The following is a 57,671-nucleotide window of genomic DNA, read 5'->3' as shown; positions in this document are numbered from 1 at the left end:
ATCATGAACAAGAACATCATTTACATTGTAGTAGCCGCCTTAGCGGTCGGTTTATTGGGGGGATATTTTATTTTCTCAAACGCTGAGGCCGATCAATCGGCCATAAAAGATCTTTCGGATATGTCCGATAGCCATGACCATTCCGGAGAATCCGAGAATCAGATGTGGACCTGCTCCATGCACCCACAGATTATGCAACCCGAACCGGGAGACTGCCCAATCTGCGGTATGGATCTCATTCCTGCTGAAACCGGAGCGACGGGGCTTAGTGCCAATGAAATAAAAATGACGGACAACGCCTTGGCCTTGGCCAATATACGCACCTCTACCGTTGGTACAGGTGGTTCGGATGGGAGTTCACTTAAACTCTCAGGAAAGATTCGCGAGAACGAAGAAGCCAATGCTACCCAAGCTACATATTTTGCGGGTCGCATTGAACGGCTAAATGTGAATTATACCGGAGAGAACGTTGCCAAGGGCAAACTTTTGGCAACCATCTATTCCCCAGAATTGGTAAGCGCACAACAAGAGCTGTTGACGGCCGCATCCATGAAGGAATCGCAACCGGCATTATACAATGCCGTTCGCAATAAATTAAAATTATGGAAGCTTTCTGACAATCAAATAGATAAGATAGAAGAAGTGGGCAAAGTGCAGGAAAACTTTCCAGTCTATGCCACAGTTTCAGGAACGATTACCGATATCATGGTTGAAGAAGGAGATTATGTAAAACAAGGGCAGCCTTTGTACAAAATTGCCAACTTAAATTCCGTTTGGGCGGTATTCGATGCCTATGAAAATCAGATAGCATCGTTGAAGGAGGGTCAGGAGGTCAAGATAACGACGAATGCCTATCCCAATGAAGAATTTACGGCAAAAATATCCTTTGTAGACCCGTTACTTAATTCTTCTACAAGAACGGTCATGGTAAGGGCAATACTTAACAATAAGGATAATCTCTTGAAGCCGGGTATGTTCGTGGAAGGTACGATCAAAGCTGCCGAAATGCAGATGGAGAATACCGTTATCATACCGGCCAGTGCCGTAATGTGGACGGGGGAACGATCGGTGGTTTATGTAAAGACCAATCCCAATGAGCCTGTCTTTGAAATGCGCGAAGTTGCCCTTGGAAGTACCAATGGCGATACCTATACAATAATTAGCGGGCTTGAAAAGGGGGATCAAATTGTGACCAACGGAACATTTACCGTTGATGCGGCCGCACAGTTACAGGGTAAAAAATCGATGATGAACGCAGAGGGAGGCAAAACCATGACCGGGCATGAGGGTCATTTGGGTATGCAGGAAGGAGATAAAATGGAACCCTCAACAAGTACGGGCACCGACCATTCTAAGATGAAAAAAAGGATTGAAGTATCAAGTGAGTTTCAAGGTCAGTTGAAGCAGGTTTTCGAAGCCTATATAGATGTTAAGGATGCTTTGGTAAATGATGATGGCGCGGCCGCACAAAAAGAAGCAAAACAAATGGAAGAAAGTTTGGCCAAAGTCGATATGAAGTTGCTAAAAGACAAAGAGGCCCATGATCATTGGATGACCATTCAAAAAGAGCTCAAAGCATCGTCAAATGCAGTGGCCAGCACTTCTGAGATCAAGGAGCAAAGGGACCACTTTAAACATTTATCGGCCCACATGATCAGCGGTGTTCAGCTTTTTGGAGTCAATCAAAAAGTGTACAACAGCTATTGCCCGATGGCAGATAGCAATAAGGGAGCCAATTGGCTAAGCCTGGAAAAGGAGATTCGAAACCCATACTACGGAGAAGCAATGATGACTTGTGGGGAAATTAGGGGAACGATACAATAATTAATTATAAGGCCGATAAAATTATAATAGAGAAAATTGAATGGTGTGAGTAAAAGAAAAATGAAAAGATTTTGGCATCATGAGTCAAAAACGTAGGGAGAGAAGAAGCCAACAAAGAAAGGAGAGCAAGAAAACAAAAATAGAATCTAACCGAAAAACAAGATTCTATGCTGCATTGGCGATTATCATCTTGTTTATAGTCACGGTAGTCTTGGTTTTGTTGAGAGCGATTTGGGAACATCGGTCCCATCTGTGATAATGGATAATGTGAGCGCAATGTATTTTAAAACTTTATCATGAGCCATATGCTGCACATAAAAAACATGGTCTGCCCAAGATGTGTTACGGCGGTATACAATGTTCTGAAAAAGATTGGTATTGATTATTCCAATGTGCAACTGGGCCAAGTCACATTGAAGGAAGAACTGACCGCAAAACAAGAAAATCAATTACAAACCGAATTGAATAAGCTGGGTTTTTCTTTGATCGGTAATCGCAAGTCTCAATTGATCGAGCGTATGAAAAATCTTGTAATAGAAAAAATTTTTCATTCAAGACAAGAATTAAACGTCAAATTGACCGATTATGTTGGTTCAGAAATAGGTCTGGATTACAAGTACTTAAGTTCCCTTTTCTCTTCCGTGGAGATTATCACTTTTGAACAGTATGTCATTAGCCAAAAAATTGAAAGGGTTAAGGAATTGCTCATCTATGACGAGCTAAGCTTAAAGGAAATAGCCCATCAGTTAGACTATAGCAGTGTCGCGTATTTAAGCAACCAGTTCAAAAAAATCAATGGTATGGCACCTACACAATTTAAGAAAAGTGCCCTTCAAAATAGAAAATCGCTGGATAACATATAATTTATAAGCTTAACCTTCTCTTCGTGGCTTGTGATAAGAAGTCGATTCCCATGCATTGAATTTCATTATCATCTTCTTTATGTTCAGGTTTCAATAAAGATGTTTAGAGATTTTTTGGTGCATAGTGATGGGCGAACTTAAACCTATTGCACTGAATTTTTAGTCATTAATGGCAAAAGCTCGATTACAATAAAACTTTTTAGGTAATCGCATACTTAAATTGATGTAAATAGCCCTAAATAATCGAATGGGTCAAGGTTTGTTTTTTTTCAAACAACGCCCAGATTTAGTAAATGTTATTTTTCGATAACGTATTTGAATCAACACTTCTGATTCAAAAGGTGAAATTGTTAGAATAAAAATTGATCATAATATGAAAAGAAGATACGAAATAGAAGGAATGACCTGTAACGGCTGTAGAAATCATGTTGAAAATGCACTTTTAAACGTCGCAGGAGTGGCCGATGTATCTGTCGATTTGAAGGATGCCGAAGCAACGGTAGAGTCGCAATTTGAAGTGCCTTTGGAAAATTTGCAAGAGGCCTTAAAAAATGCTGGTAATCAATATAAAATACAACCTGTAAATTGAGTGGAACATGGCTAAAATAATCCCTTTATAGTTGTCCAGTAATCTTGATGATGGCCAAAAAGAATGAAATCATATTAACCAATTAAAAGTATATACAATGGAAAATAAAGAAAAGAAAGTCAACAATTACTTAAAGTTCTTCGCAATGATCGGTACCTCAATGGTCGCGATGTTCTTTTTAATGTACACACACTCCTATCAGATTATCGATCACTTCTGGTATAGTGAAACCAGGTTCTTTATGACGTTGATCATGGGTGGGTCCATGGTTATTATCATGCTGCTGTATATGCTACAGATGTACAAAGACCGCAATAAGAATATTGCCATCTTGGCTTTGGGTGTTTTGCTGATCGCAGGCGGAATATGGCTGGTCAGGAGCCAGGTTACGGTTTCCGGTGTTGACTATATGGAAGGTATGATTCCCCATCATTCCATCGCTATCCTAACTAGTGAACGATCTCAAATAAAAGATATTAGGGTAAGAAAACTTGCCGATGAGATCATCAAAGCGCAGCGTCGGGAAATAATGGAAATGCAATGGTTAATCAACGATATCAAGAAAAATGGGATAGTAGAAACAGAAGAAGAAAAGGAAAAGCGTTCGCTTCCCAAATTTGAAGGATCGCTTACCGAAGAAACAACAAACCTTGACTGATACGGAAAAGTGAATGTCAGGAGGTAATAACAGTTTTTACTTTCGAAAGGAAAAAACGAAAATACAGGAGAATAAACGAAGGCATTTCGGACGTTAAATTATAAACGCATAAAATTTTTATGAAAATACAGCAATTTGAATATGAACCACTTTCCCACTATTCATACGCACTGCTGAGCGAAGGGGAGATGGCGATAATCGATCCCGATCGCGACCCGATGCAGTATTATAATCTTGCGCATAAAGAAAATGCTGTGATTAGAGCTGTGCTATTGACCCACTCCCATGCAGACTTTGTAAGCTCACATTGGCAAATTAGCAAAGAAACAGGTGTCACGATTTATAACAGCAGCAAATTGGAAGCTGAATACCCTTTCGAAAGTTTTGATGGGAACAGTGCCATATTCGTGGGCAATACCAAACTAGAAGCCATAAATACTCCTGGGCATTCATACGATAGTATTTCCATTCTTGCCACAGATGAAAATGAGGTTGCACTTTTTACGGGGGACACCTTATTGATCGGGGATGTCGGACGCCCGGACCTGCGCGGAAATGAAGATGACAAAGAGCAAAAAAAGCAAGCACTGGCCCGTGAAATGTTCAACACAATTCGAACTAAATTCAAAAAAATACCGAATGAGGCCATTATTTACCCCGCCCACGGGGCGGGATCCCTGTGCGGCAAAAGCATGTCGGCAGATAGCATTAGCACATTAGGTAGGGAGCGAAAGGATAACTGGGCATTTGGCCATCAGAATGAAGACGAGTTTGTCAAAGAACTCCTTGAAGACCAACCGTTCATACCGGCCTATTTCAAACATGATGTAGCTATGAACAAAAAGAAAGTTGAATCGATTGATATGGTTACCGCTAAAATCCCTATTCATCTTAATGCCGAAACACCAAAAGATAATATCTTAATTGTCGATAGTCGTGATGAAAACGAGTTTAAACAAGGTCATTGGCCACAGAGTATCAATATTATGCAGGGTGGCGAAGCATCCTCTTTTGAAACATGGTTAGGTACTATAATCCAACCAAATGAGGAATTTCATCTGGTTGTCGATTCTCCAAAAAGTGTAAAGACCATCGCCCGGCGGGTGGCGAAGATTGGATATGAAAATCAACTCAAGGCGATAATTACCCTTTCGAAGAAACGCTTTGTCGAAAACGAGCGATTGGATTTCAAGCATTTTGTGCAAAATCTGGATAATTACACCATTGTCGATGTCAGAAATACGGATGAAGTAAGAAAAAAGAAAATTTTTGACGGTGCCCTGAACCAACCCCTACACGAACTAAGGGAATCAATTCAGGACATTCCTAACGACAAACCCATTATTGTCCATTGTGGCAGTGGATATAGAAGCGCGATCGGAAGCAGCATACTTTCAAATGAATTGCAAGACGTAAAAGTATATGACCTAGGGGAAGTTATTGAGAAATTCAAATAACCAAGATGCTAAGTTTTAATTGGCAGAAGATGTAAGACAAAATTTTAAATGGTCATGGGAACACGTTTTTTTACAGGTTTAATCATTTCACTCTTAGTATTGGCAACTACAAATGCGCAGACCGTCGATTCGCTACCGCCGATATCGGCCTCCAAATCCTATTCCAACTATAGCAATGTCATTGGCTGGAAAAATGGAAGGACCCCCAAAGCCCCGCCCGGTTTTACCGTTACAAAATATGCTGACGGTTTCAAGAATCCAAGGTGGATGTACGTTACACCGAACGGCGATGTACTTGTGGCGCAAAGCAATTCGAATTATCCGCTCTGGAAAAAAATCGGGGCATGGTTCATCGGGGCATCAAAGTCGAAAAGCTTTAAGAACAGTGCGGACTTGATAACCTTGCTCCGCGATGTAGACAAGGACGGGTCTCCCGATGAACGTACCGTATTTCTCGAAAAGGAACTCGATCAACCATTCGGAATGCTTGTGCTAGATGATTGGTTCTATGTGGCCAATACCAACGGATTGCTACGTTTTCCTTACAAGCCCGGTCAATTGCAAATATCGGGAAAAGCGGAAAAAATTACCACCTTACCCGCAGGAAAGGCCAATCGGCACTGGACACGCAATATTATTGCCAACAAGGACGGCTCGAAAATATATATAGCGGTCGGTAGTGGCTCGAATGTTGGGGAGAAAGGGGCAGAGGCTGAATTCATGAAGGCGGCCATTCTTGAGATTGATCCCGATGGCGCAGGACTAAGAATTTTCGCATCAGGACTAAGAAACCCCGTGGGTATGGATTGGAATCCCGTTACCGGAGACTTATGGACGGCGGTCAACGAACGCGACGGATTGGGCAACAACCTCGTACCTGATTATTTGACCAGTGTCCGCGAAAACGGATTTTACGGTTGGCCCTACTTGTATTATGGGCAAAATGAAGATCCTAGGGTAAAATGGGTGCCTTCGGCCCAAGTGGGAAATACACTGATGCCCGATGTGAACGTTGGCCCCCATACCGCATCTTTGGGATTGACGTTCTACACGGGCGATTCCTTCCCCGAAAAGTATCGGAACGGGGCCTTTGTCGTACAGCATGGCTCTTGGAACAGACAGGTTTTATCAGGCTATAAAGTGGTTTTCGTGCCTTTCGAGAACGGAGAACAAACTGGAAAACCTGAAGATTTTTTAACGGGTTTTATTGTTGACGGCAAAAAAGATGAGGTCTATGGCCGACCCGTGGGTGCCGCCATACTACCCGATGGATCGATGTTGATATCCGATGATGTGACCAATAGGATCTGGAGAATTAGTTGGGACGGTAAACGCGGTATGTGAGGGATTCTCAGTGGGGGTTTGCCGTTTTATAAGTACTTTTATTTATGGAAGATGCACAACCTCCGATAAATGATTTGAGAAATCTTTTTGAAGAAGCCAAGGCTAAAAGCGAATTCGATTTTGTACTTAACCTGATTAATTATAGGGGAATCAGTTCATCTAATTTAAACTCTAACCTTCATGAATGGTTCGATGCAATCGAGTTTTATAAAAGGTTGTACAATGAATTAGAAGGAAAAGAGAAAACCCGTATGGGTTTACAGATTTACTCCACTTTTTTTGAGAACAGCGACTTCTACAACATAATAGGTAATTTGTGCCGTATTAAATTGGGGTACAAAGGTTCATCATATCTTTTTTGGAAAACGAAAAAATATGAGCGCCTTTTGGGAATTGGCGAAAAACAAGATTTCTTGATGGAGCTCTTGGCCGATTCGGAAAAGCAGCACCTAATCGATTTTTATGAACAGAACCATTTTAAAGAAATACGCAACAGTTTCTTTCATTCCGCCTATTCTATAGACGAAGGTCGGTATGTTATGCACGATTCAGACCCTATCAATTTAGATGGCGTTTTGATTCATTCCTTCGATTTAGATGAATTTTTCTATCCCAAGTTGAACAATGTTATTGACTTATTTGACATTTTCAAGAAATTGTATTTTCAATATTTTAATTCTTATAAAAAGGATGTGGTTGTAATGGGAATGTTTCCCAATCCTTGCGAGGTTACCATTTTGGGTTCTGAGGAAGGACTGAAAGGTTTCCGCATTAAAAATGCCGTCAACTTCTTTGGTAAATGGCACGATTCTGGCATTTGGTTCGATGAAGAGTATGGTTTTTGGGCAGGCCATAATATCAATATGAACTTAGCCAGAATTGAAGATATAGAGATTGACGAACAATTAAGACGATACGAAACAAAAGCTAACATTACCAAGAATGACTTAGAGTTTTTCAATTTGGTGGATAAAATCAAAGAACGAAATAACCCGCAGGAAATACGACGAGCAACACTATTACTGTTGAAATTTGGGGATGTCCGTAAAGACAAAATGGATGTAGAGGAAAATGAGTACAAGAAAAGGAGCTTTCCCAAAATCATTCTTCCCTATTATCGCAAAGCCATAGAGATAGGGGCACATATCTTCAAGGATTTAGAACAGTTTAAGAAAACAGTCGCTGAGCTAGAAAAACAACTTTGACTAGTTGTTTTCCCGAGAATATTACAACTCTTTCAGCAAATTTCGTAACAAGGTTGGCGGTAACGATTCTGAACTTTGCATAAAGCAATTCAGGTAAAGCTATGGAAACCACAACTGTTTTGGAGCAAAAGGATAAAACCAAGAAATCAGATATCAAAAAATCCTTTCCGGTAACAGGTATGACCTGTGCTGCCTGTGCCAGTAGTATGGAGTCGATTCTTTCCCATATCGATGGTGTAAACAAGGCCACCGTAAATTTTGCCAGCAATTCCGTGTGGGTAGATTATGATGCAAGTGTTTCCGAAGAAAAACTGCAAAACGTGCTGCGTGAAGTGGGCTATGATATCATTATTGATGTCGAAGACCCAGCCGAAGCGCAACAAGAACTTCAGCGGCAACATTACCGAGACATAAAAAACCGTACCATTTGGTCGGCAATTTTAACGTTGCCCATTTTCGTTCTTGGGATGTTCTTTATGGAATGGATACCTGGAAAATGGATTTCGTTGGTCTTGACCATACCGGTGCTTTTTTGGTTCGGGCGTAGCTTTTTTATCAATGCCTTTAAGCAAGCAAAGTACGCCAAGGCCAATATGGATACTTTGGTCGCGCTCAGTACGGGGATTGCCTTTGTGTTCAGTGTTTTCAATACGCTCTTTCCCGAATTTTGGTTGAGCCGTGGTATAGAACCTCACGTCTATTACGAAGCGGCCACGGTCATTATTACGTTCATTTCCCTTGGGAAATTGTTGGAGGAAAAAGCAAAGTCGAACACTTCTTCGGCCATTAAAAAACTGATGGGATTACAGCCCAAAACGTTAAAGATTGTTGAGGACGGTGAAGAAATGGAGATTCCGATTTCCGAAGTCCAAGTTGGGCAGACCATCTTGGTACGGCCTGGTGAGAAAATTCCTGTGGATGGTGAAGTTTCAAAAGGCAACTCGTATGTTGATGAAAGTATGATTACAGGTGAACCTGTTCCCGTAGAAAAATCAGATGGTGGAAAAGTATTTGCGGGTACGGTAAACCAAAAAGGAAGTTTTCAATTTACCGCTGAAAAAGTAGGCGGCGAAACCTTGCTGTCCCAAATCATTAAAATGGTTCAGGAAGCCCAGGGAAGCAAGGCACCCGTTCAAAAACTGGTCGATAAAATAGCGGGAATATTTGTTCCTATCGTTTTGGGGATATCTATCATTACGTTTATTGTTTGGATGTCGGTAGGAGACGATAATGCATTTTCGCAGGCCTTATTGACCTCTGTAGCAGTATTGGTTATCGCTTGTCCCTGTGCATTGGGATTGGCTACACCTACGGCTATAATGGTGGGGATTGGCAAAGGTGCCGAGAACAATATCCTAATAAAAGATGCCGAAAGTTTAGAACTAGGACACAAAGTGAACGCAGTCATTCTTGATAAAACGGGTACCATTACCAAAGGAAAACCATTAGTGACGGATATTCATTGGTCTGAGAATAATAAAGACACGAAAAAATACAAACAAATTCTTTTAGCAATTGAAGCACAATCAGAACACCCTTTGGCGGAAGCGGTGGTCAACCACTTAAAAGATGAAAATATTGAAAAAGCTGAAATTGCTTCTTTTGAAAGTATTACAGGAAAAGGCGTTCAAGCTGAAATAAAGGACGGTTCACAATACTATGTTGGAAACCATAAACTAATGCTTGAGAATAATATTCAAATCGACGCTTCCTTGATGCAAACAGCAGAGAGTCTTGAAGAGCAAGCAAAGACGGTCATATTTTTTGGTAATGAAAAACAAATGCTCGCGATACTCGCCATTGCGGATAAGATTAAGGAAACTTCAAAAAAGGCCATAGCAACACTTCAAGAAAGAGACATCGAGGTCTTTATGCTTACTGGAGATAATAATAAAACCGCATCGGCTGTCGCAAAACAAGTAGGAATAACAAATTATCAAGGAGAAGTAATGCCCTCGGACAAAGCAGCTTTTGTAGAAAAACTGCAAGCTGATGGAAAGATCGTAGCTATGGTTGGCGATGGCATCAACGATTCACACGCCTTGGCGCAAGCCAATGTGAGCATTGCCATGGGTAAAGGTTCTGACATCGCTATGGACATGGCAAAGATGACCTTGATTACCTCAGATTTGCAATCCATTCCCAAAGCGTTGGAACTTTCAAAAAGAACCGTTTTGGGAATCCGTCAGAACCTGTTTTGGGCATTCATATATAATATCATTGGAATACCGATTGCGGCGGGCGTTTTGTATCCCATAAATGGGTTCTTATTAGACCCAATGATTGCGGGAGCAGCAATGGCATTCAGTAGCGTATCTGTGGTTGCAAATAGCTTAAGACTTAAACGAGCAAAACTTTAATAATTAATTATAAATTCAAATACGATGAAAACTTTAAAATTTAAAACAAATATCAATTGTGGTGGTTGTGTCTCTAAAGTAACCCCATTTTTAAACAAACAAGAAGGCGTTGAAAGTTGGGAAGTGGATACCGCTAATCCTGATAAAATCTTGACTATAGAAAGTCATGGTGCTTCGGAAGAAGATGTAAAAGCTACTTTGCAGAAAATAGGGTTTAGCGCGGAAAGTGTTGATGTTCGTTAATCACCAAACGCCTATAATAAATTTATATCCAATCTAAAAGATATCGTTCTGTCAGTACTGACTTAAGTCAAATGAAAAGAAAATGAAGGTAGCGGAAAAAAGCAAATTCTATAAAACGAAGTTATTGTGGCACCGAATACGCCATGGATTATTTTTATTCACCCTTAGGAATGCTCTGACCCGGATAGGATTGGACATCGCACCCTACTATTGGTATAGGGAAATAAAAAATGGAGCCGAAAAACCTGAGATTCGAGATAGCTTCAAAGACTATGAATTATGTTATATAGGTTTGGACGAGATTGGGATAATGAATAACATCATGGGGCTTACAACCAAGGAATTAGAGCAGAATTTAAGTATGGGGCAGATATGTATCGGTCTCAAGCGAGGGAAAGAGATTGCCGCCCTATTATTCGTTGATTTGCAGGATTTTGTGTTTAAAGGCCGCTCCTTCAAAATAAAAGATAAGGAAGGTTACCTTTTGAATGTTTACACGTTTCAGGCGTATAGAGGTAAGAACTTGGCTACCTACTTACGTTATCATTGCTTTGAACTTCTTGAAAACTATAGCGTAGAAGAACTTTACAGTATTGTCTCCTACTTCAATACGTCATCAATAAAAGTCAATGAAAAATTGAATGCCCAAAAGTTGAAACTCTATTTGTACATAGGATTGTTAAAAAGATACCATTGGAATTTTCTGTTGAAGGACTATTCCAAATAATCAAACCGGATAATTTATTATATGGTGGTCATTCTTGGAAAAACTAAAATCAGATGATATTCCCTTATCCGCTACATCAACTATGATTTATACGATTATATTCGGATTGATGCTTGTCCTTGCCGTTTATTTTGTTTCAAAAATAGGAAGCAAAAAAGTAAAACCGTTCCCAAAATATTGGCATCCGTTACTGATGGAAAATGTGCTCTTCTACCGCAACCTTCCCAAAGCAAAACAGGTAGTTTTTCAACAACGAATGATGCAATTTTTAAGTGAAGTCTATATTGATGGGGTACAACTGGAATTGCAAGAGCTCGACAAGATTTTAATTGCGGCGAGTGCTGTAATTCCCGTTTTTGGTTTTGACGAATGGCACTATACCAATTTAAGCGGAATCCTATTGTATCCTGATAACTTCAATGAGGATATGCAATTTAGCAGCAAAGATAAATCGCGTAATATCGGCGGAATTGTGGGGAATGGACGTTTTGAAAAGCAAATGATTTTATCGAAAAAAGCATTGCATCACGGGTTCAAAAACACAACCGACAAAAGCAATACTGGCATACACGAGTTTGTGCATCTTATTGATAAATTGGACGATTTCACGGATGGAATTCCGGAAAGGTTGTTGGAGCATCAATATACCATCCCGTGGTTAAAGTTGATCCATGCGGAAATGGAAGTTATCAATGCCAATAAATCCGATATAAGAAACTATGGCGGTACCAACGAAGCGGAGTTTTTTGCCGTAGCTGCCGAGTACTTTTTTGAACGTCCCGATTTATTTAAGAGAAAACATCCAGAACTCTACAAAATGCTGGTAGAATGCTTTAGGCAGGAACCAGGAGTTTTAGAAAAGTAACGTTTCAAGAAACCGATTTTTTAGTTTTGGGTAGTAAAGCACCACAACGTAATTCCTTATTTAGGTGTTGGTATTACTAGAAGAACCTTACGAACCATTTTTAATGTTATACCTGATGGATGTTAAAAGATTGAAGCATACATTTTTTCGACATTTTCAATTTCCTCTTGGGATAATTCCTCGAATTCTTTTGCCTTTTTAGTTTTTGACAGCTTTCCCTTGTTTTGATTGAGAAGCTTGATTAATAGATCTACTTTGTTATCGGGCAAATTAACCAACGCATTGATTTGATGGGTCATTTGGTCATATTTTTCCAGAAAATCCAACTCTTCGGGTATTATCTTTTCAATGGTCTCTTCGACACATTCATAAAGAAACTCTGTCTGCAATGTGGCGTCAAAATAGCGATAGAGGTCAATGGTGTCGTTCAAGATTTCAACGTTGTGGTCAAGGGTCGGCTTCCATTCGATTAGATTAAGTCTGGGCGATGAGAAGTGCTCCAGAATATCTTGATACTCTCCTATCCGATTCAGTATAGCTGCCGAAATCGGAAAGATCATATCCCTCTGGGTATAGCCCATGCGAACCAAAATATGATGTATGATATATCGATGTATCCTGCCGTTTCCGTCTGAAAGAGGGTGGATGAACACAAAACCAAAAGCGATACTGGCTGCCGCCAAAACTGGGTTATAGCCACTGTTTTTCAAGAGGTTGTTAGTGTCAATCAATCCACGTAGCAATGATTCCAAATCTTTTGCCTTGGCCGAGATATGATCAGGCATTGGAAGTAAGCTTTCGCGGTCATGTTCACCAATAAATCCTTCGCCTTTGCGAATTCCCATGTGCTTCAATTTCTTGGTGCCTATTACAATATCCTGAAGTCGCTCAATCTCTTCAATCGTCAATGGTTTTTTACCTGCCTGGCCAATGGCCTTGCCCCAATTTCTGGCCCTCATGTTCGGAGGATATTCCCCCTCGATGGCAAAGGATGCTTTTGAATCTTTCAGCAAAAGGAATGCGGCCGTCCTACGTATCAAGTCCTTATTTCTTCCCATTAATCCTTTTTCCATGATTTCAGGAAATTTTGTTGCGGCGTAAGACTCTAATTTTTTGGTCTTGCGTATCATGGGACAGAATTCTCTGGTACCCGGTAGATTATTCTTTACGCGATGCCTGGTACTATTTTCAACCGGTCCTACATATTGATGCTTGGGGTTTACAACTTCAACATAATTACCGGTTTTTAAATCGGGGATATCCAGTTTTTTACCAAAGAGCCATTCATATAGGAACCAAATCCTTCTGGAATATTGACCAGTGGGCTCGTTCTGCACCATGCTCATTACCGGCGCATCACCCACTGCCAGAAAAAACTCTTTTAAAATGAGCAAATCAATACCTTCGTACTTCAGTGCAAAAGTGAGATGGCCACTTGCATTATCCTCGGGGATATACCGTTTTGCAAATACCTGCCATTGTGGGGTATTGTACCGCTGTTGTTTCTCTGTTACAATGGCAAGTAGCTCTGGTAAAGGTAATCGTCTATTTCTTGTATCCTCGATAAATTGTAGAAGCCAACCATACCCAACCAAAATTCCTTCCTCTGGCAAGACCCTATCGTGAAAAGTGCTTATTTTTCGTGCAAATTGATTACTCATAGTTACATTTCATGAAATATAAGTACAAATATAATATGAAAAATGGTTACTTTTCATGAAAAACAGTTATTTATGGGTAAGAGACATGAAAATAAGTTTCTCTTTGCTTAAAAGGAGTTTGACAGATACCTTATTTTAATATGTACTCAACCACTGTTGAATTTTAACAAATCATCTACATCAAGATTTCCAGAGCAGACGTAATTCGCCGCGACACAATCGAGATCTTTCCGTTCCAGATTTATCAACCTCCTCGGAGCCGCACCTGAACACGTGGAGGCGTAAAAGTGCGCTCCCTGCATTTATCTTGTCAAATTACGCAATTTAATCTTCCATTTCTTGTTTTAATCTCATTGATAGTTTCTTAATCGACTGGAAGGGTTAAAAAGGTTAGGGATAAAAATTTTATCTTTATAAAGGCGTCTAAACATTTCGAAATGAAAATCTACACTAAAGTCTTTTTAGTTTTATTGGTGCTATTAATTTACTCTTGTAATAATGACGACAATGGTGTTTCTGAAGCAGATAGGGCAGAAGCCTTGCTTGGTCAATGGGAGTATGAGGCCATTGGTTCCAACATCGCAGTCGATATTAATGGGGATGGCACAGTGAATGATGACTTTTATAATACAAACGAAATTCGGCAGTGCCTAAAGGACAATTTGACGTTTTTCAATGATAGGGGACCTGGGGAAAAGGATGTTTTCACCATCAATGAAAATGGACTTTCTTGCGGTGATGTTCCGGCATTTCAAAACGTGGAAAGTGATACCTATGAATTAATAAATAACGAGATTATCCGATTTGATACCCGTAGCGATTGGACGATCATAGAATTTACCCAAAACCGACTAGTTGTTGAAGAAGAGGACTTTTTAGATGACCGCAATGTGATTGTTACCTATGTATTTAGACGTAGTTAACAGCCTCAAAAAGGAATCTTTAAACGAAGAGATATTTGTCTTATACCCTTATTACTTTACCAAAAGCCACTTCACTCCACTGTCCATTGGTATCCCTGACCCTGACCTCAAAGTCTTGGTCTAAATAACGTAGTCTGCTTTCTCTGGCCTCCTCCTCTAACAAAAAGTATCGGTCCACACCATTCCCCACAGCCTCATTATAGTTGAATACCCGGGTATCCCATCGATTATCCCTTCTGTTGTAAATCCTGATCTCTACTCGGTCCAAGGTGGCACCCCCATAGGCCTCGGAACATCCGATATCATAACAAGTGTATATCCTTACCTGATAATCGCATCCATTCAAACCGCCACAACTGACATTGTACTTTTCTCCTTTTACAAAAGCTACAGGCCTTCTCAAGGTATCCACAAATGTGCTTCCGGTTTGCGTTTCCCCCGTTGAGTTCTCCACCTCAAAATCAATGGTGAACGTATCCTGACTGTCGGGATAGAATGTGAGATTGGTGCTCCCATAGTTCAATGGAACGGTTTCGCCCTCATCATATCTTGATCCTGAAAGAAGAAAATAACCCGCTCGATTACCCTCAAAGGAAAAGGTCATCGTATAGGAAACCGTATTATCATGGGTGCCTATGGCATTGGTGATGACAGTTATATTGAATGCCTCTCCCTCAAGGCGTTCACCAGGAGCCTGACTTATGGTTAAATCGAATGGCTCAACATATCGCTCATAATCAATATCCACACTTTCGTTTTTGGTGACATTGGAAGAAGATATGGTGTTGAATACTATGTTGTGCAAACCCTCCGAAAGGCCGGTGTAGTTACCCGAAAATGAACCAACGGGCACTGGGAATGCCTCTCCTGGGCCATAAGAGTTTCCGTCAAATTCAAAAGTACTATTAGCATTGCCGGTAGAATAGTACATGGTATACGTATCTCCCCCCAGGCCGATTTCAGTAATATTAAAGTTAATGGGTATGGCCTCTCCAATAAATGCGCCAGGCCCCGTAGCATTTACAGTGAGAACATAGTCTTTCGGGCTGACATTGACCGTAATGGGAACAGGTTTTTCCAGCCCTGTCTCATTTTTGGCATAAAAAGTTATAGTAACCGTTCCCTCGCTGATGCCCTCCAAACTCCAATTGAAATTCCCCTTGGGAACATCGTAACTATTGCCTGGGCTTACGGCGTTTCCATTGGTATCCTTCAACAATGCATTGCCGTTCATTGCAAACCGCATGGTATAGTCCGAAGACCCTACGCTTTCTGAAATATTGAAGTTTACCGAGGTCACCTCCCCAACAGAAATATCCGATTTTTGGATGCCGCCAGTGAAAGAAAAATCAACTTGTTGATATGCTATGGTTATAGGTTCCGTCGCATGGGTTACGCCTGATCCCGACTCGACACTAAAGACCAAATTATGCTCACCAGGCTCAAAACCGGTATAAAATATGTTGTTTATGTCTGCGGTCAAGTTAAATTTCTCCCCAGGTCCATAAGAATTTCCGTTAATACTTACCCCACCACTTTTTCCAGAGGTAAAAAATGCCTCATAGGTGTCATTGGTGCCTTCAGGTTCTTCATCGATATTCACAATAGCAGAAACGGGAATATTGGTAAATTCAGATGTTTTTGATGGGGTGAAAGTCGCCTCGAATTCATTTTGCTTGATTTCCAGATCGATGATAACCGGTTCAGAGGATTGTCCAAAATTATCCGTTACCACAAAGGAAACTCTATGGGTATCAGCCGTCTCTGGGATATAGAACAGTGAAAAATTACCGAAAGCGACTGGATAATCCGTTGAATTTATGAGTTCTGTACCGTTCACGTTGCGTACAATACCATTTCCCTCCAGAATTTCATAGGAGATGCTGTATTCTATATTGTTCGTGTTTCCATTGGATTTTATATTGAAGTTGAATTGGGTCCTTTCATTGATGAACACCGAATTACTTTCCGAGTTGCCGGAGAATGTGAACGGAATATTGGCGACCTCGATTTCGACGCTGTCCCGTTTTTGCTGACCATTACTGTCCCGTACGTCAAAATATATTTTACGCTTTCCCAGATTCGTACTCGTAAATGAAAAATTATAAGTGTCAGGGTCAATGGCCCTAAATTGCCCCGGTTCCATAACCCCGCCGTTCTGGTCCCTTACGGTTCCACCACCCTCACTTGAACTGGAAAAGGAATGGGTTATCTCATAGGTCACATTCGAATTTTCATCCTGTGTTGCAAGGTCTATGGCAATGGCCAGATTCGTATCGAGCTCCACCTGTGAAGAGGAAGCCGTTGTATTGAGTGTAAAACCAAGATTTAATACAGTCAATAATAGTTCTTGGGTCAAGGTAGCGCCATCAGGGGCTTTGGCAGTAACGATCAGTTTATGTTCACCCAAATTCTCGGGTAGGTAGGATAGTTCGGAAATGCCTTTTGGCAGGAAAAATGGATTCCCCGCATCAAAGACCTTATCGCCCAAATATAATTTGCCCGAGCCGTTCTCGATTTGATACGTTATTTCAAAATTCCCTATTGCACTTGGACTTTCAGTTTCCTTATCACGAATAAGTGTAAGATTGACCGGGTTTTTTGAATTGATGATAAATTCATTAAGTCCCTTGTTGAGCAAGAAACTGAAACTGGCATATTTGGCACGATGAAACAGCTCCAATCTCTTCTCTCGCATGTTGGAATCCCATGCTAAAAAATTGATCTTATGCATACCGGTATCAATAGCCACGTAATTATAGGCCCAATTTTTATCGGTTATGCGCAATGTGTCGTTCTCACGTATCGTATCCCCCTCCATGTTTAAAAAATAGCCTTTTGCATTGGCTGCCGAGTATTTTAGAAAATAATCTACTGTAGAGATTTCCTTTTCCGGAACCAGGGAAAATGAGGTTCTCGTACGTTCGAATACAAAGCTTTCCTCGGGATGTTCCACCGAGAAGCTGAAATCGAAATCTTCCAAAATGACATCCTCAAAATCCTTGCTACAGGCAATAACTAGGATAGAAATGAGGGTCAAAACCCCTATTGTCACTTTTGTAGTAGTTTTTAACTTTTTCATTTTCGACTGGTTTTAAAACAGAAAATAACGAAGGCCGATACCTGCATAGGGATAGAAATTGCCCACATCGCTATTTACATGATAATACTCGTTGGCCTTGACCAAGAGGGAAAAATCATTGCTCAGGGTAAGCTCGCCCTCAAGCCCTACATAGGCTCCGTAGATAAACTGGCTCTTGGCATCGATGACCGCACCCGTTTCCAAGAGGCTATTGCCATTGTTGATGACCTCGTAACCGATAATGGCACCACCCCCGATATTGAGCGCATAACGTTTAAAGTTTCTTTGTTCCAGAATTTTAAAGAAATAGCCAGGTTGTACCGTGAATATGTTGTAGGGAATCGTGAACGTACCTCGGTCTTCCGCTATGGCGGCGAATACGCTCAACTGGGCATACCGATTTCGATTCAAGTGGTAATTATAGGTTGCCATAATGCCAAAACCGTCTTCGGCATATCCGCTGCTGACCCCGATTGATGAAGCATAATTGCCTTCCTGGGAATGAATTGAACTGCAAGCTATTATTGCGGTTATGAATAATAAATTTTTCATGTTCAAAAGTGTATTGGGTTGTTGATTATTTCATGCCCGATTTTCAGGGACAGGTTTCGGTTGCCCGATTCTTCGTCCAATTCCACGACCACCTCTTTTTTTTCGTCCAATGCGAATTTTTTAAAGACCACCACGAAATGGTTCTCGCTCTTTCCGGCCACCGTTTTGGGCTGTTTGTAGGTAAAAAGGGGCTTTAGTTCCATTCGCTGGTTGCTGCTACTGTTCCTGTAATTTGTGGCGATTTGGTGCTTGATGAAATTGATGTCCAGATCAAGCCCTTCCTTATTCTCGATCCGAAACTGAAAATAGAGTTCGTCCTCGTTGTAATAGACCCCCTTGAGCCAAAGAAAAACATTATCCAACCGTGCAAAATAGCGACTGATTCTGGCCCTGTCAAACTGCATATAATAGCACCGAAGACGATAGTATTCCATTGGATCTTTTTCGTAAAGCTCTTTGGTTGCCCTGTCTATGGAATTGTCGGAAGTTTTTGCAGGTTTAGCCGTTGATATGGCTACCGCCTCATTCTCTTTGTTTTCTGATGTAGTACCCTCAGAAGCGTTATTGTTATTTTGCACATTTCTTGTTGTTCCATCAATATTGGTAATGGCCATTTCGGGCTTGATGTACCAAGTGAACTGTTTTGGTCGCTCGGTCAGTTCAAGAATGAAATCATAGACTTGGCCCGATTCTGTAATTACGGTATGGTTCGTAAAGTTTTTTTCCTCCGTGGCAAGTTCATCGTAATATAGCTTTAAGATCCTTCCATGAAATTTACTTCCCTCAGCTTTTGGCAGGTCTGCTATAAACCCAAAATCGTTCCCGATAATACTTTCAGAAATATTTTCAGGAAATATCAAAATGGTCTTGTAGTTTCTAGCCACTTCCAAAGTGTCGCTATAACGCTGTGCGGCACATGCCGAAGCGAAAATAAATGTTGATATGAGTAGTATTTTCTTAGCCATTCATTTAGGTTTTGGGCACCAAAAAAACACGGTCTCCATTGACCAATAAGATTTTATCCTGTTGTTTGTATTTTTTCTTCTGGAAAAAGTTGCCGAAGGAGCGGACAAGGTTTCGACCGAGTGGTGTTTCAGAAACTTCTCCTGCCGCTTCGGAAAGTTCATTGACTCCTTGTTGTCGGATCTCTGCGTTAAATTCATTCAGCAGTTCACCTGCCCTTTCGTTGTGTAATCCGACCATTCCATCTTCTTGGTCGATAGCCGTTAGCGGTATCTTTACGTTGTCGATATTGGTTACTTCCAACAGAACCCGAGATCCTTGCAAGTTCGATTTGGCATACACAAAGGTGTTCTTGGGGAATCGCTTGTTATTATAGTGCACATCTTCCCTTAAAATAAGCACTACACGATTACCGGGCAGTATGAACTGATCGCGATATATTGACGCATCAAATTTTATTGATTCCACGGTAACTGTAGATGGTGATTCCATATAAGGTGCGGAATAGTCCTGACTTCGCGAGAGACGTTCGTCACGAGCTTCCATCAGTAACTTCCTGTATTCCAGTTTTTCTTTGGCTACGCTCTTTTTTGTAACATATTCGGGGGTTGTAGTGTTTTGGTCGAGGGTGTTTTCATCATCGATATCTTGCGAAGCCGTTTCGTCCAATGAAAAATTGTTCAGTTCTTCCAAGAGGCGTTCCAGTGAATCGTTTTCTTTTTTTGAGTGGAGAATGCTTTTGAAAAGTCCATTATTCTTCTGGGCGTCCAAAGAATCTTGTTGAGCATTTTTATAGATATCGTTTGGTTCCTCGACCTTAAGTTCCTTCTTTTGGTCCGGCAGGAAATTGTTGTAACCATCCTTATCCAAATCGTTTTTCCCATGGTTCCGCACAGAACTTATACTGGTCGTGATAAAAAATACCGTAAGCAACACGATTATGGGTGCAGAAATAGCGAACAGCTTATGCTGCCGTATCCAATGGTTAAACTTTTCAATCATACTGTTCATAGGTTGGTGGTTACAGATCCGTATTGTTCAAAACATCGAACCTGAGGATCTTTAAACCGTTCAAATTGTTCGGTGTCGATTTGGTCTCCTCGATAAACCCCGTTGTGATCAAGGTTCGATATTCCGCATTCCCATCTTTTAAGATTCGTTGTTTTCCGACAAACCGAAATGGAAAGGGATAGCGTGAGTAATCCACTAAAATCGAATCCTTTTCCACTTCGATGGAATAGCCACTTTTGGCTATATCCTCATAATAACTTTGATCGATCAACCTATTGTACAATCGCTGTACCGAATGATCGCCCATATAAAGCGCCCTGCCTTCAATATTTCTTTTGATATGGCGCAAATCAGGTTCCAAGGCAAAGAAGAGTTCATGGAAATTTGCAATATGGCCTTCGCATAAAATATCTACCGCCCGCTTGTAGTCCTTGATTCTGACTACGGCCAATTTCTGGCCTTTATCGAGCAGATAGAAACTGTTCCTGGCACTCTCGTTCGTTCTGTAGGTATAGTAGATATTGAGGATGGTCGAGACGAACGTAAGAATTAAAGATACATATAGTACCTTGTTGCTATTGCTACGAATCCTACTTAAATCGTTGAAAATCCTGTATTTACCGTCCATCTGTTCTTCTGTGTTCGTTTAAATTCTTCTTTGATCGTTGAAAGGATTATTGTATCAAAGTTCTTACGCCTTTTGTAGCTCCGCCCGTCTTTGCATCGACCGCTGTCTGTGCGGCTTTTTTGGCATAATGTTTTGTCCTGTCTTTTAGTTGGCTTGCGCTTACGTTCATGCCCTGCACAATAAAGTTGGACAAGACCGGTGCCTTGAGGTATACGAATACGTTCATTAACATCAATAGGGCACTTGTCAGCACCAGGCCCAAATTGGCTTCTCCGTCGTATAGCAAAGTTTGTATAAGATTATCGAGAATCTTGAGCATAAAATTGTCGATCAGATATAGCATGGGTATCCATAGGCATACGCTCATAAACTTCTGTAGCCAAGCTTTCCACATCCCCGAAAAGACAGGAATGAATGACAGCCCGATATTCAACGGGCCAAATATGATCAGGACGAAAAGGTAGATTACCGACATGGCTTTGATGCCGACAAATACAACGGCCGATATGAACGAGGCAATCGACGTGGCCGTAGAGGTAACAAATCCCAAGGCGATGGATGCAAGTCCTTCCGAATCCAAAGCCAATAAGCTCCATGTGCCGTCCTCGGACTCAAGGGCCTCCATCTGTGCTATAAAAATCTTCGTTTGAAGTACGTCCCACGAAATATCGTTGGCTTTAAAAGTTGTTCCGACCGTTTGATAAAACTCGTATATGGTCAGGATAACCACTTCGTAGTTCAAAAGCAATATGGCCAAAGGCACCCATTTGAGGTAAGCAAGAATGTTCGCTCTTTTTTCTTCGTTCAGAAACACGCCCAGTGCGATAAGCCCGATACCGATATAGGCGAATTGTTGCCCGATACCTATAATGGGATCGACCACCTCAAAAGCGTCAATAATATATTGGTCAAAAAGCTCGTTGACCGTTTCCCGAATTCCTTTGTCCGTAATCTGCATGGTTTCTTTTTATTCTTTGTTCATATTTATCAGTGTGCTTCTGGACTTTCTGAAGGCATTGGTCCGTGAAAGTTTGTTGTTATAGACTATCAGGTTATCGAGAATACTTTCCAGTTCACTGTTGATTCCGTTCACTTTCTTTAGGCGTTCCTCGGGTAGGATTATCGCCTTGGTCTTCAGGATATCGTTGCATTGTTTAAAAAGGTTTTTGGTTTCAAGGATAGCGTTCGCGGCAAAGCCAAAAAACTCCTGCCTTTCTTTTCGATTCAAGTGTTCCAATTGTTGTACGGTCTGTTTGGAAGTGCGATACGCCTCCAAAATCTTGGTTTTTAAGTCGATGGTCCTGCTAACGTCCGTCGATTTGGTCACATAGGCCGGTGCCTGTTTCTTGGCCTCCAGCTCTTCTTTAAGGATCTTTCTCGATTTTAAGGTTTCATTGTTGTTTTTCTCCATCAGGTTAATAAGGCGGGAAAGATTTTTGTTGACGGCCTTTAGCTGTATGTTGATATTCATCAGTTGACTGTTTACCATTCCAACGCTGGCGTTGGTCGCGGCATCGGTAACCGGAATTTGGGAAATGATCGCCAATGGAAAAAGCAAACCCATTAATACAAATGTTCTTTTCATAGTCTTAGTTTTATGGAGCATTTTCAAAGGCGTAGGCCTTTGCGGTCAACTCCCAATTTTTATGATTCTTTTTATACAGTTCCAAAATTTTACCGCTCTCGGTCGGATTGGTTTCGTAAATGCATTTCTCTTCCAAAGAGGTTTCCAAGCCGTAGACCTTTACCTTGTCCATCCAACAGAACGCGGCCTCACGGAACTTTCTGTCCTTCGGTAAATCCTTATTGATGGAAAGAATAAGCTGTTTTTGTTTCTCGTTTAAACCCATAACGGTCTGTATCTTATCGAAGGATTGGGCAAAGTCCCGCATGTCCAGGAAGACCTTGATGTGCGAGTTGACCACAATGGCATTTTTGATGATTTCGGAGGAGATAAAGTCACTTACTTTTTGGGAAATAAAAATAGGCTGGCCTCCCAGTTTTCGCGCCATTCTTGATTGGCTGTTGAAATAGTGTACCAGTTCGGGCCTTACCAAGGCCTTCCATGCCTCGTCTACGGCCAATATTTTATTTATGGACAGTTTGGCGAGGTCATGCATCTTCTTGTTAAAGATCTCCATTATCATCAGCGCAGTGATGGGAAACAGCAGCTCGTTATCGATCAGTTTGCCCAATTTGAAGTACACCACTTTTTCATCGCTTAGTCTGGTAATCCTATCGTCCTGTTTGTTCAAGAGTTCGCCTCTCGGCCCGCCTGTGTAATACTTTTCCAGCAGGAAGAGGAACACATTGGCATCGAATTTTTCCTTCGGAATTTCTTTGGTTCCAATAAATGCTATTATATGATTCCTGCAATACTCATAGAAAGTGTCAAACCTGAAATTTGTATTACCGCTTTGCCACATTAACTCGTAATAACCCGTAACCAAAAGTTCGATAACGGTATTTGCGACTTCCAAACCTGTGACATCCTTACTGTTACCCGTAATCAATTTGAGAAGCGTTACAAGGTGCAGCAGTTTGCTTTCGGCCAAAGTCTTGCTCCGAGTGCGGTTCTCGACAACATCGTGATTGTCCAGAAGAAAAGGATTGAAGGTAAATGGCCGGTCATCATCATGCTGCAGGATTATGCCACCAAATACCTCGGTAAGTTTATCGTAGGAATTGCCGTCCTCGATGATAACGGCCTCCCCGCCTTGCCTCAGTTCGGAAGCGATGTAATGGTTGACATAATAGGATTTGCCGCCGCCCGACCCGGAGGCGACCAACATCCCCCGATTGAATATCCAACCTTTTTCTTCAGGTATTCGATACAAGCTGGCAGTAAGCGGCCGGCCGGAGATTCTATCCACCGTACGCAGCCCATCAACGGCTTTCGACGAATCTTTATAGCCGCCTTCAAAATAGAGTAGGGAGGAGGCCATATCGCTCGGCATGGGTAGGTATAGCTCGAACGGGATGCCAATAGCATTACCAGGGACACCGGCAAAAAACAGATTCTTCCTATCTATACTGTTCCTCTTTGCATTGATCTTCAATTTTTTAAAGGCGGAAGAAATGGAGTTTTCCATTTGCCCTTGCCTGCTCCGGTCGTCCTCGAACCCGAATACATTGAGATGGTAAAAGACCGTTTCCTTGTGGTTTTCAAGGATATCTTTGGTATAGTCGAATATTTGATCCGCGTATATCGCGTTACTGTCATCTTTCTTTCCGGTACTGAAGCGCTGGAAGCTTTTCGCTTTTTTCCGTAGGCTGGAAAGTGCTTTTTCCTGATCCGGTATGTGGATATATTGATTGATGATATGTTCATGGGGCACCTTGAAACCCAAAGAAAACAGATTGCCGATAGGGAAACGATTATGACGGGTAGTGAACTTTCCATATAGCTCATGGGTGCCTACATGCTCTTTGGTGAACTGATCCAAATTTTCCAGCGTGAAAAATTGCCCCTTCTTACTGCCAATATTTATGGAGTTGTTGGCGAAATCCACATCGGTTAGATTGGCGTTTTCTTCACAAATGCCAAAATATTTGGGGTATAGCCCATCCGGGGAAAACAAATCGTCATAATCCAATAGTTCGGACTTTATCAGACCGCTCGAATTAATCAAATTGTCGACATTCTCCACTTGATTTTCGAACTCCTTCAATATTCCGCTATCGATGAATTCTTCGGGAACGGTATGCGACAAATAGAATTCCCGCCTTTTGCCCAAGAACGAGTTCGCCCGTTTGGAACCATAGGTAATGTAATTTTTGGGAACAACGCTGATATATAGATAATGGCTGCCGACCAAATAAGGGCGGTCCTCAAAATGTTTTTCGTTGGCGCGTTCCAACATATCGCCTCGTAGCCTTTGGGAATTCGGAGTATAATTTTCCTGAAGAAAGAAATCCTGCCGGTGTAGGAGCCTATTCGGGCCCAAGACATTGATGATGTTGGAAAACAGCTCTTGAAGCATTCCATATTCCAGAGCATCCAATGTATATACTTCGGGTAATTCAAGTTTTAGGGGAACGGTCAAACAACCCTTCTCTTTGGATATCAATGCCCTTCTCTCATAACCGTAAATAGGGAACGCGTCCCAAAGTGCTACTTGTTTTTCCATAGCAATAGGTTTTCGTATGTATTGGATATTTTTATGGAATCGGGTTTGGCGGCATCTGCCATTTTTTTGACAAACCCATTGGCGCCGTAGGTTCGTGAGTAGAACAGAAGGACGAGGAATATGATGGCGATTGCGATGACGATCGCTAACATGGCCAATACCATCGGAATAAAAGTGGATAGGACCAGTCCCAGTATAATCGCTGCCAGGCCAAGATAAAGGCAGTACATAATGTACTTTGCCTTGAGGCCTCGATATAGGACATCCTTTTGCAGCCCTTTCCTGATCGGGATAAAATTATTCTCCATGACGTAAGGAAATTTAGATGTTGGCAATTTCCTCGCCAATGGCGATCATGGCAAAAAAGATGGCTATCCCAATAATGGCCTTTCCAAGTTTATCCGCAAGATCCGTCTGTTGGTTACGGATATAGATATAGGCCAAGGCCATAATACCAAGTGCCGTGCCCGCTATAATCTTGATAATATCTATGATTTCACGGGAAAGGCTTTTGGAGTCGTTCTTGAAATCTTGCGCCTCTTGCAGGAGTTGGTCAAACTGGCCGTAGAAACATATGGGAATGCAGACCAGAAGTAGGAATAGGATAATGGGATCAGGTTTCGGAATCCGGCCCATTGTTCTCGGCCGTATCCTCATTGCGGATAACTTTGAGTTTTTCATGCTTTTTGCGAGTTAAGGAATTTGCATCATCTTCCAATGAACCCTCTTTAAAAGCTTCCAGAAGTTCCGAGGTGTTTTCCACTTCGGTCATCTGGTCGAGTACAGCTTCCAAATCAGTTTGTTCATTATCTGACTTATATGCAAATATATTATTTAAATGCAAAAAAGCAATATTTTTTGAATCTTTTTTCTTTGACGTTTTTTTCTTCTTGAACAGCACCCACAGAACATACCCGTAATAGATTAGGGCCAAACCTATCAATATGTACCAGTAGCTGCTCAAAGTTTTCTATTTTTGTTCTATTATGTTTATCAGTTTTCTATACTTTTTATCTATAAAATCTTCCAAAACCTTTCTTATCAAGTCATTGCGATGGGTTTTTATGTCCAATTTATAGGATGCCCCCTGTGCCAATTTTTCATATTTTCCCATGCAGTCCTTACTTAAGGAAAGCACGAAGGATTCCTTTCTATCGCGAAAGTTTTCCGTGCGTAGGAACAATTTAAATTGTCGAACCGGGTACTCGTCGGTCATTGAAGAATTTTTGGATGTCATCCCTTTATGATTCTCAATGACTGCGGTTTCTTTCGTATTCCTAACGGTTTTAGGCTCAAAATGTTGTTTGGACCCACTCGGCGTTTCCTCAATCGAACGCTCACTTTTCAAGGTCTTCAGCACATTCACGGTTTCTTTGTTCTGTTCCGCCATTTTTTGGATCAGACCTAGTGTATTTACTTTTTTTCCTCTTTTCATAGTATTGCGCTATTTTGTTAGTTGGCTTACTTCCTCAAAGAAATGTTTGATATCTTTTTCGCCCCTTTCTTTATGCTCAGGTATGGGGTACAGTGTATTCCGATATCTTTCCTTGTAGATGGTCTTGTCCTTGACTACACTGGTCATCATGGGAATACCCGCCTCTTTAAATTGCTGGCGCAGCACCGCAAACTTGTTTCTTTTGACCAGCTTGTACTTGTTGAAAAAAAGATGGATGCTCTTTAATACACGCTCTTCATTATCAAGGAAATTATTTTTCAACGTGAAATAAAAGTGTGAAGTGCTGTCTATTTCCAGTTCGTCATGGTCAAAGGGCACAAAAACATGTTCCACATACATTAGCCCTTTGACCATCTCTACATTCAAACTGCCAGGAAGGTCGAGAATTATATAATCCACTTGGCCATAGTACTTCAGGATGGCATCCTGTAGATTCTGAACGGTTACTGGTTCAATAGGATAAAGTTCCAAACCTGCCCTTTCTTCGGCATCCAACATTTCCATTTCCCGATTCCGTTTTTTGTAGATGGAGTATTGAGGATTATCGGCATCCAAAAGCACAATTTTTTGCTGCTTTGCATAGAAAAGATTTGAAGCTAGAATAATGTTCAATGTCGTTTTTCCGATACCACCTTTTTCGCCTACCACACTAATAATCTTTGTATCCATAATCCGTTATTTAGTTCTTTCAATAATTAGTTAAATGATGAAATAATCAAGGCATTGTTTAATGACCTAAATCCCTAATTAATTATATAATTATTGAGAAATATATAATTATAATTTGTTAATAACTAGATGTTTATGAAAAATAATTTGGGCTAAAACCATATGAGGCCAAATGAATCTAAATGGATCCACAACGTGGTTTCATTTGGCTTAAGGACGAATCTATTTTTATGATATTTCGATGATTTTCTTGAAATGTATAAAGGTCCAATAATGCAAATAGGACCGATTTTTTAAATAATGATCTTGAAAAAATAGGATGGCTGTATCTAGAGCATTTTTGGGTTCAAACACAGTATGACCGATGGGTAAAATCAAAAGAATGTGTAGCCCTTGTTCCTGTGGAAGCCAAGAAATGCCTATCGGCCTCCTTGGCATCCTCGGAACCGCTCAAAAGCCCATGGGACAAAAAAGTCCCATGCACTTTTTTTGCCCAGGCACGGTATTTAAGTTTGCTGTATCGTTTATTATCATTTGAGATGGTGCATATCATAAAATGAATCCGTTATGGGGGCAATAGGTTGTCTTGACAACCCTACTTAAGATGGTAAAAACAATCGTTCGCTGTTATCCAAGATGTTATAATGTCCATAATTAATTTGATGGTACATTTATACCTTAAATATCCCATTTACTTTCGGTAATAATTTCGTATATTGAAATTCAGAGAATTTCGCAAGTTATGTTTTAAGTATCTTAAAACTACTACTTCTAACGAAGTGAAAAATGCGGTTATACCGTTAAACCAGAGAAATGGCACGTAAAACAGGCAGAAAACCTTTAGGCAATAAAAAGCGGATACATGGCATAGTGCTCCGCTTTAATGATTCGGAACTGCAAATGGTCAAGGAGACCATGGGAACCTACAACCTCGATTTTACCAAAAGGGGAGTAGTGGCCCCTTTTTTAAGGCGGCTGATACTTGATAAACAACAGGCCGAGGACACCAAAAAACTGCCCGGACCTTCGGCAAACCTCATTTATCAAATCAATAGGATCGGCACCAATATAAACCAGCTTACAGCAACTGCACATGCCAAAAATTTGAGAAGCCCATCCGCAAAGTTGGATGCTGAAATCGAAAAAACGAATACCTTATTGATGCAAATTTTGGAACTGTTAAGTGAAAAATTACCATAAATGATCGGTCGTATTCTATATCGCGAGACCGTACATGGGGTATTGAACTATGTTTTTGGAAAGAACGGAAGTACCATTTTGGGCTTTCAGAACACGATATCGGAATTTGGCACCACCCCTAAATTTTTCGCGAATACATTACATTTTCAGGGCCAACGCCATGATTCGGCCAGTCGATATGCCCATATTACCCTCAACCTGCCCCATGGGGAGCATCTTGACGACAAAACGTTCTATAAGGTTGCCAAGGATTATATGGATGAAATGGGATACGGGGAACAGCCCTACGTCGTGGTACGCCATAGCGATACCATCCATGAGCATGTACACCTTGTATCTACCACCGTGAACGAATCCGGTACGCTCATCAATTTGCGCAACGATTACCATAGAAATGTAGCCACCCAAAGGTTTTTGGAGAAAAAATACGGTCTCTCTCCTTCGCCGGGCACAAAGGTTCAAAGGGACCTTCCGAAGTACCGTTTGCCCGAACTACAGCTTTCTGTCGATGAAAATAACGGGACTAAATTCTATATGCAGGATGTAATCAACGGCCTGTTGCAGAAATATAAAGTTCGGGGTTTTGAAGAGCTGGCGCGATTGGCAAAACCTTACCATATCGTCGTAAGGACGATGACCCATGCCAGCGGAAGGGTAGGGGTGGCCTACGGCATCGACAACCAAAAACAATACAATACCCAGTTCATAAACGGCTATGTCGTCCATCCTGAACTGAGTGGGCCAAAACTAAGGACCATCTTTGAAAAATACAGCAAATCAAAGCTTTTACCCATGCACAAAAAACGTTTGGAAAAGCAACTGCTGACCACATTTAAACTCTTCAATAATATTAAGACCGAGGATTTGCCCGATGTCCTGAAATCTTATCAGAACATCGATTGTCAGCTACTATATGGAAGGAATAGGCAATTGGCGGACTTTATTATATATGATAAGTCGGGATATACTTTTAAGGCATCCGAGATAAGCCTGCAACACGATTGGCCCAATAATTCCCGATTGAGTGGAGACCAGTCCTCCGAGACCCACATTGATATTGGGAGTAATCAGTTTAGCCTTGAAATCAAAAAACTGATAAAGAACGCTTTCTACAAATCGTATCTGGGCACAAATAAAAGCAAGGAGCTATTGTCGGAATTTGTTGTAAACAGAAATCTTAAGGACTTGCTGCCACTTATAGCACGTACTGAGCACTATTCTTTTTTGAACCACTATCTAGGTGCAAATAACGGAAAAATGTTGCCCAAGACCCTTAAAAATAGGTTTGATGACATTCGAGCCGAATTCGCGAAGACCGAATCGAAAAGGGAAATCAAAAAACTGGAAATAAGGACGGGGTTGATTAAAAAGGTGCTGGAAAAATCGGTTTTTGACATAACCAACGATACGAACATCGCATTTTATCTACTACGGGGGTTAGGTCTAAAATATCATCACGGCAACGTTACCTTTTTGAATTCTGGCACACATTCCATTCCCCTTACATTGCAAGGAATAATTCCCTCCAATTCCGATGAAGCCTATATTTCCACCGGGTCCATCAACCAAAATGAAAAGGTGTTGGAAATGCTAACAGCGGACGATAGCACAAAAGCCATGGATTTAAATCCAACATCATTTTTCCTGCCGATATTGATGCCGGAATTATATGGGAGCATGACCAAAACGTTTCGAACGGGTTACGAGAAAAAGAGTTTAAAGGCCTTTCATAAGGCAATGGAAGGATTCAATATCCTATTTGAAAAATCCCCAACCGATTATATAAGGCTTTTCAATGCCAGAGGTTTCTTTTTTGAAGCACGGGGAGATAAAATCCATGTAGCATCCATCTATTCCAAATATCCGGTCAGTGTTCCATTACGTAAAAACACTAATGAATATCTCAGTTCCCTGAAAAATTTGGATGATGTACTGAAAGAACAACGCACGGCCATGGATAGTATAAAAAAGCAGGGACGAGGGCAGCTTAAAAACCTATGGGTCTCTTATTTAATGGAAAAGCAGTGGTACGGAAAGGTTGCCTACATAATGGTCTATGAAGGTATTCAACCCAATTTACATCCTGAAACGATGGAGTACCATATGGAAAACGGCTTACGGGAAAAATTGATCGAGATGTCAAACCGAAAAGTTAGTGCCGAACAGGCCTCATTGCTACGAAAAAGTGTTTATGCATTCAGTTCACTTCTAGGTGGCGATTATAAAGAAGAAGACGTCTTTAACGGGTTTAAGGACGAGTTTACTGACTACTCGAAATATAAATCTTTATTTATCTAGGAAAAGACACCTTATCGGGATTTGGTTTTGGCGAAACACTTTTTCAGACAACAGGCTGGTACCTATAAGTACCACCATCCACCAAAGCTACGACCCGCGACGTGGTCGACTCGGTAATCTGCGAAACACTGTCGGCATAGAATAGTCTTACGATAACTTTTGGGTTGTTGAAATAGGGTGGTTCCCCTCTCAAGGGCTGCCCTTCGTCAATTCCGGCTATGAACATGACCTGGCCTATGGATTGCCATGATTTCGCCTTGATGGGGTAGTGACCTCATAGCTACGAAAAGTATCAATTCAGCTCATAAGCCCCATAAATACAAGGGTTGGTAATTTAGCATAATCCTTAAATTGTCAAAAAGTCAAAAATGGAAGACAATTTAAGCACAAACTGGTTTATAAGTTACGACGAAGCAGAACTACTTAAAAACAAGAGATACCCACATAAACTGGCATTTGCACTGCAGTTAAAGAATTATTCGGAAACCGGTGCCTTCATATCGAAAGAAAAGGACATAAGATCTGATTTGATCGATCATCTCTGTACCCAATTACATACGAATCCATCGATTTTGAAAGATTATAATTGGATGTCAAGTACGGCCAAAAGGCACCGTTCAGAGATTCTGATGTTCTTAAAAATTGGACGTCCAGGCGCAGTCGACCAACAAGAATTGAGATTTTTGATGTGCGACCAATTGTTCCCGACAGGCATCCAAAAGGAAGAGGCGAACGATCTTGCCAAAAAATGGTATTTCGAGAAAAGGTTAAAGTGTCCTCCGGAAAATGCCCTTTACAGAGAAATAGCGTCTGCCTTTGCCGACTTTGAAAATAAGCTGTTCACCCATGTTGCCTCACTTTTGGGAAGAGGAACGACTGAACTGTTCGACCGCTGCCTTAGAAGTGAACCACATGAAAATGGTTCGTTCACCTGGATTCGTTCCGACCCTGGCCGTACCAGTCTAGCTACCATTCTCAGCGAACTGGACAAATTGTCGTTTATCGAGGACTGCGGATTGCCCGCAAAAGAAATCGGCGGGATACATCCCAAGATTCGGGAAAGGCTTTACAAAAGGATAGCCTCCGAGTCGGCCTGGGAAATAAGGCGGCACCCACCATACATAAGGGATACCTTGATGTGCATCTTTCTTTATGTCAGAAGGCAGAAAATCATCGATGACCTTGTGGACCTGTTCATCCTCCTAGTGGGAAAGCTATCAAAGAAGGCGAAAAAGAAAGTGGAGACCGTATTGGTAAAGGAAATGAAACGGGTCTATGGCAAGACGACACTTTTGGCACGAATTGCTAAGGCATCATTGAAAGACCCTAAAGGCACCATCACCAAAGTAATATTTCCAATTGCCAGCAAAGCGAAACTCTCCGATATCGTCAAAGAGCACAAATATTCCGGAAAGGGTTTTAAAAATGAGATACACAACTTGGTGCGTTCCAGTTATTCCTCCCACTATCGGAGAATGGTGCCACAGATATTGGGCAGTCTGACCTTTAGGTCAAATAATGATTCACACGCGCCCATCTTGGATGCCATCGACTGGCTCATGGAGAACCCAGTACACAACTCAAAGTTTTCTCTTGCCGATGGTTCGGTTCCCACATCGGATATTATCAGGCCCAGTTTTATAAAACTTATCAAAGGGATGGGCAAAGGTGATATGGACCGAGTGGATTATGAAATAGCCGTCCTCGAAGCTTTGAGAAAACGACTTCGGTGCAAGGAGATATGGGTGGAAGGGGCGGATAAATACCGTAATCCCGATGAGGACGTTCCCATGGATTTCAATATTAACAGGAAATTCTACTATGACCGGTTGGGCGTTGAGAACGACCCGGCAGAGTTTACTAGCGGACTGAAGGAAGAAATGGAGACCGCATTGAGAATGTTGAACGAGAACCTGCCATCCAACAAATATGTAAGGTTAAGGCAGTCGGGAGTTAAGAATATCGTACTCTCTCCCTCGGATCCTCTCATGGATCCACCTAATATAAGTGCGCTCAAGGGAGAGGTCCAATCCAAATGGCCAATGACCTCCCTTTTGGATATACTTCGCGAGGCGGACAGTTGGTCCAGCTTTACAAAATCGTTCAAAAGTGTGAGGACTTCGGAACGGTTGTCGCCCGAACAGCTCAGGAAAAGGTTGCTTTTGGTGCTCTACGGCCTTGGAACCAATATGGGGCTCAATCGTCTGGCATCGGGCAACCAAGTCAGTTACAAGGAGCTCCGCCATGTCAAGAACGCCTATATCCATAAGGATTCCCTGCGTAGGGCGATCAGGGAAGTCGCCAATGGGACATTCTTGGTCAAGGACACCAAACTTTGGGGCGAGGCCACCACCTCATGTGCCTCGGATTCAAAGAAGTTTGGTTCTTGGGACCAGAACCTGATGACGGAATGGCACATAAGGTACGGGGGAAAAGGTGTAATGATCTATTGGCATGTCGACACCCGCTCAACCTGTATCTATTCCCAACTGAAGAAATGCTCCTCCTCTGAGGTGGCAAATATGATAGAGGGGGTGCTCAAGCACTGTACCGATATGAAGGTTGAAAAACAGTTTGTGGACACCCATGGCCAGAGCGAGGTCGCCTTTGCCTTTTGCAGGCTATTGGGGTTTGAGCTGATGCCAAGGTTGAAGAGCATCGCCTCACAGAAACTTTACCTTCCGGATATTTCCCTAAAGAAAGAGCTCAAAAACCTTTTGCCCATACTAAATAGGGGCATTAAATGGGAAATCATAGAAAGGCAATATGATGAAATGGTAAAATACACCGCCGCCCTGGAACAGGGAACGGCCGACCCCGAATCGATTTTGAAAAGGTTCACTAGGGGAAACGAAAGCCATCCGATCTACAGGGCCCTTCAGGAATTGGGGAAGGCCGTGAAAACGATATTCCTTTGCCGTTACTTGGCCGATGAAAATGTTCGGAGGGAAATACACGGGGGCCTGAACGTGATAGAGAATTGGAACTCTGCGAACGGTTTCATCTTTTTCGGAAAAAGTGGAGAGGTTTCATCGAACCGTTTGGAAGAGCAGGAACTGTCGGTACTGGCATTACATCTGCTCCAGAACTGCCTGGTCTATGTCAATACACTTATGATACAACGTGTGGTGGCCGAAAACGGATGGATGGAAAGATTTGACAAGGAAGATTATCGTGCATTGAGCCCATTGATACATGCCCATGTGAACCCCTATGGAAAGTTTGAGTTGGATATGGACAAAAACCTTGGACTTGCTGTATAGGTCGATTATCTCTGTGCCAAAAAAGGTTCGTTTTATGACACTACAACGACCCGGCTAAGAAACGTAGGGGAGTTTGAAATACTGCCCTTTCAGTTTAGCACTTAGCCAAGCCAAATATTTTTATAATTATCTTTCTTTTTTCATTATCAAAATTTTGGTTTGGCGGACTTGATTAAAAACTCCAAACTTTCAATTTACCATCGAAACCCCTATGTTTTTTTAGCCATTGTTACCCACCGTTTTCATTGCTTTTCAGCGTTGGCAAAGGCATACTCTTTGACAAGTTTTGGTTCGTGCGGTTGGCTTTTGAGCGACTTGGCAATGTGTATGACTTTTAGGATTAGCATTATTTCTTGTTCCAGTCGTATTTTGTTTCACCACAACCTCCACATCTTATTTTCTTTGCAACAGTGTCATAATTCTTTAGTGATACCATTGGTCTTTTACAGTCCGATTGTTCGCAAATGAATATTTTTTCCAATTCAAGGATGTCAGCCCAGAATGCTTTTAAATCCCCAATTTTAGGATTAAATGGATTGTCATGTGAAGAAATGTTTCCCAATATTGCCGAACTTTCTATGCGGTCAATGACTGGAAATTTTGCTTTTAATTCTGTACTACACTTTTTGATTTCTGATTTAATCCCCATAATCAATTCGTAAGGCATTCTATGCTCGTTCGAATCATTATACTGAAAACTTAATTTAGCTTCAATATTTAGGGCAATTTCCTTCAATGAGTGTTCAAGGTATCTGCGAATAGGATTCCCTAAATTCTCTATTTTACTGTCGGCTAGATTTGTTTCTATTCTTTCTCTTAAATCTCTTGGCTCTTCGTCAAGATATGTTCCTTTATCTTCTGTCCATTTAATCTCGTTAATTAGCCAGCCTTTCTTTTTTGCTAGTGGACTTACAAAATTTGTAAACCAATCGGCTTCATGAGTAAGTAAAATGATTTGATATTTTGAGAATTTTTCAAAAATCAATTCTGCAAAGCGTTTTCGGTGGTTAGAATCAAAACTTGAAATAACATCATCAAGTAGGATAAATTCGTTCTTATCGTTAAAGGCATTTACAGAAGCCAAAAAGAATGATAATCCAAAACAGTTCAAATGAGATTCACTAAAGTACTTTTGTGGCGGTGAAACCCAATTACCGTTGTACTTGTACTCAATTGTAATTCCGTTTAGTTCATCCTCATCACCAATAGTTACAATTTTAATCTCCTGAAAAGGCTCATCAGGATTCATGTATTGATAATATTCGTTGATTTTGCCTGAGAAATTGGTGATGAAATTTTCAAGTCCTTCTTTTTGAACTTTTACAAATTCATTATAGATTATTTCTAAGGACTTACGCTGTTTCTCCAGTTTTGCCTTTTGCTTTTCAAACAGTTTTATTTTTAGAAACGCGTCTTTAGAGGCAGAAATATTTGAATACAGAACTGCGGAATTGTCTTTCTTAAAAATTTCCTGTATTTGCTTAATTCTTGAAGCTATTGCCTTTTGAAACTCAAAATCTGAGGTTAAAAGTTTAAGTGTTTCCGCTTTTGGAATTTTATTACCTGAGGTTACTCGCTCAACACTTGCCTTTTGATATTCAGTGATTTTTTCTTTTAAATCCGTGAAGCCTTTCTTAATGAGTTTACTTTCCTCAATTTCAACAAGGGGATCTAAAAGAACGGTTTCCAACCTCTTAATTCGTTCAATGGTTATTGAATTAACTAATTGTTTTGCCTTATCAAATGATGCTTTTTTCTTAGAAGATTCTTCAATCTCTTTTAATCTAATGGCAATTTCTGCACGAAGTTCTTCAATGCTTTTGGGTTGCAAACAAAGAGGGCAGTTATCCGTCTTATGATACTTTTTAGCTAAAACGGTATCACCTGTTTTTAATAATTCACCTAAAAAAGTTTGCATGATGCTTTCAACATCATTTGCAATAAGTTCAAATTCATCAAAATATTTCGTGTATTCGGAATCAATAAATTCTACCTCTGATTTGAGTGTGTCCAATGCCGTGTTTGCTTTTTCTAAAAAAGCCAATTCCTTATTGAGTTTATTATTTGTTGCGTTTTTTAGGTGTGCTAGAACTTTATCAATATCCTCAAATTTCTTAACCTCAATGCCTGTTTTTAAGGGTTTGATTTTTTCGTTTATCTTTTCAAATAAATTTTCTTCTTGGCTAATAGCAGCACCTAATTTTTCAATAAGAGTTCCTTTTTGAATATTCGTTTGAGCTTCAAAATTTTGGTTCTTGATTTCGGTTTTTATCGAATTGTAGCTTTTTTTGAGAACCTCCTTCTTTTTAGTTACTTCCGAAAAACCAATAATGTCCGATAAGTACTTTAGTTTATCACTTTTTGTGTTGTCAATAAAATCGGTCAGATATTGATAACGCAACAGGAGGTTTTCTTCCTTTGAAAGCTCCAAATATTTTTTAAAATCATCAGAAGAATTAGAAAAATCCGTAGTTAGATTATCTCTTTTATAGAAAAGGGTTTTGGAACAATCAATATCAGTTTCTTTAACGAATGACACTTTAACTTCAGAAACATCATCTTTACCGAGTCCAGAGTTTCTTAAAGCATCTTTTAGGTCTATTTCACTATTACTGGATAAATGCGATACACGATTTGTGTAAAACCACTCAAGTGCATCTGAAATACTACTTTTTCCTGTTCCGTTATCACCATAGAGAACAATTGATTTGCCTTTTAATGGCAATTCCAAACTGTCTTTTGCCCCTCTAATACCTTTGATGGTAATACTATTTATTTTAGTCTTTATCGCCATCTCGTAGTTGTTGAAGTTCATTTTTAACATTGGTATCAGTCAACTTATCTTCTTGATAAAGTCTTTCCAACATTTTAGCAATGTCCGTATCAACATTTTCAATTTTCTCAATTCCATTGAAAAAATCGTCCAATATTTCTTTTCCAGATTTTACATTTTCTGCCATACTGTATTATTTAAAGTATTTCCAATCAATTTTAAAACTGGAAGTGAGTGTTTTATTTTGAATTTCAAAACCTGATTTATTATTACAAATAGGGTAAACTCCATATTGTTCCACAAAATCCAAAATGAAGTAGCTTTCCAAATCTTCGATACGGAATTGCCAAATATTTTTGAGCATTTCAAAATTGATATAGGTAAATAGTAAAGGTTCTACTTTTCTGTAATTGGTTAACCCCAGGTTTTTCGATTTACAATCAAAATGTCCCAATAAGCGTCTGCCAATGCTATTAGTTTTCTTCTCGCTCATACCTATATAAAGTAGTTTTGATTTATCAAAAGGGTATTGAATATCAATGGTCTGGCTAAAAATGAAGTACAGACCTGCAATGCCATTTAATGGCTGAATATTACTCGGCTCAAATGACAATGGGCGGTCAAAATATATGGTTACTTCATTACTCATTCCTAAAAAGCATTAAACTTATCGCCCATAGCGTGTTTCAGGTTCCATTTTTTGGTAGTGTCCAAAGCACGTTCAAGCACGATCAATTTTTGGTCGGTATGTGTTTTGAAATGTTCTACCGTTTCATCTGAAATGGTTACGTCCAAACAAATCAGGGTTTCTTTGTCACCGTCAGAAGCTAGTAAAATCTCATTCTTTTTAAATTCTTCTTGTTTGGTTAACGAGTAATTGAGTTTGAAGCCATTTTTGATTAAAATTTCGGTTATCAATTCATCCCTGTTGAAAGCTGTAACCAATTGAGCTTCTTTGTCTCGAATATATTTTTTGAGTGCCTCAATATTTTCTTCTTCCGTTTTTTCAGGATCGGGAGCGTATTCTACTCTAGGGAAATTTGATTTTTTGAGTTTGAAAACTTTAAAACCAAGACCATTTAATTGGTCTTGGTCATTTTCCTTTTTACTGAACAAATCAGGTTGAGCCTCTTTTTTTTCTTTGATAATTTTTTCAACTACACGTTTATTCCGTTCTATGGTGATGTCGCTTATTTTTTTGAATCCGTTTTTAAATGCGATACTTGATTCTGGACATTTTTCTGGTAGCTGAATAGCTATAAACTTAATGTCTTTGTCAGTGTTATTATTCAATTCGAAAACCGATTGTCCCGTAGTGCCTGAGCCTGCAAAAAAATCTAAAACAGTGTCACCTTTCTCAACGGTTAGTTCAATACATCTTTTAACTAATTCAACAGGTTTCGGGAAATCAAACTCACCATCAAACCCTAAGTTTTTAACTTCTACTGTTCCTGTTTCGGTAAGAAATGCATTATCATCCCATATAGACTTTGGTTTGTAAGTTGTTTTTCTATATTTTTCGTACACACCAAAACTGCCATCTCCCTTTTCCTTACCAACAACATTGCTTAGCAAAGTGTTAGTGTTTACATTGTCTTCAAATTTTGTTGTCCCCCAACGCCAGCAAGATTCAATGCCTTTTGAGTTAAATGGTTCAATTTTAACATTGTATTCATCTGTCTTTTTTAACGAAATTGGGAAGAAACCATCTTTATCAGCTAATTTGGTATTTGCATAAATAGGATAGAATAAATTTGGACGATTATGTTTACCAAATTTGGGATTTCGATTTCTTAATTCACGAATATTGAAATTTCCGATATCGTCTTTAAGATTCAAATCTGAGTTTGCTGCATCTTTTTCAAGTTCAATTAAATCACCATCAATCGACTTTGTGTAAATAAGGATATATTCATGTGTCTTTGCTATCTGGTTGTATGTTTGTCCCCTGCTGTTAGCACGAACAATTATTTGAGAGTAGAAATTATCCTCACCAAAAACTTCATCGCATAATTTTCTTAGATGGTGTATTTCATTGTCATCTAATGATATAAAAATGACTCCATCTTCCCGTAACAACTGTCTCGCAACAAGCAATCTGCTATACATCATATCCAGCCAGTTACTGTGAAAACGACCTTCAGTTTCAATGTTGGTGTCAATCTTGAGACCATTCTCTATCATTTCTGCATCCTCCCAGTATTCTTTTCTATCTTGATTGAACTTATCGGAATAAACAAAGTCATTTCCTGTGTTGTAAGGAGGGTCAATGTAAATGCACTTTACTTGCTCACGGTAGCTGTTACTTAGTAATTTTAGTACCGCCAAATTCTCACCTTCAATAATCAGATTTTCACTTTCGGCAGGGTTTACGCTTCTTTTTTCATCATAAACCAAAGTAGCATCAGTAGGGGTGAAAGCTTCTCTTTTCGCATTGCTTTTGCCAAACCATCTAAACTCGTAACGTTCAGTTTCATTTACGTTTTTCGGGTCAACCACTTTTTTAAGTTCGTTGATGTTTAGCTGTCCATCATTGGTAAAGAGGTCAGGCATTAATTGCTTTAGCTGTTCCAAACGTTCATTGTTCCAATCGTGTGACTGTACCTTTTCCATTGGGTTATCTGTGGTTTCTTTTTCCTTATTCATTATGCTTTTTCAATTAATGCGTTAATATCTTTTTGAGCTTCTGTTTTAAAATACTGATAGTCTTTTACAGGAGCTTTGTACTGTACTTCTACACCAAGCGTGGCAAAATGCTTTACAGCACATTTTATTTTATAAATCTCACTTTCTTTGAGAGCCTTTTTGTTGTTGATGTCGTTTGTTCCTTTGGTTTCAATCACAAAATAAAACTCGCTTTCTTTTCCGTTTCTCAGGCTTTTCCGCTTCATCACAATTCCGAAATCGGGTTCGTATTCGCCAATAGGTGTTTGAATTTTGTAGTAAGACGGAAGTTTAAGAAAACAAACCACTTCATCATCTAAATCGGTGGCTTTGGCAAAGGATTTTTCTACGTCACTATCCACCAACATTTTATCGAAAATGCCTCTTTTTGGAGTGGGTTCATATCCTTTTTCATCGATATTTTTAACGTAATCATCAAATTCAAAGGGGAAGGTTTCATCTGTCAAATGATAATCCAAACCTCTAAGCATTTCTTCCAACTCAATGTTTTTGATTAGGGAAGATGCCTGATGAATGTATTGCGGTGGATTTTTAGCAAAATGGGAATGATTGGTAATTCCGTCAATAATTCTAAAAAGAGTAGTGTAACTCAAACCTGTGTTTTCACTTAATTCTTCTACCAAATCCAAAGCCGAGAAGTAGGCTTTCAGTTTGTAACTTTCTTTGCCTCCAAATTCATCTTCAATGCCATCTTCCGTTATGGTTCCGATCGAACGGCTGCTTACTTCTGCTTCATAGTCTGCAATGTCAATGTTGTTTAAAGCTTCCTTGCTTCTTTCAATCAAAGCTTCTTCGTCAAAACTTACGGTATAGTTTGTTTTCTTGGCTAATGCAGTCCAAAAACGCTTGAATGCTTTATTCAGTTCGTCATTCGGATTTCGTTTAAAATGAACTTCATTTTGTGGTTTTCCTTTGTGTGTGTGGGTCATTCCTGCACCCGCTTTGGAAGTTCCGTAAACTTCTTTTATCTCTTCCTGGTACTGCGTTACAAAGGTTTCGTAGGTTTCATTTGGAATAACGGTCAATTGATTAATACGCTCATCATCTGCGACATTCAGTTTATCGTAAACTCGGTGTCCTTCACTGTTGACACAAATTCGCAAACCTCTACCTATTTCCTGTCTCTTTTTAATTTCGGAGTAGGAGTTACTAAGTGTAGCAATATTGAAAATATTTGGATTGTCCCAACCAACACCCAAAGCGGAATGCGAGAAGATAAACTCAATTCTATTGGCAACTGAATCACCATAAGACAACAATTCTTTCTTATCTCTCAGAATTGCATCAAATACTTCTGAGTTTTTTCGCATGGAGTTTTCATTGTCGGTAAATTCGCCTTTTCCTGTTTGAGCAAAATAAAATCCTTGGATTGCATCAATATGCTCTGCGGTGGGTTCTTTACCGTCATGAAATTCGGGGTATAGTGTTTTGTATTTTTCGATAAATAGATTTTTGATTGTGGGATCTTCACTCACATAGTTGGAAACTCTATCAATAAAAATCAGTGAAAGGCATTTTATGCCTTGTTCCTTTAATTTTTGTTTTTTGGTAAAATGACGTAGAATGAGCCATTCCAATTGCAAAGCCCAAACGCTTTGAATGTTTCCAGATGTTTGTTTTTCAAGAATTTCGGTTCCATTGGTAAAAGAAACAGACCATTTTCCAGTTCTCAAACTTTTATTGATGCGTTCAATTTTGTATTTGAGGTAGCTTGGGTTATTGGTAACTTCTCCAAGGTTATCGCCATCTTTCAACCATTTTGTGTCTTTGAATTCTATTTTCCCACTTGCTAATTGATGCCACGCTTTAATTTTAGCTTGTATTGGATTTTTTCCGTTTTTGGTTTCAGAAAGTTCCAGTTTCAAAGTGGCTTCATCATTTTTTTCTGTAACTGTTAATACTTCTATCTTTTTTACCAATCCTTCTTTATAGCTGTCATAAGGTGTTAAACGATAGACTTTATTGACTGAAACTTTATGTGTGGCGGAATATCTTAGTTTAAAAAGTGGATTGAGTTTTTTAATCCTTTCTACGGAATTCTCTGTGTCCATTCCTTCCTGTGGTTCATCCATAATGATGATTGGATTTGTTTTTCCAATAGCATCAATAAAAGGAATGTTGGAGAATAGGTCTTCTCGTTGTGCACGATTCAAAATTCTATCGTCAGAAGCGAATGATGCCAACGTCATCACCATTATCTGAGGGTGTTGCTCCTCAATAAAATTGGTTACTTTATTCAGCTTTTTACTGTCGTATTCAAAGGATTTGGGAGTAAAACCATAAATTTCTTCCAACTGTTTTTCAAAGGTTGAAATGGCACTTAGCACCCCTTGTCTAATGGCTACAGAGGGAACAAGAATAATGAACTTGGTAAAACCATAGTGCTTGAACAATTCGTAAACGGTTTTAATGTAAACAAGTGTTTTACCTGTTCCAGTCTCCATTTCGATAGTTAACTCCTGTAATTCGCTGAGTTTAGCGGTTTCTTCATCAATGCCATTTTCGATTATTACAGATTTGATGTTTTCCGCTAATTGTTCTTTTGAAAGTGAGCAAACATTTGAGCGAATACCTTCAAAGCAAGCATTGTCAAACGTGTTTTTGTTGTTGCCATCAAAAACATTAACCACAGATTTGATGGCTATTTGCTGGTACTCTAATTCTTCTAATTTTATTTCCATCAATCTCAGCTATTGTTTTTGTTATTGTATTTCATTTTTTGTTCAGCCGCTTTAAGTGCTTTGCTTCCCAATTCTTCATCTTTTATTTCGTAAAGAATTTTTTCACTCAGGAATTGAACAATCAAATCTTCTTCGTCTAATTCGAGAATTTCAGCAAGTTTTATGATTTGCTCTTTACTTGCTTTTCTTTCACTTCTTTCAATCTTGCTAAGTATTGCAGTGTCTATGTCAAGCATAGCGGCTACTTGCCTAAGCAACAATCCTTTTTTTTCTCTTTCTTCGCGAAGTATTTCTCCTGTTGTCTTGCTTTCTTTCATTTGTGAAATATCACTTGATTATTTTATTTTGACAATAAGTGTCAAATATAATTAGTCTTTTTGGTAATTCCTTGAAATTGTTCTCCGAACTTATTAACAGTCTGGGAGCGGTGGGAAAATTTATACTCTTTTGGTTTTTTGTGGAGGGCTTGTGAGTTGGCAAAAACCAAATGTGTATAAATGTGCGGTGGGCTTTTTCCTAATGGTGGGTAACGGTCTCGTATAACCGTCAGTTACGGGTTAATATGCGTTAATTTTCGGTTTAGCACTGGCTTTAGCAATTCCGAGTGGATTCGCTTGAGCCTGCCCTGAGCTTGTCGAAGGGTAGTCGAATCCGCCGTAATTGCGGTTATACAATGTTGGCAAACGTTATTCTTTAACATATTTTCCATTCTTATAATTATACGTTTCCAATAAATTTCCGTCAATGTCATATACTTTCATTGTTCCATTTCCATTTTTGAATGTCCCTTTATCCAGTTCATTTCCCTGACCATCATAGCAAGAAATTATTTTTACTAATCTTTCATTGTCCCATTCACGTTCAGTATAAATTGAGCCATTAGTATGATACCATTTCCAAATTCCGTTTCTTTTTCCGTCAATTAAGGTTCCAATTCCCTCTCTCTTTCCGTTTGGATGATAAAAATTCCATTCGCCAGTTTGTTTTCCGTTGTTGAATTTTCCAATTTGTCTCAATTGTCCGTTTTCGTGAAATATTTTCCATTCGCCAGTTTCTTTTCCATTCAAATATTTCCCGATTTGGAATATTTCTCCACATTCATAATATTGTTTCCACATTCCGGTTTTTAAATCATTTGCAACCTTTCCTTTAGCTTTCAAAGTACCACTTTCGTAAAACTCTTTTTTTGTTCCACAGGATAAGGTTAGAAGTGTAATAAATATTATAATTTTCTTATTCATTAATTTTCTCTTAATAGCTTTGGTCATAATGTTTGCCAACGGTCTCGTATAACCGTCAGTTACGGGTTAATATGCGTTAATTTTCGGTTTAGCACTGGCTTTAGCAATTCCGAGTGGATTCGCTTGAGCCTGCCCTGAGCTTGTCGAAGGGTAGTCGAATCCGCCGTAATTGCGGTTATACAATGTTGGCAAACGTTATTCTTTAACATATTTTCCATTCTTATAATTATACGTTTCCAATAAATTTCCGTCAATGTCATATACTTTCATTGTTCCATTTCCATTTTTGAATGTCCCTTTATCCAGTTCATTTCCCTGACCATCATAGCAAGAAATTATTTTTACTAATCTTTCATTGTCCCATTCACGTTCAGTATAAATTGAGCCATTAGTATGATACCATTTCCAAATTCCGTTTCTTTTTCCGTCAATTAAGGTTCCAATTCCCTCTCTCTTTCCGTTTGGATGATAAAAATTCCATTCGCCAGTTTGTTTTCCGTTGTTGAATTTTCCAATTTGTCTCAATTGTCCGTTTTCGTGAAATATTTTCCATTCGCCAGTTTCTTTTCCATTCAAATATTTCCCGATTTGGAATATTTCTCCACATTCATAATATTGTTTCCACATTCCGGTTTTTAAATCATTTGCAACCTTTCCTTTAGCTTTCAAAGTACCACTTTCGTAAAACTCTTTTTTTGTTCCACAGGATAAGGTTAGAAGTGTAATAAATATTATAATTTTCTTATTCATTAATTTTCTCTTAATAGCTTTGGTCATAATGTTTGCCAACGGTCTTGTGTATGAAACGTAGCGTGTAAAAAGACGCTAACTTTTCGGATTAACACAGAGCCGAATTTTTATATTTTGTTTTATCTTATTAATTTTAAAAGCCAAATTTAAAAATTTGGCGGTCTTTGCAAATAAGCAATATCCTCTCGGAAAGCCTATAATAGCTATGTTTTATACACGTTGTTGTAAAACGTTTTTTTATTCAAATTAAAATCGGTAGCCGATACTCAATGCACGACGATTAACAACATTATGGTCTGTTTTGTCAGAATTAAATAAATTTGCTCCCATACCAACTAAAATTTCAAAAGCAATTCCGCTTTTAGTTACCCATTTGCTCCCAATACTTAAACCAAGCGACAAATCAAGCACATCAGGACCTTCATTTAAAGTGATATTTCCATCCATATCAGTTAATTGTTTTCCATCGGTTGAACCAAAAGTTCCAAATCCCTCAACAAAAAAGCCAGAAGCATATCTTTTACCAAAGTATCTCCTATAAAAAGATGAAATAAGAAAATTTGTATCCTCATCATTTATTGTGTTCCCATCATTTTTTTTGCTGAAAACATACAATCCGGTAATTCCAATTGAAGATTTTTTATTTAAATTTCTTTCGTAAGTTGTTTCAAAAGCCCCTAACGCTGTAAAATAAGCATTAAGTTTTATTTCATTTTTCTTCTCGTTAAAATTTCTAATAGTATCTTTTTGATTTTGTGCCTTAATGGTAAAAAAGGCAAATAAAGTTGCTATTATTAAAAATCTTCTTTTCATAAAAATGGTGAGTTAAAGTTCCTAAAATTTTATACCCAATTGTAAATCCAGAGGAAATCCAATAGTTAAATTTCCCGTAGTATTATGCTTAAATTCATATTCAGTTCCAATCGTTAGATAAGAGTTTGAAGGTTTCTCAATATTGAAACTTTCTGGAAAATTAGAATATATAACTGTTCTTGATTGTACACCAAAAAAAGTTGACCATTTATTTGAGAGGTCTTGTTTTAGTAAAATCGGAACTTCTAAAGTAATAAAATCCAAATTCTTTCTAATAGCGATGCCATTTTGAAGTGTTAAGTTATCTGAAATCGAGATATTCCGAAAAAGTCCAACTTTGTAGAGATTATCTTTAATTTCAAATTGCGATTCCTCTTGAGCCGAAGCAATGGACGAGAAAAATAATAGAAATAATATTAAGTTTTTCATAATGTGAATTTGTTTCGGATTGTTTTTTCAAAATGTTTTACAACTACTGGATATCCGGAAAGTTCCGCATAACCATATTGATGTTGGATAAAAATAGTACTTTTTCACTATAAATCGATATCTTCATATTATTATGTCATTGCCTGATTTTGTGAAAATATTGGAGGTTAAGCGGTATAGCAGGAACACTATAGAGAGTTACTCTTCCATCGTAAAGATGGCGACTCAATTTTTTGAAAAGCCACTGAACAAGATTGATGAAACCGAACTTCACAGGTACTTCTATCATATGGTACACACCAAGAAAGTATCCTATTCCTACCAGAAACAGGTAGCGATGGCCTTGAAGCTGTATTACAGAGAAATTTTCGGTCAGAACATTAACTTGGAATATCTATTTCCGAGTAGAAAGCCAAATAAGCTCCCCGTAGTCATCGCAAGAAAGGAAGTTCTTAAAATCATTGAAAAAGCCAACAACATCAAGCATAAGAGCATGATAGCCGTGGTCTACAGTGCAGGCTTAAGGGTAGGCGAGTTGATTGCACTTGAAATCAAGGATATAGATTCATCCAGAATGGTGATACATATTAAATCAGGAAAGGGCAACAAGGACAGGATAGTACCCTTATCTGAAAAAACCTTGTCAATGCTTCGTGAGTACTATAAAGAATATACGCCCAAACGATACCTATTTGAAGGCCAAAAGGGAGACAGGTATTCTTCGTCAAGTTTCAACAAGCTTCTCCAGGCTGCTGCCAAAAGGGCGAGAATAAATAAAAACATCACCGCGCATACCTTGAGGCACAGTTACGCAACGCACCTATTGGAAAATGGTACCGATATTAGAATCATCCAAAAACTTTTAGGGCACAATTCCATTAAGACGACCATGATTTATACCCAAGTTACTGAACCTACTTTGTTGAATGTGACAAGTCCTTTTGATGATTGAACCGCTCCATAAATTGGCCGTTTTACGGCACAGTTGAATCCGCGTCAAAAAACATTCGTTCACAGTTCCATTTGTCGTTCTTTTTAGTAGTTTCGTTATATAACCTTTTACGGAACCAAATATGACGGTCGGATATGCCAGGGTGTCCACACCCGAACAAAAGTTGGAAGCTCAGATTGCCTTGCTCGAAAAAGAGGGTTGCGAGAAAATCTATACCGATATCGCCAGCGGTACAAGAGATGATAGAAAGGGCCTGAACGAGATGCTCAAATACATGAGGAAGGGGGACACCATTCTTACCTACAAAAACGATCGTGTTTTCCGTTCCCTGAGAAACATGGTGGAACTCATAGACCGCTTCAACGAGGCCGGGGTACACTTCAAAAGTCTGAGCGAACCGGAATTCGATACGACTTCGGCAAATGGGAAATTTCTTCTACAGATCTTTGCTGCGGTTGCGGAATTCGAGAGAAACCTGATAAGTGAACGCACCAAGGTGGGTCTTGACAACGCTCGAAAAAGGAACAAACTTCTGGGCAGGCCCAAGGGTGCAAAAGTGGAAACAATTGAAAAGTACCACTACGCCAAACATCTTTATGAGAACCAAGGGGTCTCAATCGATAATGCATGCAAGCGGGCAAAATTGGGAAAGACCTCTTTCTATAGAGTGGAAAAATCACTAATGGCGGATTCAACCGTTAAACCCTGAACCGATCTATGCCGTACCTATCGTCACTTAGCGTTATAGCGGAACGGACCCATCCGTTTCCCTACGATGTCAGTGCTATCAAGTTTGCAAAGGATATCGATGTGTCCGCACCAGTCACATTTATTATAGGGGACAATGGAACGGGGAAGTCCACTTTACTTGAAACATTGGCACTTCGTTTACAACTCCCACATATGGACGGGTTCGGATATGGCAAGAATTGTTTCAAGGCGGCCCGTTCGTTGACACCTTATCTGCAATTGAACTGGAAAATTGAGAGGCCAAGGGGATTTTTCTTCAGGGCAGAGGACTTTGGTGATCTCTTGAACAGTATCGATAGGGAGGATGCCAGGCTCCACGAGTCGTTCAAGGATATCTATGGTGAAGTTCCGGACCGTATCATCCAGGAAATGAAGGATAACCAAAACTATCAGATTTATAAAATGCGGCAGAACTACGGCCAAGACCTTCAGGGGTTTTCACATGGGGAAGCTTATCTGAAAATAATGGACGATACCATAAATGGAAACGGGATATTCCTGCTGGATGAACCCGAAGCAGCATTGTCCCCATCAAAACAGTTGTCATTGCTCTATTTCATCCAAGCACACTTAAAGGCCCATATGTCCCAATTTATCATTGCCACGCATTCACCCATGCTTATGGCGTATCCCGGAGCAAATATTTATGAGGTGACGGACAAAGGAATGAACAAGGTATCATTGGAGGAAACGGAGCACTATACCATTACCAGGTCGTTCTTACAAAGTCCGGAAAGCTATCTGAGGTTTTTGAAATAACATATCCTAAATTTGATTTATGGAATACGAAATTATTTATGAGAAGAGCAGCGATGGTTGGAGTGCCTATGTACCGGAACTTCCCGGGTGTACTTCCGCTGGTGCCGATAGAGCTGAAATCGAGAATAATATCAAGGAAGCCATTGAATTGCATTTGGAACTCCTTCACGGACAAGAACACTGAAAAGAGCTTACCGTGGTTGTTCCAATAAACAAAATAGGAATCTCATTATCGCATAAACATAAAATAGAACACTTGGGCAGTACGTTCAATAAACCCTATTGCACATTACATCCATATAGACCAATAAATAAAACTGGGGAATTTAATTAATCGATAAACACCAGTGTTTTCGGTATTTCCGAGCAAAGTTTTCCGTTTATGCAGCTATGTGGTCATCGGGCGGTTTCAGCCGCTATGCGTTCACTCCCAAATCAAAGTTTATATTGGTTTCTCCTATATTTTTTCCAGTTACGGGTACGTTTTGAAAATTTTGAGTTAGTGGTCTCTATTCCATGGGGGAAACAGAACCAACAACCACCCATCTTACGGTAGTTGTCAATCCTTGAAATGCGGATATTGGATATCTTTTTAGGAAAATCAATGTGTCCCTCTTGGGTAAGACCAAAGGCTTTTATAAATCGCTTTGAATGTTTCACGATTTCAATGTTTTAAGTGAATACTTAGAACATTGAGCCTTTTAAGAAAATGGAAAGAAACATAATCGGTTTATTTCCGTAAAGATAGTCCATTAACCGTTTTGCGCCCAAGTCGTTTTAAAAGCCATGAAATGGTAGTGTAATCCCGAAACGGGCTAGCGTCCGTAAAAAATTGTATTATAATAAATTAGGTAATTTAATTGGGCATTTTGTTCAATTTTGGGACGATGTCAAAGCGGAAAGCCAATGTTTTCAATGCCTCCGAGCTATATTGACACTTTTCGCAGCTATGAGGTCACTAGGCCTTGATGAAGAACCCATATTTCAATTCAGCTTCGTAGTATTGTTCGTAAATATTTAAAAGACCATCAGAATTCATACCCTGCTTATTTTAAGCTCCTTGTATCACGGAGAATTTTATTAATAAAGTGTTTCAAAAAACATGGCTAGTGTCGTTAATTTAGAAGTTGAAGCCAATGTCATGATTTTGGGGACGCAATAAAAATTGATTATTTGCGCCTCTTATTTTCAACTAAATATCCCAAATTCTTTAATTATCCCTAAGAGCTTGACTTTTCGAAAAGCCAGTTGGAGTTAACCAAAACTCCATCACTCCATGCCGAGATTTTTATATTTTTTATCGAGGATTTTCTAGTCCGTTTTAATCTCACATCATAGACATTTGCTCTTTCGTCGTTTAGTTCTCGTATTGAGTGCCATATCTTTTGGACTACGAGTTTTTCTCCCAGCTCTATTTTTGATCTAGGGTCCTTTGAAATTACTGTTAGAATATCCCCAGGTCTTGCATTGAACCATAGTCTGGCCTGTTTCAAATTTTCCTCAACTTTGGCTTTTTCCTTACTTTTACGCCAATTTGGGTAAAGAAGTCCTGAACTTGATAAGGATTTATATTCCGAATTGGTCAATCCATTTCTACACCAATCGGCGAACTCAAGTAATTCTTCCATGGTAAACTTTTTTGCGGGACGCTTCATTTTATTGGTTTGAAATATAAAGTCATTGAAATATTGAATTGGTACACGAGTTTAAATTTCCCATCGTAACCTGGTTACTTATATCCAATACGTTTTCTGGGCCCGGTCTCTTTGACGATAAGCTTTTTGATCGCGTCAAAGACCACTTTGAACTGCTGGTCGTATTTCCGTTCCATAGCCAGTATTTGTTTCTCCAGCTCCTTGTTCGATTGAAAAAGCTTTCTGAGTTGGACAAAGGTTCTCATTATAGCGATATTGACATCAAGTGCCTTTTGGCTTCTAAGTACACTGGAAAGCATAGCCACCCCTTGTTCGGTAAAGGCCATGGGAACGGCCCCACCTAAAATACTTCTGTTGGGTATCACATTCTGTGATACCAGTTCATCTATCTCAGGGACGCTGAGCTCGAACATGAAATCCTCCGGAAACCTGTCGAGGTTCCGTTTGACCTGCTGTTTTAACGATCTTGTTTCCACTTCGTATAATCTTGCCAAATAAAAATCCAAGATTACCTTGTGCCCCCTTAAATAATGGATTGTTTCGGCAATGGTTTCTGATACGATCTTTGTCATATTTGGTCGGTTTTGGGGTATCACAAATTGTGATACCCCTCTTTAAATTTTCTTCTTGAAGGTCATTAAGGCATCCACTATAGAGGACTCCAATTCCTTATATTCCTCCTGTACATCCGTTTGGTACACCACGTTCTCGCCGATATTGTGCTTTTCGATAAACTCGTTATCGTACGAAAAGATCCACATCATATTATAGCCCAACGTATAATAATATAGTGCCAGCTTTATAGTGGTAAGGGAAATGGTTCCCCTTTCGACGTTCGCGATGGTCATGGGATTCATATCAAAACGCTCCGCAAGTTTTTTCATTGAGAATTGACTCGTAATTTGATTGTCGGTGTCCTTCTTGACCAGTTCTTCGCGTATCATACGCAAACGCTCCCCGATGTAAGCAAAGTCCTTCTTTGACCCTTTCATGATTTTTTCTATATCTTCCATACTATTTAGTTTACTAGTTTATATGACACTTCAGCTATCGGCATTCTTGATTGGTGAATTTGAGGCTATGCTAAGTTGCTATTCATTATTCTTCTTTGGTTTCGACCGGAAAACTCGAATATAAAGCCTCCAGATCCTCTTGTTCGGCAGCGGCGAACAAATTCACTTCCTGGCTTGCCGACACCTTTTCGAATGTCGGGATTTGATGGACCTTTAAGAACGCATCTGCCAATTCCCTGCTCGGCTTCTTACGATATTCTTTCATGAAATGCGCTGCGATGGCCTCTTCCTTCTCTAGGGATTCCCCGATCTGATCACCCATTTTATTTTTATCGAAAACGGTGGATTCGAGTTGCTTTCCCGTGCTTATCAAATATTCCTCCTGAACTAAAGTATCGATATCCTTAATGACTTTCAAAAAATTGATATCCAACACATTATCGATTTCCTTGTCAATGTACATCCGGTCCACTAACTTAAAAATGAAAGCCTTTAGATCTTCTTTTGAAGTTTTCCTTCTTGAAAGCTCTTCCAAACGGGGCAGGTGGTCAAAAAGTTTCAGTTCACGTACCAATGCTATGAACTGCATACGTTTTATGGTATTGGAATAGTGCTTATGGGCAAACTCCTTTAGATATACATTGTAAAAATCAATATAGTCCAATTGCTGGAAATCGATTGCATGGACATTATCGAAAAAATCAAGGGTCCCAATAAGTCGTAGCTTTCCTTCGACCAACTCTTTATGGTTCTTGCATTTAAAATGGGTATGTACGGGAATATCGTATCTACCTTGAATTTTCTTCGAGGCCATATTAGGTCTTATCTGGCCGAAACATAGTTTTTGTTCAATGGGATTTTCAAAGGTGTCGGCAACGATTCCCCCAAAATGACCTGTGGACATGCTCGTAATCTTACTCTTCGGCAGCAGTTCGGAGAGAATGGTACTATAATTGACCGTAGTGTCGTTATTGGAAACCGTTTTGCTCTTTTTTTCCTGATGTATCCTACCGAATATTTCACTTATCCGTCTTGCGGTTTCTCCTTTGGCGGCCCCACTGAAAACGTTCGAGCAATTGTCGAATATAACCTCCGCAAGTTCTCTACCGTAATCCGCGATCAGTTGCGTGACGCTCTGGATGCCCAATATGGTAGCGATATAGTGCGACCTTCCGGTATCGATTATCTTTCGAAGCCCCATAATAAAGACAGTCGGGACTTCATCGAAAATCAATCCTAACGGTCTTCCCCCGGGTTTATTGACTACTTGCAAGGTCTTATTGATGTAGAGGCCGATAGGGGCCGCGTAGACTTCCGAACGGTCAGGATTGTTTTGGATACACACGATTTTAGGTTTTTTGGGATTGTTGATATCCAGGCGAAAATCGTTACCGGTCATGATATAGTAGATTTCCTTGTTGGCCAACATCGATAGTGAAATTTGTGCGCTCGCGGTCTGCCCTGCCAATTGCTGGCCCGCTTGTCTTTCCATGGCATCCTTAAATGGAATCATCAAGGTGCGTACCTCCAGGTCCTGCATCATGATTTCCAACAGGTACTCGATGTTGACCATGGATAAGGTAATGGCGTGGGGAAGCGTACATATGTTCTTGCCCAATTCCTCGGATTTCTTCTTCAAGTACCAAATCAGTCCCGAAACGAAACTTATGGCGCTCTTCGCGAAGAAATCGCTGCGCTTTATCCAATCCTTGTTCAGGTTTTTCATGATAACGGTGGCCGCATCCGCAGCATCGGACTGGTTCTTCATCAAATACGGATCGATGGGATTGCAACGGTTCGACTTTTCGATGTTATCAAAACTTATGACGTAGAATTCCGGAATTTTTACGGTTCGGGGGACCTTGTCATTTTCGGGCCGTTCCCTTTTTCTTCTGAGGTAGTTGTAGGCGATTTTGCTCAGGGTGTCGAATTTAAAATCATAGAGCAGCATGGTAAAATCCTTTTCTATCATTTGCTCGATAATTTCCTCGATCAAGGCAAAGGACTTTCCGCTACCTGGCGTACCGATAATCAACAAAGCGCGAAAAAGGTTGACAAAATTTATCCAGCCCTTTCTTAATCTCCCTTTATACCTATATTCATAAGGTATGTTTACCGAATGTTCGGTGTCCACACGTTTTTCCGTTTGCCGAAACATCTCGTTCCGGTCATTGAAAGGGTCGTCATCGACCATGTTGCCGAAATTCATCGTTTGGAAAATATGAACCGTACCGGACACGGTAAATAGGAACCCTAAAAAATAGAGACCTGCGGACAACCACAACATACCGATATGGTTCGTTTTAAAATATGCAGATATTAAAAGAAGCATACAGCCCATACCAAAATACGAAAGGCCACCGGAGAGCGATTTGCCTTCCTGTTTTTTAGGGTTGTATAACAAGACCGCACCAAAAATGCACATCACCAACAATCCCCTGCTTTTCAGGGGGCTTTGTAAGGGTCCAAATCGCATCAAGAACCGATAAACTATTTCGGAAAGATTGGAATCCAACTGCCGGTCCTGCAGGATGGGATAGTAGCCCGTAAAACCTATTACCGTAAATACCAGCACGGATAGTAGCATTGCCGAAAAAGCCAGATTCTTGTCCTTCATGTTGAAAACTTCAGGGTTGGAATGAAATTGAAGGACTAATTGAACATACGTTCCTTCCATTGCTCTACCACTATGTTGGACGCAAGGACGAAAGATACTTCATTCGACTTTATGTAGTCTATGGTCTTATCCATCAATAGACCGGCCTGATCGTTGATGAATTGGGCATAGGTATCCGCTTTTTGCAGACGGTGCTTTAGTTCGATATCGTTCTCTTCGACGAGTTCGTCCAAGAGGGCGACATAATATTGGTTGTCCTGTAGTTCTTCCGATAGTGGTTCCATGATATTCATGCGATATGGTTTTGTAAGTTATCGTTTTTCTTTGTTCTTTCATCCTCCCTTTCCCTGGAAAGAAAAGCGGTGTTCTTAAAATGGGAGACAATGGCCAAATAGGGGATGGCATACGTATAGGTCAACCCGAAATCACATTCGACGCCATTTGGCTTTATGGACTTGATGGTTCCTTTGTTCGTTGCGCCCTCTGGACCCTTGGGCGATTTCAATTCGATTTGATCGCCAATCCCCAATTCCTTGGGTACGACTTTTTCCATTTTTATAAATTTTGTTTTTTTCGAAACCATGAGGTCGTCGTTCCAGTCCTTTCCGTTTGATTTATGGATGTTGGCGGTAAAAGGGAGATACAGGCCGTTAATGGCGTCGAGTAAGGTCTTGAATACATTTTGTTGCCGTATGATATGGGTAGTATTGATTACTTCCTGTAAAGAGAATTCCAAAAGCAATTTATCGGAGAACCCCACACATCGAACCAAACCAAAAACATGGTTATCCCTACGGAGGTCAGAGGTCAATTTTTCCTCCAAGAGATTTTTGTGGGATGCAATCCGATTTCGCACTTTTTCAGTATAATGGATGCTCAAACTGACATTGCCATTTTTGAACGAGGCTTCCGCATAGAGGTCCGTATTGTTTTGATTGATCAGGGCCGTAAAGATCTTTAGGTCATACTCATGGCCAGATATGTCATTGTCCATGATGGATTTGAGTTCGAGGCCTTTATTTTGTAGCATTGGCGTAATCAATTGCATGAAGAATTGTAGTTTTTCCCTGTGCACGTTCCCACCGAAGGAAACGTAGAAATCATCCTTTTTGCCATGAAGTTCTTGGTAGGAAAGAAGGTCTATACCGCTTTCCCCGAAAATAATTCTGGTCGGCCTTGCCATGATTTTGGAATGAAAAAGAAAATGATCTTTTTGATTCAATACAAGACGGAACTTTTTTACTTTATTGTCGGCCCTTCTGCGGTAGGGCTTGTTATAGAGGATATAGTTTTTTGGGTCGCCCGCCAAATCATATTTGGGAAAGGCGATGTTGGCGATTCTACCGCCGTTGTCCCTAATGTGATAGGCATTGAAAATGCGGCCCCTAAAGAGCGGACTGTTTATGGTAGCTTTGCAGATTCCCCGATGGATCCGTAAATAGTTTGAATTCCGTAACGGGACTATATTGTATTTTTCTTCCAACGATTTTAAGAAAGCATTCGATTTTGTGATTTTGATAACGGTGTTCCCTAGATCGTAGGTTCGATTGGTTATTTCCAAACCGCTTTCTATGGCTTTGTAGAAATTGGCACTACGTTGCAAAAGGTATTTAAAGAACAGGCCCTTGTCGCAGGAATCGTTCCGGTTGAAGTAGGTCATGGGTTTGCGCATCGTCTGCAGTACAATGCGGTCCTCGTCATTTTGAAACTCCATAGACCCGGCACTTTGTTGTACCAACTTGTATCCGTTCTGATGTAGGTACATCGGAAAATTAGCCTCTTCATTGATCTGGGCAATCAAATTTTTATAGTGTTGCGGGTTATCCCCGTAGTTTGGACTTTGCATGGAAAGGTTTTAAAATGGCCGACACACCAAGCATGTCGGCCATTACATTGAGTTGGTAATTATTGGATTACATACTTATGGCGTTGCTAGGCTGTTTCTTTTTTTTTTCGCCGCTTACCGTTATCGCATCCTTGGTTTCCATATCCTTGACCTTTGCTTTTTCCAAAGATTTAGTAATAAAGCGCTCGGCTCTCGGGCTGTAGCTGACCATATAGGTCAAGGGCCCCTTCTTGGTTGCCTTGATCGTTATTTTCGTCTCCTTGCCCTGATTTAAGGAATCCGCCTGTTCTTGGGTCAATTGTTGCCCATAGAGATAGGTGCTGGACGACAAAGCCGATTTTGTACGGATGTCGTTCAGTTTTGGCTCGTAATAGGCCAGTTTCGTGAACGATTCTCCATTGGAGGAACGGCCCTCAAAGGAAACGAACCGGCCCTCATTGACCATTTTGTCAAACTCGGCCTGTGTAAACTGGTGGTTGTATGCCTTGGCCTGGGCCAAGGTTACCTCCTCCTTGCGCTTGATTTGAACATCCAATCGGGAACCAGAAGTGGGGCTGTATACCATTTGCACCATTTTAACGCTTTCCTTGATGACACCATCTTTTGGATACGCGGATTTATGGAGGTATTCTTCCCCTCTTACGATGGCATCCTGCACATTCTCGGGGAGCTTGGCAAAACTGATATACGCACCTTCAAGCCGTTCTTTGGCCTCGCCCAACGCAAATCGCTGCGCAGGAGACTTTTGCATTTCGAGATATTCGCTCTGCTTATCGATTTCAAAGGTCAGATTGTCGGCCGTCTTCACTTTGTACGTTGTGTCGTTGACGGCGACCGCATCGCCTTTCTGCCATGCCTGATTGAGTTTTACGAACACTTTTTCTACTTGTTTTTCCATTTTTGAGTGATTTTTAATTGTTAAGGAATTTTTAATTAAGTACTTTTGAGTAACGAGCATTTCAGGAGTGATTTGCTAGTTAAGGAACGGAAAAGGGGCGGGAGCGCCCTTTTTCCATTTTTTTTATAGTGCGATTCTATATTCTTTCAACTGCACCTCCTTTCCGCTTTTGGATCGATGTTCCATGGTCTCCCATTCCGAATACCAATTACCGGACTTGGGTTTTAGAATATCTATCGCCTTGTTCAAATAGTTTTTATAGTACGACCAGACCAAAAGTTTAATGGCGTTCGTCTCCAAGGGCAATCGCACCTTGATACTTTCCTCGTTTTTGGAAACCGAGATTCCGTACCGGTTCAATCGATGCTGGTCGAGTATGTTGTTATATCTTAAAAAGCTTTGGGCCAGTTCCTTATTGTACCTTTTCGTATGGTCATAAAATCTGGAAAAGGCTTTTTTGTCGCCAATAGGGAATCTTAGTACCATATCCCTGTCCGTCAACGACAATTTGAATCCGGAATCCTTTATGAAGGTTATGAAATGAAGGTCCCGTAAATAACCTTCTATTTTCTTTTCTCCGGTAAAACTAAGCATAATCTTGTCCACTTTAACGGTTTGCCGTATTTGAAAAAGAATATCGGTTGTTTGTGAATTTATTTCTCCCAACGCCATATACACCACGTTTTTCAATTGGAATTTTTTATGAAAGGCCAAGGCCTCCTTGGGATTCTTGAAAAGAAAGAGTCCGTCAATTTTCTTGGGTATATTGGAATACCATAAGGCATGCTTCGCAGCTGATTCCCGGTAGGGGGCCACATTTTTGCCCGCGTCGACGAAATACCCGCAAACGGTATTCTGCATATTGAACAGGGGGAAAAGAATCTCCCCTTTTTCGTTTAGGAACATACGGCCGGTAAAAGAGGGTAAATCGGCAGCATCACCGTACAGGCCTTCGCCATTATTTTGGATGGGAAGTCTATAAGAATCGAAATGATTGAAATCCTTGGGCACTTTTTTGAACTCACCCTTCCAATCCCTTGATATGGTCAAAGCGTCAGTCTCCAATACCTTTGTATGGTAGGCCGCTACCTTGTCCCATAGCATTTCTTTTTGTACGCCCTCAATTTTCGAGACGTGTTCGGTGATCAGATCTGTTGCCGAGAGTTTTTCCTTCGGACGTTGGGCCTTATAGTACAAAAAGCCCTCTTCTGTATATATGACTATATAATACAGTCCGGCATTTTCGAAAATGCGATGGGTCTTTTCCGTTCGAATACTTTGGAAACCCAAGTGTTCAAAAAGTTTGGGGAGATGAATCCTATAGTCTTCCACAAGCCATTTGTTCATCATATCCTATTAATGTTTGTGTATTTGCATTAAAATAATATATTTGCTTATAAATACAAATATATGAATTTTTTTGAATTCACAACATTTCGAACAAAAAATATCATCTTGGGCATTTGGGAATGCTTGAAACAATTGGGAAGAAAGGAGTTGGCCTATCTTCTTTTATTGACGCTTGTATGCCTTGTGTATTTTGTACAGGGAGATCACAAGATGTCGGAAACGAGACTGCATGACGCCACCGTTGCCATGGCCCAGTATCAAGAACGCCTAAAACTGAATATAAATTCCGATTATGGCGATTCACTGACCGTTCAAAAAGAGCGGGAACAACTACTGATGGCCATCGAGGAACGCATCGTGACGTATCTCTATCAAATTCCCGATTATTCCTATATAGGTTCACTGGAAACGTACTTGAAATGTCGCCACGTACTATTGGAGCAACTCCCTTCCGCCGTTCCCTTGGAAAAAGGAGATTATATACTTTC

At 40.1% G+C, this 57,671-nt stretch carries 54 protein-coding genes (1 of these 54 running past the window's edge); 20 read left to right on the top strand and 34 right to left on the bottom strand.

The window, feature by feature from the left end:
• The first annotated feature begins 3 nt into the window (after positions 1–3).
• From DX873_RS06835 to DX873_RS06785, 11 genes are all read left to right on the top strand, one after another.
• On the top strand, positions 4–1,824 hold the full coding sequence (locus DX873_RS06835) for an efflux RND transporter periplasmic adaptor subunit (RefSeq protein ID WP_067033724.1): 1,821 nt from the start codon (positions 4–6) through the stop codon (positions 1,822–1,824).
• Positions 1,825–2,120: 296 nt separating this feature from the next.
• Entirely contained in the window at positions 2,121–2,687 is a 567-nt protein-coding gene (locus DX873_RS06830) for a helix-turn-helix domain-containing protein (RefSeq protein WP_067033721.1), read from the top strand.
• A gap of 373 nt (positions 2,688–3,060) precedes the next feature.
• A complete protein-coding gene (locus DX873_RS06825; RefSeq protein WP_067033717.1) occupies positions 3,061–3,276 on the top strand; it encodes a heavy-metal-associated domain-containing protein in 216 nt (71 codons plus the stop codon).
• A gap of 97 nt (positions 3,277–3,373) precedes the next feature.
• The gene (locus DX873_RS06820) at positions 3,374–3,934 is read left to right on the top strand and encodes a DUF305 domain-containing protein (RefSeq protein ID WP_067032975.1); all 561 of its coding nucleotides are present in this window, start codon (positions 3,374–3,376) and stop codon (positions 3,932–3,934) included.
• Positions 3,935–4,053: 119 nt separating this feature from the next.
• Positions 4,054–5,391, top strand: coding sequence for an MBL fold metallo-hydrolase (locus tag DX873_RS06815; protein WP_116183708.1), 1,338 nt, complete (start codon positions 4,054–4,056; stop codon positions 5,389–5,391).
• 54 nt (positions 5,392–5,445) lie between these two features.
• The gene (locus DX873_RS06810; RefSeq protein WP_067032977.1) at positions 5,446–6,735 is read left to right on the top strand and encodes a PQQ-dependent sugar dehydrogenase; all 1,290 of its coding nucleotides are present in this window, start codon (positions 5,446–5,448) and stop codon (positions 6,733–6,735) included.
• A 44-nt stretch (positions 6,736–6,779) separates the two neighbouring features.
• Positions 6,780–7,940, top strand: coding sequence for a hypothetical protein (locus tag DX873_RS06805; protein WP_116183707.1), 1,161 nt, complete (start codon positions 6,780–6,782; stop codon positions 7,938–7,940).
• A 101-nt stretch (positions 7,941–8,041) separates the two neighbouring features.
• The gene (locus DX873_RS06800) at positions 8,042–10,300 is read left to right on the top strand and encodes a heavy metal translocating P-type ATPase (RefSeq protein ID WP_116183706.1); all 2,259 of its coding nucleotides are present in this window, start codon (positions 8,042–8,044) and stop codon (positions 10,298–10,300) included.
• A gap of 24 nt (positions 10,301–10,324) precedes the next feature.
• Positions 10,325–10,543, top strand: a complete 219-nt coding sequence (locus tag DX873_RS06795) for a heavy-metal-associated domain-containing protein (RefSeq protein WP_067037721.1) — start codon at positions 10,325–10,327, stop codon at positions 10,541–10,543.
• An 82-nt stretch (positions 10,544–10,625) separates the two neighbouring features.
• The gene (locus DX873_RS06790; protein ID WP_116183705.1) at positions 10,626–11,270 is read left to right on the top strand and encodes a GNAT family N-acetyltransferase; all 645 of its coding nucleotides are present in this window, start codon (positions 10,626–10,628) and stop codon (positions 11,268–11,270) included.
• Positions 11,271–11,379: 109 nt separating this feature from the next.
• Complete coding sequence (locus DX873_RS06785; protein WP_404828015.1) at positions 11,380–12,135, top strand: M90 family metallopeptidase; 756 nt, start codon at positions 11,380–11,382, stop codon at positions 12,133–12,135.
• A 122-nt stretch (positions 12,136–12,257) separates the two neighbouring features.
• Here the strand turns inward: DX873_RS06785 and DX873_RS06780 are convergent, their stop codons facing one another.
• Positions 12,258–13,796, bottom strand: coding sequence for a Fic family protein (locus DX873_RS06780; protein WP_067037726.1), 1,539 nt, complete (start codon positions 13,794–13,796; stop codon positions 12,258–12,260).
• 437 nt (positions 13,797–14,233) lie between these two features.
• On the opposite strand from DX873_RS06780, the gene DX873_RS06775 reads away from it, so the two are divergent.
• The gene (locus DX873_RS06775) at positions 14,234–14,719 is read left to right on the top strand and encodes a hypothetical protein (RefSeq protein ID WP_067037728.1); all 486 of its coding nucleotides are present in this window, start codon (positions 14,234–14,236) and stop codon (positions 14,717–14,719) included.
• A 40-nt stretch (positions 14,720–14,759) separates the two neighbouring features.
• Here the strand turns inward: DX873_RS06775 and DX873_RS06770 are convergent, their stop codons facing one another.
• The 14 genes from DX873_RS06770 to DX873_RS06705 form a co-directional block, all read right to left on the bottom strand.
• A complete protein-coding gene (locus DX873_RS06770) occupies positions 14,760–17,801 on the bottom strand; it encodes a TraQ conjugal transfer family protein (RefSeq protein ID WP_067037730.1) in 3,042 nt (1,013 codons plus the stop codon).
• Between the two features lie 12 nt (positions 17,802–17,813).
• Entirely contained in the window at positions 17,814–18,353 is a 540-nt protein-coding gene (locus DX873_RS06765) for a conjugal transfer protein TraO (protein WP_067037733.1), read from the bottom strand.
• A gap of 2 nt (positions 18,354–18,355) precedes the next feature.
• Positions 18,356–19,318 carry a DUF4138 domain-containing protein gene (locus DX873_RS06760; protein WP_067037734.1) on the bottom strand — a complete coding sequence of 321 codons (963 nt, stop codon included), beginning with the start codon at positions 19,316–19,318 and terminating at the stop codon, positions 18,356–18,358.
• A gap of 4 nt (positions 19,319–19,322) precedes the next feature.
• Positions 19,323–20,327, bottom strand: a complete 1,005-nt coding sequence (traM, locus tag DX873_RS06755) for a conjugative transposon protein TraM (protein ID WP_067037736.1) — start codon at positions 20,325–20,327, stop codon at positions 19,323–19,325.
• A 10-nt stretch (positions 20,328–20,337) separates the two neighbouring features.
• Positions 20,338–20,955 carry a hypothetical protein gene (locus DX873_RS06750; RefSeq protein WP_067037738.1) on the bottom strand — a complete coding sequence of 206 codons (618 nt, stop codon included), beginning with the start codon at positions 20,953–20,955 and terminating at the stop codon, positions 20,338–20,340.
• 46 nt (positions 20,956–21,001) lie between these two features.
• Positions 21,002–21,913 carry a TraJ family protein gene (locus DX873_RS06745; RefSeq protein ID WP_116183704.1) on the bottom strand — a complete coding sequence of 304 codons (912 nt, stop codon included), beginning with the start codon at positions 21,911–21,913 and terminating at the stop codon, positions 21,002–21,004.
• A gap of 9 nt (positions 21,914–21,922) precedes the next feature.
• On the bottom strand, positions 21,923–22,540 hold the full coding sequence (locus DX873_RS06740; protein ID WP_116183703.1) for a hypothetical protein: 618 nt from the start codon (positions 22,538–22,540) through the stop codon (positions 21,923–21,925).
• 10 nt (positions 22,541–22,550) lie between these two features.
• A complete protein-coding gene (locus DX873_RS06735; RefSeq protein ID WP_116183702.1) occupies positions 22,551–25,085 on the bottom strand; it encodes a TraG family conjugative transposon ATPase in 2,535 nt (844 codons plus the stop codon).
• Positions 25,070–25,393, bottom strand: a complete 324-nt coding sequence (locus tag DX873_RS06730; protein ID WP_116183701.1) for a DUF4133 domain-containing protein — start codon at positions 25,391–25,393, stop codon at positions 25,070–25,072. The genes DX873_RS06735 and DX873_RS06730 overlap by 16 nt, the downstream gene beginning before the upstream one ends.
• 13 nt (positions 25,394–25,406) lie before the next feature.
• Complete coding sequence (locus DX873_RS06725; RefSeq protein ID WP_116183700.1) at positions 25,407–25,721, bottom strand: hypothetical protein; 315 nt, start codon at positions 25,719–25,721, stop codon at positions 25,407–25,409.
• Complete coding sequence (locus DX873_RS06720) at positions 25,699–26,049, bottom strand: hypothetical protein (RefSeq protein ID WP_147296617.1); 351 nt, start codon at positions 26,047–26,049, stop codon at positions 25,699–25,701. The genes DX873_RS06725 and DX873_RS06720 overlap by 23 nt, the downstream gene beginning before the upstream one ends.
• Before the next feature lie 6 nt (positions 26,050–26,055).
• Positions 26,056–26,520 (bottom strand): hypothetical protein, encoded by a 465-nt coding sequence (locus DX873_RS06715; protein ID WP_067030415.1) that lies wholly within the window; start codon positions 26,518–26,520, stop codon positions 26,056–26,058.
• A 9-nt stretch (positions 26,521–26,529) separates the two neighbouring features.
• Positions 26,530–27,210 carry a ParA family protein gene (locus DX873_RS06710; RefSeq protein WP_067030418.1) on the bottom strand — a complete coding sequence of 227 codons (681 nt, stop codon included), beginning with the start codon at positions 27,208–27,210 and terminating at the stop codon, positions 26,530–26,532.
• Positions 27,211–27,556: 346 nt separating this feature from the next.
• Entirely contained in the window at positions 27,557–27,763 is a 207-nt protein-coding gene (locus DX873_RS06705) for a hypothetical protein (protein WP_116183698.1), read from the bottom strand.
• Between the two features lie 260 nt (positions 27,764–28,023).
• Here DX873_RS06705 and DX873_RS06700 point away from each other — a divergent pair, with 260 nt between their 5' ends.
• Positions 28,024–28,410 carry a plasmid mobilization relaxosome protein MobC gene (locus tag DX873_RS06700; protein WP_116183697.1) on the top strand — a complete coding sequence of 129 codons (387 nt, stop codon included), beginning with the start codon at positions 28,024–28,026 and terminating at the stop codon, positions 28,408–28,410.
• On the top strand, positions 28,411–30,708 hold the full coding sequence (locus DX873_RS06695) for a relaxase/mobilization nuclease domain-containing protein (protein ID WP_067030351.1): 2,298 nt from the start codon (positions 28,411–28,413) through the stop codon (positions 30,706–30,708).
• Positions 30,709–30,751: 43 nt separating this feature from the next.
• Here the strand turns inward: DX873_RS06695 and DX873_RS18760 are convergent, their stop codons facing one another.
• The gene (locus tag DX873_RS18760) at positions 30,752–30,934 is read right to left on the bottom strand and encodes a hypothetical protein (protein WP_147296616.1); all 183 of its coding nucleotides are present in this window, start codon (positions 30,932–30,934) and stop codon (positions 30,752–30,754) included.
• Between the two features lie 142 nt (positions 30,935–31,076).
• On the opposite strand from DX873_RS18760, the gene DX873_RS06690 reads away from it, so the two are divergent.
• On the top strand, positions 31,077–33,971 hold the full coding sequence (locus DX873_RS06690) for a Tn3 family transposase (RefSeq protein WP_116183696.1): 2,895 nt from the start codon (positions 31,077–31,079) through the stop codon (positions 33,969–33,971).
• A 346-nt stretch (positions 33,972–34,317) separates the two neighbouring features.
• Here the strand turns inward: DX873_RS06690 and DX873_RS06685 are convergent, their stop codons facing one another.
• The 10 genes from DX873_RS06685 to DX873_RS06640 form a co-directional block, all read right to left on the bottom strand.
• A complete protein-coding gene (locus DX873_RS06685; RefSeq protein WP_161594430.1) occupies positions 34,318–36,765 on the bottom strand; it encodes an AAA family ATPase in 2,448 nt (815 codons plus the stop codon).
• Positions 36,749–36,931 carry a hypothetical protein gene (locus DX873_RS06680; protein WP_116183694.1) on the bottom strand — a complete coding sequence of 61 codons (183 nt, stop codon included), beginning with the start codon at positions 36,929–36,931 and terminating at the stop codon, positions 36,749–36,751. Before DX873_RS06680 ends, DX873_RS06685 begins: the two co-directional genes overlap by 17 nt.
• A 6-nt stretch (positions 36,932–36,937) precedes the next feature.
• Complete coding sequence (locus DX873_RS06675; protein ID WP_116183693.1) at positions 36,938–37,393, bottom strand: hypothetical protein; 456 nt, start codon at positions 37,391–37,393, stop codon at positions 36,938–36,940.
• 2 nt (positions 37,394–37,395) lie between these two features.
• A complete protein-coding gene (locus tag DX873_RS06670; protein WP_116183692.1) occupies positions 37,396–39,390 on the bottom strand; it encodes a site-specific DNA-methyltransferase in 1,995 nt (664 codons plus the stop codon).
• Positions 39,390–42,110: a restriction endonuclease gene (locus DX873_RS06665; RefSeq protein ID WP_116183691.1), complete on the bottom strand. Its 2,721-nt coding sequence runs from the start codon at positions 42,108–42,110 to the stop codon at positions 39,390–39,392. Before DX873_RS06665 ends, DX873_RS06670 begins: the two co-directional genes overlap by 1 nt.
• A 5-nt stretch (positions 42,111–42,115) precedes the next feature.
• Entirely contained in the window at positions 42,116–42,427 is a 312-nt protein-coding gene (locus DX873_RS06660; protein ID WP_116183690.1) for a helix-turn-helix domain-containing protein, read from the bottom strand.
• 369 nt (positions 42,428–42,796) lie between these two features.
• Positions 42,797–43,378, bottom strand: coding sequence for a toxin-antitoxin system YwqK family antitoxin (locus DX873_RS06655; RefSeq protein ID WP_097046678.1), 582 nt, complete (start codon positions 43,376–43,378; stop codon positions 42,797–42,799).
• 168 nt (positions 43,379–43,546) lie between these two features.
• Entirely contained in the window at positions 43,547–44,128 is a 582-nt protein-coding gene (locus tag DX873_RS06650; RefSeq protein WP_097046678.1) for a toxin-antitoxin system YwqK family antitoxin, read from the bottom strand.
• Between the two features lie 219 nt (positions 44,129–44,347).
• Complete coding sequence (locus tag DX873_RS06645) at positions 44,348–44,914, bottom strand: DUF3575 domain-containing protein (RefSeq protein ID WP_116183688.1); 567 nt, start codon at positions 44,912–44,914, stop codon at positions 44,348–44,350.
• Positions 44,915–44,935: 21 nt separating this feature from the next.
• Positions 44,936–45,343 carry a hypothetical protein gene (locus DX873_RS06640; RefSeq protein WP_116183687.1) on the bottom strand — a complete coding sequence of 136 codons (408 nt, stop codon included), beginning with the start codon at positions 45,341–45,343 and terminating at the stop codon, positions 44,936–44,938.
• Between the two features lie 133 nt (positions 45,344–45,476).
• Between DX873_RS06640 and xerA the strand changes: the two genes are divergently transcribed.
• From xerA to DX873_RS06620, 4 genes are all read left to right on the top strand, one after another.
• Positions 45,477–46,295: a site-specific tyrosine recombinase/integron integrase gene (xerA, locus tag DX873_RS06635; RefSeq protein WP_136567480.1), complete on the top strand. Its 819-nt coding sequence runs from the start codon at positions 45,477–45,479 to the stop codon at positions 46,293–46,295.
• 121 nt (positions 46,296–46,416) lie between these two features.
• On the top strand, positions 46,417–47,004 hold the full coding sequence (locus DX873_RS06630) for a recombinase family protein (RefSeq protein WP_093980791.1): 588 nt from the start codon (positions 46,417–46,419) through the stop codon (positions 47,002–47,004).
• Between the two features lie 8 nt (positions 47,005–47,012).
• Positions 47,013–47,804: an AAA family ATPase gene (locus tag DX873_RS06625; protein ID WP_116183686.1), complete on the top strand. Its 792-nt coding sequence runs from the start codon at positions 47,013–47,015 to the stop codon at positions 47,802–47,804.
• Between the two features lie 19 nt (positions 47,805–47,823).
• Complete coding sequence (locus tag DX873_RS06620; RefSeq protein ID WP_093980789.1) at positions 47,824–47,988, top strand: type II toxin-antitoxin system HicB family antitoxin; 165 nt, start codon at positions 47,824–47,826, stop codon at positions 47,986–47,988.
• 1,036 nt (positions 47,989–49,024) lie between these two features.
• Here DX873_RS06620 and DX873_RS06610 read toward each other — a convergent pair.
• From DX873_RS06610 to DX873_RS06575, 8 genes are all read right to left on the bottom strand, one after another.
• On the bottom strand, positions 49,025–49,432 hold the full coding sequence (locus tag DX873_RS06610; RefSeq protein ID WP_141673212.1) for a hypothetical protein: 408 nt from the start codon (positions 49,430–49,432) through the stop codon (positions 49,025–49,027).
• 101 nt (positions 49,433–49,533) lie between these two features.
• Entirely contained in the window at positions 49,534–50,031 is a 498-nt protein-coding gene (locus tag DX873_RS06605; protein WP_067030360.1) for an ORF6N domain-containing protein, read from the bottom strand.
• A 42-nt stretch (positions 50,032–50,073) separates the two neighbouring features.
• Positions 50,074–50,472, bottom strand: coding sequence for a helix-turn-helix domain-containing protein (locus tag DX873_RS06600; RefSeq protein ID WP_067030363.1), 399 nt, complete (start codon positions 50,470–50,472; stop codon positions 50,074–50,076).
• Positions 50,473–50,557: 85 nt separating this feature from the next.
• A complete protein-coding gene (locus DX873_RS06595; protein ID WP_166247890.1) occupies positions 50,558–53,089 on the bottom strand; it encodes a type IV secretory system conjugative DNA transfer family protein in 2,532 nt (843 codons plus the stop codon).
• A 35-nt stretch (positions 53,090–53,124) separates the two neighbouring features.
• Positions 53,125–53,382, bottom strand: coding sequence for a hypothetical protein (locus tag DX873_RS06590; protein ID WP_067030369.1), 258 nt, complete (start codon positions 53,380–53,382; stop codon positions 53,125–53,127).
• Positions 53,379–54,935, bottom strand: a complete 1,557-nt coding sequence (locus DX873_RS06585) for a hypothetical protein (protein WP_067030373.1) — start codon at positions 54,933–54,935, stop codon at positions 53,379–53,381. The genes DX873_RS06590 and DX873_RS06585 overlap by 4 nt, the downstream gene beginning before the upstream one ends.
• Before the next feature lie 67 nt (positions 54,936–55,002).
• Entirely contained in the window at positions 55,003–55,833 is an 831-nt protein-coding gene (locus DX873_RS06580; RefSeq protein WP_067030376.1) for a hypothetical protein, read from the bottom strand.
• 123 nt (positions 55,834–55,956) lie between these two features.
• Complete coding sequence (locus tag DX873_RS06575) at positions 55,957–57,183, bottom strand: hypothetical protein (RefSeq protein ID WP_147296615.1); 1,227 nt, start codon at positions 57,181–57,183, stop codon at positions 55,957–55,959.
• A 60-nt stretch (positions 57,184–57,243) separates the two neighbouring features.
• Here DX873_RS06575 and DX873_RS06570 point away from each other — a divergent pair, with 60 nt between their 5' ends.
• Positions 57,244–57,671 carry the 5' portion of a M23 family metallopeptidase gene (locus DX873_RS06570; RefSeq protein ID WP_067030381.1) on the top strand. It continues 412 nt past the right edge of the window, so only the first 428 of its 840 coding nucleotides appear in the window; it begins with the start codon at positions 57,244–57,246; its stop codon lies off the right edge, out of view.

The organism is Flagellimonas nanhaiensis, assembly GCF_003382275.1.
Taxonomy (GTDB): Bacteria; Bacteroidota; Bacteroidia; order Flavobacteriales; family Flavobacteriaceae; genus Flagellimonas; species Flagellimonas nanhaiensis.
The sequence above is the reverse complement of the archived record's forward strand: the minus strand, read 5'-3'. Positions and strand labels throughout refer to the sequence as shown.

Excerpts from the sequence above, each read along its gene's own strand:
- DX873_RS06835 (WP_067033724.1), top strand. The coding sequence starts at position 4 with ATGAACAAGAACATCATTTACATTGTAGTAGCCGCCTTAGCGGTCGGT.
- DX873_RS06830 (WP_067033721.1), top strand. The coding sequence starts at position 2,121 with ATGAGCCATATGCTGCACATAAAAAACATGGTCTGCCCAAGATGTGTT.
- DX873_RS06825 (WP_067033717.1), top strand. The coding sequence starts at position 3,061 with ATGAAAAGAAGATACGAAATAGAAGGAATGACCTGTAACGGCTGTAGA.
- DX873_RS06820 (WP_067032975.1), top strand. The coding sequence starts at position 3,374 with ATGGAAAATAAAGAAAAGAAAGTCAACAATTACTTAAAGTTCTTCGCA.
- DX873_RS06815 (WP_116183708.1), top strand. The coding sequence starts at position 4,054 with ATGAAAATACAGCAATTTGAATATGAACCACTTTCCCACTATTCATAC.
- DX873_RS06810 (WP_067032977.1), top strand. The coding sequence starts at position 5,446 with ATGGGAACACGTTTTTTTACAGGTTTAATCATTTCACTCTTAGTATTG.
- DX873_RS06805 (WP_116183707.1), top strand. The coding sequence starts at position 6,780 with ATGGAAGATGCACAACCTCCGATAAATGATTTGAGAAATCTTTTTGAA.
- DX873_RS06800 (WP_116183706.1), top strand. The coding sequence starts at position 8,042 with ATGGAAACCACAACTGTTTTGGAGCAAAAGGATAAAACCAAGAAATCA.
- DX873_RS06795 (WP_067037721.1), top strand. The coding sequence starts at position 10,325 with ATGAAAACTTTAAAATTTAAAACAAATATCAATTGTGGTGGTTGTGTC.
- DX873_RS06790 (WP_116183705.1), top strand. The coding sequence starts at position 10,626 with ATGAAGGTAGCGGAAAAAAGCAAATTCTATAAAACGAAGTTATTGTGG.
- DX873_RS06785 (WP_404828015.1), top strand. The coding sequence starts at position 11,380 with ATGCTTGTCCTTGCCGTTTATTTTGTTTCAAAAATAGGAAGCAAAAAA.
- DX873_RS06780 (WP_067037726.1), bottom strand. The coding sequence starts at position 13,796 with ATGAGTAATCAATTTGCACGAAAAATAAGCACTTTTCACGATAGGGTC.
- DX873_RS06775 (WP_067037728.1), top strand. The coding sequence starts at position 14,234 with ATGAAAATCTACACTAAAGTCTTTTTAGTTTTATTGGTGCTATTAATT.
- DX873_RS06770 (WP_067037730.1), bottom strand. The coding sequence starts at position 17,801 with ATGAAAAAGTTAAAAACTACTACAAAAGTGACAATAGGGGTTTTGACC.
- DX873_RS06765 (WP_067037733.1), bottom strand. The coding sequence starts at position 18,353 with ATGAAAAATTTATTATTCATAACCGCAATAATAGCTTGCAGTTCAATT.
- DX873_RS06760 (WP_067037734.1), bottom strand. The coding sequence starts at position 19,318 with ATGGCTAAGAAAATACTACTCATATCAACATTTATTTTCGCTTCGGCA.
- traM (WP_067037736.1), bottom strand. The coding sequence starts at position 20,327 with ATGAACAGTATGATTGAAAAGTTTAACCATTGGATACGGCAGCATAAG.
- DX873_RS06750 (WP_067037738.1), bottom strand. The coding sequence starts at position 20,955 with ATGGACGGTAAATACAGGATTTTCAACGATTTAAGTAGGATTCGTAGC.
- DX873_RS06745 (WP_116183704.1), bottom strand. The coding sequence starts at position 21,913 with ATGCAGATTACGGACAAAGGAATTCGGGAAACGGTCAACGAGCTTTTT.
- DX873_RS06740 (WP_116183703.1), bottom strand. The coding sequence starts at position 22,540 with ATGAAAAGAACATTTGTATTAATGGGTTTGCTTTTTCCATTGGCGATC.
- DX873_RS06735 (WP_116183702.1), bottom strand. The coding sequence starts at position 25,085 with ATGGAAAAACAAGTAGCACTTTGGGACGCGTTCCCTATTTACGGTTAT.
- DX873_RS06730 (WP_116183701.1), bottom strand. The coding sequence starts at position 25,393 with ATGGAGAATAATTTTATCCCGATCAGGAAAGGGCTGCAAAAGGATGTC.
- DX873_RS06725 (WP_116183700.1), bottom strand. The coding sequence starts at position 25,721 with ATGGGCCGGATTCCGAAACCTGATCCCATTATCCTATTCCTACTTCTG.
- DX873_RS06715 (WP_067030415.1), bottom strand. The coding sequence starts at position 26,520 with ATGAAAAGAGGAAAAAAAGTAAATACACTAGGTCTGATCCAAAAAATG.
- DX873_RS06710 (WP_067030418.1), bottom strand. The coding sequence starts at position 27,210 with ATGGATACAAAGATTATTAGTGTGGTAGGCGAAAAAGGTGGTATCGGA.
- DX873_RS06705 (WP_116183698.1), bottom strand. The coding sequence starts at position 27,763 with ATGATATGCACCATCTCAAATGATAATAAACGATACAGCAAACTTAAA.
- DX873_RS06700 (WP_116183697.1), top strand. The coding sequence starts at position 28,024 with ATGGCACGTAAAACAGGCAGAAAACCTTTAGGCAATAAAAAGCGGATA.
- DX873_RS06695 (WP_067030351.1), top strand. The coding sequence starts at position 28,411 with ATGATCGGTCGTATTCTATATCGCGAGACCGTACATGGGGTATTGAAC.
- DX873_RS18760 (WP_147296616.1), bottom strand. The coding sequence starts at position 30,934 with ATGTTCATAGCCGGAATTGACGAAGGGCAGCCCTTGAGAGGGGAACCA.
- DX873_RS06690 (WP_116183696.1), top strand. The coding sequence starts at position 31,077 with ATGGAAGACAATTTAAGCACAAACTGGTTTATAAGTTACGACGAAGCA.
- DX873_RS06685 (WP_161594430.1), bottom strand. The coding sequence starts at position 36,765 with ATGGCGATAAAGACTAAAATAAATAGTATTACCATCAAAGGTATTAGA.
- DX873_RS06680 (WP_116183694.1), bottom strand. The coding sequence starts at position 36,931 with ATGGCAGAAAATGTAAAATCTGGAAAAGAAATATTGGACGATTTTTTC.
- DX873_RS06675 (WP_116183693.1), bottom strand. The coding sequence starts at position 37,393 with ATGAGTAATGAAGTAACCATATATTTTGACCGCCCATTGTCATTTGAG.
- DX873_RS06670 (WP_116183692.1), bottom strand. The coding sequence starts at position 39,390 with ATGAATAAGGAAAAAGAAACCACAGATAACCCAATGGAAAAGGTACAG.
- DX873_RS06665 (WP_116183691.1), bottom strand. The coding sequence starts at position 42,110 with ATGGAAATAAAATTAGAAGAATTAGAGTACCAGCAAATAGCCATCAAA.
- DX873_RS06660 (WP_116183690.1), bottom strand. The coding sequence starts at position 42,427 with ATGAAAGAAAGCAAGACAACAGGAGAAATACTTCGCGAAGAAAGAGAA.
- DX873_RS06655 (WP_097046678.1), bottom strand. The coding sequence starts at position 43,378 with ATGACCAAAGCTATTAAGAGAAAATTAATGAATAAGAAAATTATAATA.
- DX873_RS06650 (WP_097046678.1), bottom strand. The coding sequence starts at position 44,128 with ATGACCAAAGCTATTAAGAGAAAATTAATGAATAAGAAAATTATAATA.
- DX873_RS06645 (WP_116183688.1), bottom strand. The coding sequence starts at position 44,914 with ATGAAAAGAAGATTTTTAATAATAGCAACTTTATTTGCCTTTTTTACC.
- DX873_RS06640 (WP_116183687.1), bottom strand. The coding sequence starts at position 45,343 with ATGAAAAACTTAATATTATTTCTATTATTTTTCTCGTCCATTGCTTCG.
- xerA (WP_136567480.1), top strand. The coding sequence starts at position 45,477 with ATGTCATTGCCTGATTTTGTGAAAATATTGGAGGTTAAGCGGTATAGC.
- DX873_RS06630 (WP_093980791.1), top strand. The coding sequence starts at position 46,417 with ATGACGGTCGGATATGCCAGGGTGTCCACACCCGAACAAAAGTTGGAA.
- DX873_RS06625 (WP_116183686.1), top strand. The coding sequence starts at position 47,013 with ATGCCGTACCTATCGTCACTTAGCGTTATAGCGGAACGGACCCATCCG.
- DX873_RS06620 (WP_093980789.1), top strand. The coding sequence starts at position 47,824 with ATGGAATACGAAATTATTTATGAGAAGAGCAGCGATGGTTGGAGTGCC.
- DX873_RS06610 (WP_141673212.1), bottom strand. The coding sequence starts at position 49,432 with ATGGAAGAATTACTTGAGTTCGCCGATTGGTGTAGAAATGGATTGACC.
- DX873_RS06605 (WP_067030360.1), bottom strand. The coding sequence starts at position 50,031 with ATGACAAAGATCGTATCAGAAACCATTGCCGAAACAATCCATTATTTA.
- DX873_RS06600 (WP_067030363.1), bottom strand. The coding sequence starts at position 50,472 with ATGGAAGATATAGAAAAAATCATGAAAGGGTCAAAGAAGGACTTTGCT.
- DX873_RS06595 (WP_166247890.1), bottom strand. The coding sequence starts at position 53,089 with ATGAAGGACAAGAATCTGGCTTTTTCGGCAATGCTACTATCCGTGCTG.
- DX873_RS06590 (WP_067030369.1), bottom strand. The coding sequence starts at position 53,382 with ATGAATATCATGGAACCACTATCGGAAGAACTACAGGACAACCAATAT.
- DX873_RS06585 (WP_067030373.1), bottom strand. The coding sequence starts at position 54,935 with ATGCAAAGTCCAAACTACGGGGATAACCCGCAACACTATAAAAATTTG.
- DX873_RS06580 (WP_067030376.1), bottom strand. The coding sequence starts at position 55,833 with ATGGAAAAACAAGTAGAAAAAGTGTTCGTAAAACTCAATCAGGCATGG.
- DX873_RS06575 (WP_147296615.1), bottom strand. The coding sequence starts at position 57,183 with ATGATGAACAAATGGCTTGTGGAAGACTATAGGATTCATCTCCCCAAA.